This window comes from Sphaerisporangium rubeum (assembly GCF_014207705.1).
GTDB lineage: Bacteria > Actinomycetota > Actinomycetes > Streptosporangiales > Streptosporangiaceae > Sphaerisporangium > Sphaerisporangium rubeum.
This window is the reverse complement of sequence record NZ_JACHIU010000001.1, coordinates 1,092,916-1,150,265: the sequence shown is the minus strand read 5'-3', so window position 1 is coordinate 1,150,265 and position 57,350 is coordinate 1,092,916. Positions and strand designations below refer to the sequence as shown.

The 57,350-nt window shown below is 70.3% G+C and carries 54 protein-coding genes and 1 tRNA gene (2 of these 55 only partly in view); 27 read left to right on the top strand and 28 right to left on the bottom strand.

Annotation, left to right across the window (positions count from 1 at the left end):
• Window positions 1-297, top strand: partial view of a proline--tRNA ligase gene (gene proS, locus BJ992_RS04755; RefSeq protein WP_184978720.1) — the 3' end only. Its footprint begins 1,146 nt before the window's first position; only the last 297 of its 1,443 coding nucleotides appear in the window; the start codon falls outside the window, past its left edge; it ends in the stop codon at window positions 295-297.
• Between the two features lie 26 nt (window positions 298-323).
• Here the strand turns inward: proS and BJ992_RS04750 are convergent, their stop codons facing one another.
• On the bottom strand, window positions 324-716 hold the full coding sequence (locus BJ992_RS04750) for a VOC family protein (RefSeq protein ID WP_184978719.1): 393 nt from the start codon (window positions 714-716) through the stop codon (window positions 324-326).
• 589 nt (window positions 717-1,305) lie between these two features.
• Here BJ992_RS04750 and BJ992_RS04745 point away from each other — a divergent pair.
• On the top strand, window positions 1,306-1,671 hold the full coding sequence (locus BJ992_RS04745) for a hypothetical protein (RefSeq protein ID WP_184978718.1): 366 nt from the start codon (window positions 1,306-1,308) through the stop codon (window positions 1,669-1,671).
• Between the two features lie 338 nt (window positions 1,672-2,009).
• On the opposite strand, the gene BJ992_RS04740 is transcribed toward BJ992_RS04745, so the two are convergent.
• Window positions 2,010-2,091 (bottom strand) — tRNA-Tyr (locus BJ992_RS04740).
• A 139-nt stretch (window positions 2,092-2,230) separates the two neighbouring features.
• Here BJ992_RS04740 and BJ992_RS04735 point away from each other — a divergent pair.
• Both BJ992_RS04735 and BJ992_RS04730 read left to right on the top strand, forming a co-directional pair.
• Window positions 2,231-2,722 (top strand): YajQ family cyclic di-GMP-binding protein, encoded by a 492-nt coding sequence (locus BJ992_RS04735; RefSeq protein WP_184978717.1) that lies wholly within the window; start codon window positions 2,231-2,233, stop codon window positions 2,720-2,722.
• A gap of 530 nt (window positions 2,723-3,252) precedes the next feature.
• Window positions 3,253-3,837: a dihydrofolate reductase family protein gene (locus BJ992_RS04730; protein WP_184978716.1), complete on the top strand. Its 585-nt coding sequence runs from the start codon at window positions 3,253-3,255 to the stop codon at window positions 3,835-3,837.
• Window positions 3,838-4,032: 195 nt separating this feature from the next.
• On the opposite strand, the gene BJ992_RS04725 is transcribed toward BJ992_RS04730, so the two are convergent.
• Both BJ992_RS04725 and BJ992_RS04720 read right to left on the bottom strand, forming a co-directional pair.
• A complete protein-coding gene (locus tag BJ992_RS04725; RefSeq protein WP_184978715.1) occupies window positions 4,033-4,419 on the bottom strand; it encodes a hypothetical protein in 387 nt (128 codons plus the stop codon).
• Window positions 4,416-4,694: a hypothetical protein gene (locus BJ992_RS04720; RefSeq protein ID WP_184978714.1), complete on the bottom strand. Its 279-nt coding sequence runs from the start codon at window positions 4,692-4,694 to the stop codon at window positions 4,416-4,418. Before BJ992_RS04720 ends, BJ992_RS04725 begins: the two co-directional genes overlap by 4 nt.
• Window positions 4,695-5,048: 354 nt before the next feature.
• Here BJ992_RS04720 and BJ992_RS04715 point away from each other — a divergent pair, with 354 nt between their 5' ends.
• A complete protein-coding gene (locus BJ992_RS04715) occupies window positions 5,049-5,924 on the top strand; it encodes a hypothetical protein (protein WP_184978713.1) in 876 nt (291 codons plus the stop codon).
• A 152-nt stretch (window positions 5,925-6,076) separates the two neighbouring features.
• On the opposite strand, the gene htpX is transcribed toward BJ992_RS04715, so the two are convergent.
• The 7 genes from htpX to BJ992_RS04680 all read right to left on the bottom strand — a co-directional run bounded on the left by htpX (window position 6,077) and on the right by BJ992_RS04680 (window position 13,813).
• Complete coding sequence (htpX, locus tag BJ992_RS04710; protein ID WP_184978712.1) at window positions 6,077-6,931, bottom strand: zinc metalloprotease HtpX; 855 nt, start codon at window positions 6,929-6,931, stop codon at window positions 6,077-6,079.
• Between the two features lie 66 nt (window positions 6,932-6,997).
• Window positions 6,998-8,602 (bottom strand): proton-conducting transporter transmembrane domain-containing protein, encoded by a 1,605-nt coding sequence (locus BJ992_RS04705; protein WP_184978711.1) that lies wholly within the window; start codon window positions 8,600-8,602, stop codon window positions 6,998-7,000.
• Entirely contained in the window at window positions 8,599-10,296 is a 1,698-nt protein-coding gene (locus BJ992_RS04700) for a complex I subunit 4 family protein (RefSeq protein ID WP_184978710.1), read from the bottom strand. Before BJ992_RS04700 ends, BJ992_RS04705 begins: the two co-directional genes overlap by 4 nt.
• Complete coding sequence (locus BJ992_RS04695; RefSeq protein ID WP_184978709.1) at window positions 10,293-12,263, bottom strand: NADH-quinone oxidoreductase subunit 5 family protein; 1,971 nt, start codon at window positions 12,261-12,263, stop codon at window positions 10,293-10,295. The genes BJ992_RS04700 and BJ992_RS04695 overlap by 4 nt, the downstream gene beginning before the upstream one ends.
• Window positions 12,260-12,682: an NADH-quinone oxidoreductase subunit NuoK gene (gene nuoK / locus BJ992_RS04690; protein WP_184978708.1), complete on the bottom strand. Its 423-nt coding sequence runs from the start codon at window positions 12,680-12,682 to the stop codon at window positions 12,260-12,262. Before nuoK ends, BJ992_RS04695 begins: the two co-directional genes overlap by 4 nt.
• A gap of 1 nt (window position 12,683) precedes the next feature.
• Complete coding sequence (locus tag BJ992_RS04685; RefSeq protein WP_184978707.1) at window positions 12,684-13,217, bottom strand: NADH-quinone oxidoreductase subunit J; 534 nt, start codon at window positions 13,215-13,217, stop codon at window positions 12,684-12,686.
• The gene (locus tag BJ992_RS04680; RefSeq protein WP_246496519.1) at window positions 13,214-13,813 is read right to left on the bottom strand and encodes a NuoI/complex I 23 kDa subunit family protein; all 600 of its coding nucleotides are present in this window, start codon (window positions 13,811-13,813) and stop codon (window positions 13,214-13,216) included. The genes BJ992_RS04685 and BJ992_RS04680 overlap by 4 nt, the downstream gene beginning before the upstream one ends.
• A 185-nt stretch (window positions 13,814-13,998) precedes the next feature.
• Between BJ992_RS04680 and BJ992_RS32535 the strand changes: the two genes are divergently transcribed.
• The 4 genes from BJ992_RS32535 to BJ992_RS04660 all read left to right on the top strand — a co-directional run bounded on the left by BJ992_RS32535 (window position 13,999) and on the right by BJ992_RS04660 (window position 18,173).
• Window positions 13,999-15,009, top strand: a complete 1,011-nt coding sequence (locus tag BJ992_RS32535; RefSeq protein ID WP_246496518.1) for a ComEA family DNA-binding protein — start codon at window positions 13,999-14,001, stop codon at window positions 15,007-15,009.
• 106 nt (window positions 15,010-15,115) lie between these two features.
• A complete protein-coding gene (locus tag BJ992_RS04670; RefSeq protein WP_184978706.1) occupies window positions 15,116-16,660 on the top strand; it encodes a serine/threonine-protein kinase in 1,545 nt (514 codons plus the stop codon).
• Window positions 16,661-16,867: 207 nt separating this feature from the next.
• Window positions 16,868-17,128, top strand: coding sequence for a hypothetical protein (locus BJ992_RS04665; protein ID WP_184978705.1), 261 nt, complete (start codon window positions 16,868-16,870; stop codon window positions 17,126-17,128).
• A 37-nt stretch (window positions 17,129-17,165) separates the two neighbouring features.
• On the top strand, window positions 17,166-18,173 hold the full coding sequence (locus BJ992_RS04660) for a hypothetical protein (protein WP_184978704.1): 1,008 nt from the start codon (window positions 17,166-17,168) through the stop codon (window positions 18,171-18,173).
• Here BJ992_RS04660 and nuoH read toward each other — a convergent pair.
• From nuoH to BJ992_RS04640, 4 genes are all read right to left on the bottom strand, one after another.
• Window positions 18,105-19,058 carry an NADH-quinone oxidoreductase subunit NuoH gene (nuoH, locus tag BJ992_RS04655; RefSeq protein ID WP_184978703.1) on the bottom strand — a complete coding sequence of 318 codons (954 nt, stop codon included), beginning with the start codon at window positions 19,056-19,058 and terminating at the stop codon, window positions 18,105-18,107. The two genes, BJ992_RS04660 and nuoH, sit on opposite strands and share 69 nt — an antisense overlap.
• A complete protein-coding gene (locus BJ992_RS04650) occupies window positions 19,051-19,614 on the bottom strand; it encodes an NADH-quinone oxidoreductase subunit C (protein WP_184978702.1) in 564 nt (187 codons plus the stop codon). Before BJ992_RS04650 ends, nuoH begins: the two co-directional genes overlap by 8 nt.
• The gene (locus BJ992_RS04645) at window positions 19,611-20,132 is read right to left on the bottom strand and encodes an NADH-quinone oxidoreductase subunit B (protein ID WP_184978701.1); all 522 of its coding nucleotides are present in this window, start codon (window positions 20,130-20,132) and stop codon (window positions 19,611-19,613) included. Before BJ992_RS04645 ends, BJ992_RS04650 begins: the two co-directional genes overlap by 4 nt.
• Before the next feature lie 73 nt (window positions 20,133-20,205).
• Entirely contained in the window at window positions 20,206-20,577 is a 372-nt protein-coding gene (locus BJ992_RS04640; RefSeq protein ID WP_184978700.1) for an NADH-quinone oxidoreductase subunit A, read from the bottom strand.
• Between the two features lie 536 nt (window positions 20,578-21,113).
• On the opposite strand from BJ992_RS04640, the gene BJ992_RS04635 reads away from it, so the two are divergent.
• Window positions 21,114-22,967 carry a 2-oxoacid:acceptor oxidoreductase subunit alpha gene (locus tag BJ992_RS04635; RefSeq protein ID WP_184978699.1) on the top strand — a complete coding sequence of 618 codons (1,854 nt, stop codon included), beginning with the start codon at window positions 21,114-21,116 and terminating at the stop codon, window positions 22,965-22,967.
• A complete protein-coding gene (locus BJ992_RS04630; protein WP_184978698.1) occupies window positions 22,960-24,057 on the top strand; it encodes a 2-oxoacid:ferredoxin oxidoreductase subunit beta in 1,098 nt (365 codons plus the stop codon). Before BJ992_RS04635 ends, BJ992_RS04630 begins: the two co-directional genes overlap by 8 nt.
• Window positions 24,058-24,125: 68 nt before the next feature.
• Here the strand turns inward: BJ992_RS04630 and BJ992_RS04625 are convergent, their stop codons facing one another.
• Window positions 24,126-25,784, bottom strand: coding sequence for a DUF4082 domain-containing protein (locus BJ992_RS04625; RefSeq protein WP_184978697.1), 1,659 nt, complete (start codon window positions 25,782-25,784; stop codon window positions 24,126-24,128).
• Between the two features lie 300 nt (window positions 25,785-26,084).
• On the bottom strand, window positions 26,085-26,705 hold the full coding sequence (rfbC, locus tag BJ992_RS32530; protein ID WP_184978696.1) for a dTDP-4-dehydrorhamnose 3,5-epimerase: 621 nt from the start codon (window positions 26,703-26,705) through the stop codon (window positions 26,085-26,087).
• A gap of 180 nt (window positions 26,706-26,885) precedes the next feature.
• Here rfbC and BJ992_RS32525 point away from each other — a divergent pair, with 180 nt between their 5' ends.
• From BJ992_RS32525 to BJ992_RS04555, 13 genes are all read left to right on the top strand, one after another.
• Entirely contained in the window at window positions 26,886-27,551 is a 666-nt protein-coding gene (locus BJ992_RS32525; protein WP_184978695.1) for a class I SAM-dependent methyltransferase, read from the top strand.
• A 243-nt stretch (window positions 27,552-27,794) separates the two neighbouring features.
• The gene (locus BJ992_RS04610; RefSeq protein ID WP_221474688.1) at window positions 27,795-31,838 is read left to right on the top strand and encodes a DUF4082 domain-containing protein; all 4,044 of its coding nucleotides are present in this window, start codon (window positions 27,795-27,797) and stop codon (window positions 31,836-31,838) included.
• Between the two features lie 51 nt (window positions 31,839-31,889).
• Window positions 31,890-32,927 carry a Gfo/Idh/MocA family oxidoreductase gene (locus BJ992_RS04605; RefSeq protein ID WP_221474687.1) on the top strand — a complete coding sequence of 346 codons (1,038 nt, stop codon included), beginning with the start codon at window positions 31,890-31,892 and terminating at the stop codon, window positions 32,925-32,927.
• Window positions 32,920-33,891 (top strand): NAD-dependent epimerase/dehydratase family protein, encoded by a 972-nt coding sequence (locus tag BJ992_RS04600; RefSeq protein ID WP_184978694.1) that lies wholly within the window; start codon window positions 32,920-32,922, stop codon window positions 33,889-33,891. The genes BJ992_RS04605 and BJ992_RS04600 overlap by 8 nt, the downstream gene beginning before the upstream one ends.
• Window positions 33,861-35,048 (top strand): glycosyltransferase, encoded by a 1,188-nt coding sequence (locus tag BJ992_RS34135; RefSeq protein WP_184978693.1) that lies wholly within the window; start codon window positions 33,861-33,863, stop codon window positions 35,046-35,048. Before BJ992_RS04600 ends, BJ992_RS34135 begins: the two co-directional genes overlap by 31 nt.
• Window positions 35,045-36,166 carry a DegT/DnrJ/EryC1/StrS family aminotransferase gene (locus tag BJ992_RS04590; protein WP_184978692.1) on the top strand — a complete coding sequence of 374 codons (1,122 nt, stop codon included), beginning with the start codon at window positions 35,045-35,047 and terminating at the stop codon, window positions 36,164-36,166. The genes BJ992_RS34135 and BJ992_RS04590 overlap by 4 nt, the downstream gene beginning before the upstream one ends.
• Window position 36,167: 1 nt before the next feature.
• Window positions 36,168-37,379 (top strand): glycosyltransferase, encoded by a 1,212-nt coding sequence (locus BJ992_RS04585; protein WP_184978691.1) that lies wholly within the window; start codon window positions 36,168-36,170, stop codon window positions 37,377-37,379.
• Window positions 37,380-37,557: 178 nt separating this feature from the next.
• Window positions 37,558-39,036 (top strand): oligosaccharide flippase family protein, encoded by a 1,479-nt coding sequence (locus BJ992_RS04580; protein WP_184978690.1) that lies wholly within the window; start codon window positions 37,558-37,560, stop codon window positions 39,034-39,036.
• The gene (locus BJ992_RS04575; protein ID WP_184978689.1) at window positions 39,033-39,710 is read left to right on the top strand and encodes an acetyltransferase; all 678 of its coding nucleotides are present in this window, start codon (window positions 39,033-39,035) and stop codon (window positions 39,708-39,710) included. The genes BJ992_RS04580 and BJ992_RS04575 overlap by 4 nt, the downstream gene beginning before the upstream one ends.
• On the top strand, window positions 39,707-40,804 hold the full coding sequence (locus BJ992_RS04570) for a DegT/DnrJ/EryC1/StrS family aminotransferase (protein ID WP_184978688.1): 1,098 nt from the start codon (window positions 39,707-39,709) through the stop codon (window positions 40,802-40,804). The genes BJ992_RS04575 and BJ992_RS04570 overlap by 4 nt, the downstream gene beginning before the upstream one ends.
• Window positions 40,805-40,823: 19 nt before the next feature.
• Complete coding sequence (locus BJ992_RS04565; protein ID WP_184978687.1) at window positions 40,824-41,210, top strand: VOC family protein; 387 nt, start codon at window positions 40,824-40,826, stop codon at window positions 41,208-41,210.
• A 92-nt stretch (window positions 41,211-41,302) separates the two neighbouring features.
• Window positions 41,303-42,898: a GmrSD restriction endonuclease domain-containing protein gene (locus BJ992_RS04560; protein ID WP_184978686.1), complete on the top strand. Its 1,596-nt coding sequence runs from the start codon at window positions 41,303-41,305 to the stop codon at window positions 42,896-42,898.
• Window positions 42,891-44,090 carry a type II toxin-antitoxin system HipA family toxin gene (locus BJ992_RS04555; protein ID WP_221474686.1) on the top strand — a complete coding sequence of 400 codons (1,200 nt, stop codon included), beginning with the start codon at window positions 42,891-42,893 and terminating at the stop codon, window positions 44,088-44,090. The genes BJ992_RS04560 and BJ992_RS04555 overlap by 8 nt, the downstream gene beginning before the upstream one ends.
• A 6-nt stretch (window positions 44,091-44,096) precedes the next feature.
• Here the strand turns inward: BJ992_RS04555 and BJ992_RS34130 are convergent, their stop codons facing one another.
• The gene (locus BJ992_RS34130; RefSeq protein ID WP_184978685.1) at window positions 44,097-45,455 is read right to left on the bottom strand and encodes an O-antigen ligase family protein; all 1,359 of its coding nucleotides are present in this window, start codon (window positions 45,453-45,455) and stop codon (window positions 44,097-44,099) included.
• The gene (locus BJ992_RS04545) at window positions 45,452-46,567 is read right to left on the bottom strand and encodes a hypothetical protein (protein ID WP_184978684.1); all 1,116 of its coding nucleotides are present in this window, start codon (window positions 46,565-46,567) and stop codon (window positions 45,452-45,454) included. The genes BJ992_RS34130 and BJ992_RS04545 overlap by 4 nt, the downstream gene beginning before the upstream one ends.
• A gap of 179 nt (window positions 46,568-46,746) precedes the next feature.
• Between BJ992_RS04545 and BJ992_RS04540 the strand changes: the two genes are divergently transcribed.
• A complete protein-coding gene (locus BJ992_RS04540; protein ID WP_184978683.1) occupies window positions 46,747-47,430 on the top strand; it encodes a hypothetical protein in 684 nt (227 codons plus the stop codon).
• 69 nt (window positions 47,431-47,499) lie between these two features.
• On the top strand, window positions 47,500-48,456 hold the full coding sequence (locus BJ992_RS04535) for a right-handed parallel beta-helix repeat-containing protein (RefSeq protein WP_184978682.1): 957 nt from the start codon (window positions 47,500-47,502) through the stop codon (window positions 48,454-48,456).
• Between the two features lie 14 nt (window positions 48,457-48,470).
• Here the strand turns inward: BJ992_RS04535 and BJ992_RS04530 are convergent, their stop codons facing one another.
• Both BJ992_RS04530 and BJ992_RS04525 read right to left on the bottom strand, forming a co-directional pair.
• Window positions 48,471-49,490, bottom strand: a complete 1,020-nt coding sequence (locus tag BJ992_RS04530; RefSeq protein WP_184978681.1) for a TolB-like translocation protein — start codon at window positions 49,488-49,490, stop codon at window positions 48,471-48,473.
• Window positions 49,487-50,083 carry an acyltransferase gene (locus BJ992_RS04525; RefSeq protein ID WP_184978680.1) on the bottom strand — a complete coding sequence of 199 codons (597 nt, stop codon included), beginning with the start codon at window positions 50,081-50,083 and terminating at the stop codon, window positions 49,487-49,489. The genes BJ992_RS04530 and BJ992_RS04525 overlap by 4 nt, the downstream gene beginning before the upstream one ends.
• Before the next feature lie 35 nt (window positions 50,084-50,118).
• Between BJ992_RS04525 and BJ992_RS04520 the strand changes: the two genes are divergently transcribed.
• On the top strand, window positions 50,119-50,967 hold the full coding sequence (locus tag BJ992_RS04520) for a glycosyltransferase (protein WP_184978679.1): 849 nt from the start codon (window positions 50,119-50,121) through the stop codon (window positions 50,965-50,967).
• A gap of 91 nt (window positions 50,968-51,058) precedes the next feature.
• Here the strand turns inward: BJ992_RS04520 and BJ992_RS04515 are convergent, their stop codons facing one another.
• The 7 genes in view from BJ992_RS04515 to BJ992_RS04485 are tightly spaced (at most 43 nt apart) and all read right to left on the bottom strand, a layout consistent with a single transcriptional unit that may run on beyond the window.
• Window positions 51,059-51,808, bottom strand: a complete 750-nt coding sequence (locus BJ992_RS04515) for a WecB/TagA/CpsF family glycosyltransferase (protein ID WP_221474685.1) — start codon at window positions 51,806-51,808, stop codon at window positions 51,059-51,061.
• A complete protein-coding gene (locus BJ992_RS04510) occupies window positions 51,805-52,974 on the bottom strand; it encodes a hypothetical protein (protein WP_184978678.1) in 1,170 nt (389 codons plus the stop codon). The genes BJ992_RS04515 and BJ992_RS04510 overlap by 4 nt, the downstream gene beginning before the upstream one ends.
• A 43-nt stretch (window positions 52,975-53,017) precedes the next feature.
• A complete protein-coding gene (locus tag BJ992_RS04505; protein ID WP_184978677.1) occupies window positions 53,018-53,959 on the bottom strand; it encodes a glycosyltransferase in 942 nt (313 codons plus the stop codon).
• Window positions 53,956-55,443: an MFS transporter gene (locus BJ992_RS04500; RefSeq protein ID WP_184978676.1), complete on the bottom strand. Its 1,488-nt coding sequence runs from the start codon at window positions 55,441-55,443 to the stop codon at window positions 53,956-53,958. The genes BJ992_RS04505 and BJ992_RS04500 overlap by 4 nt, the downstream gene beginning before the upstream one ends.
• Entirely contained in the window at window positions 55,386-56,279 is an 894-nt protein-coding gene (rfbD, locus tag BJ992_RS04495; protein ID WP_343072499.1) for a dTDP-4-dehydrorhamnose reductase, read from the bottom strand. Before rfbD ends, BJ992_RS04500 begins: the two co-directional genes overlap by 58 nt.
• Window positions 56,276-57,244, bottom strand: a complete 969-nt coding sequence (gene rfbB / locus BJ992_RS04490) for a dTDP-glucose 4,6-dehydratase (protein ID WP_184978675.1) — start codon at window positions 57,242-57,244, stop codon at window positions 56,276-56,278. The genes rfbD and rfbB overlap by 4 nt, the downstream gene beginning before the upstream one ends.
• Window positions 57,241-57,350 carry the 3' portion of a glucose-1-phosphate thymidylyltransferase gene (locus tag BJ992_RS04485; protein WP_184978674.1) on the bottom strand. 958 nt of this gene lie beyond the right edge of the window, so 110 of the gene's 1,068 nt are visible here — the last part of the coding sequence; the start codon falls outside the window, past its right edge — the gene reads right to left on this strand; the stop codon is at window positions 57,241-57,243. Before BJ992_RS04485 ends, rfbB begins: the two co-directional genes overlap by 4 nt.

The window sequence follows — 57,350 nt, the reverse complement described above, 5'->3', positions numbered from 1 at the left end:
CTCATCCCCAACATCCTGGAAGACTTCCAAACCTTCCTCCTCACCCGCGCCACCCGATTCCGCGACACCCACACCACACCCACCGACACCTGGCCCCATTTCACTGAAGCCGTCTCCACAGGCTGGGCCCTGGCCCTCCACTGCGGCAAACCCACCTGCGAAAACGACATCAAAACCACAACCGCCGCCACCCCCCGCTGCATCCCCCTGGAGGCCCCGCCGGAAACCGGCCGCTGCATCCACTGCGACGAACCATCCGCGTACGGCAAGCGCGTCATCTTCGGCCGCGCGTATTGACAGCGACCCGACATGCACCACTCGCCTCACGCCGGACCGAGCAGATCCCACCGGTTACCAGCGATATCCAGAAAAACCGCAACCCGGCCATATGGCTCCGTACGCGGCGACGTCACGAAGACGATCCCCGAGTCGACCATCCGTTCGTACGCCACCTCGAAGTCCTCCACGCGCAGAAAGAACCCGACCCGACCGGCCACCTGGTCCCCGACCGCTGCAGCCTGCCGCTCGCCATCGGCACGAGCCAGCAGAACGCCGGTCGCGGCACCAGGTGGCCGTACGACCACCCAACGCTTGGACCGTCCGTCGTTGGTCAGCGAGGCCGAATCCTCCACCAGCTCGAACCCCAGCGACTCGGTGAAGAACTCGATGGCCGGGTCGTACTCGGTGACGACAATGGTGAAAAGGTCGATCCGCATCCCCGTAGCGTAGGCACCACGTCCCCCGCCAATGAGCACCACGCGCATGCACGGTGCTCATACCCCGTCGCACCGCGCTCCGTCCCACTCATCAGGCGGATGGCTCCCGACGAGGTCGGCAGTCCTGCGTCTCCGTAGGGCGATCAAGGAAAGTCTTTTCCCATTCGCAGATACCTCGTCGGACAATTCGGTCAAACCGTATACAACACTTGACTCCCGGCCTAGCGCGATCATTTTCAGCTTTCCATGGGGCATGCCTGTTATCAAACTTAGACTTGCCCTTGCATACTCCTATGCTCCATAGTTAAGCGATATGGATACAGCCAACTGGGCTGCGCTCGTAATATCCATTGCGGGTGTGGTCTCTGGCATTGCTGGCGCATATGCCAATCAGCCGCGACCCAAGATGGCACTTTTCGCAGTCTGCGGGGTGCTCATTCTTCTGGGTCTCGCAATCGCCCTAAGGGCAGCACCGCCAAACGATCCCACTGCCGAGACGACTCCGGCCGCACCACAGTCCTCCGCCACGAGCCAACCAGTTCCTAGCTCACCAACCGCTCCCACCGGCACAGCCGATGGACCGCCCCTCGTGTTCGACGACGAGGTGCTTCTGAATGCCGTTGACCTGGATAAGGGCGAGCCAGCCATCGTTCAATACGACGCACCCGGCATCGACATCTACGCCGCCCCGGGCTCTATCAAGTCAGCCAAGAAGGCAGTGTCTGCAACCTGGGATTCGGATGATTCGGTCACCTACACCCGATGTCGAGACCAAATAATGCGCCTAGGGGAACTGTGGAAATCTTACACTATCGACGCGAGCGATCCAGACCTGTCTTTCTGCATACGAACCGAAAAGGGACAAATCGCCTTCGTCTCGCTCATAGAAAAGATTGACGACAAGTACCTGGTGAAGATCAAATTGTGGAGAACGAGCTCCTCCACACAGGGTTGACGGCCCATCTCCATAGCCGCCCCAGGTCGCCGAGTGGGCCGGGCACAGCGTGGACATCCTCTTGAAGGTCCACGCCAAGTGCATCCACGGACAGCAGGGGGAAGCTATGCGCCGCATCCTGGACGCGACGACCCCATAGGTTCACCCCGTCGAGAGAGGATGAACCGGGGAGCCACAGAAGTTCTCCTCCACCGCACACCGCACACCGCACCCAGCGGCCGGCCGCCGAGGTCGTCCCGCGAGCGAGAGCGCTACGGGTCAAGGTCGGCCGCAACCGGACACAACAAGAACGGCCCTTGACCGCGTTTACGCTGGTCAAGGGCCGTTTCTGCTTGGTGTGGCAGGTCCAGGGTTCGAACCTGGGTAGGCTGAGCCGACGGTTTTACAGACCGCTCCCTTTGGCCACTCGGGCAACCTGCCTTGGGGTGTCTCCTTGCGGGGACAGGTAGAAGAATAGCGGACTTCGAGGGTGGCTGTGACAACCGGCGGGGTGGTGGGCTGCACAGGGGGGTGGGTTGGTCGCTAGGGTCGAGGTCGGAGTAGAGAGGACACCTGTTGTATGGCCGACAGTAGCTTCGATGTGGTTAGCAAGATCGACCGTCAGGAGGTCGACAACGCGTTGAACCAGACGGTCAGGGAGGTGGGGCATCGGTTCGACTTCAAGGGGACGGGGGCTTCGATCGGGTGGTCGGGGCAGACGGACATTGAGATCAAGGCGAACAGTGAGGAGCGGGCCAGTGCTGTGCTTGATGTCTTCCGGGAGAAGATCATCAAGCGGGGGCTGTCGCTGAAGGTGCTGGATCCTGGGGAGCCCAAGTTGTCGGGGAAGGAGTACCGGCTGGTTGTGGGGCTCAAGGAGGGGATCGACCAGGAGCACGCCAAGAAGATCTCGAAGATCATCCGGGATGAGGGGCCCAAGGGGGTCAAGGCTCAGATCCAGGGGGATGAGCTGCGGGTCAGCTCCAAGAAGAAGGACGAGTTGCAGGATGTGATCGCCTTGCTCAAGGGCAAGGATTTGGACATCGCTCTGCAGTTCACGAACTATCGGTAGGTGTCGGGGGGTGGGTTCTTCGGAGCCTGCCGCCTGACGGTGGAGGTGGCGGTCGCCGCCTGACGGTGGAGGTGGCGGTCGCCGGGTGGCCGGTCAGCAGGGAGGAGTCCCTGGGTGGCCGGCCAACCGGGGCGGGTTGTGGGTCGGGTGGGGACGGGGCTTGGGGGGACGCCGGCCTGTGAGCTGTTTCGGTGGAGTTCCCGGTCCGGAGGTTCGGGGGGTTCTCTGGGGGGTGTTAGGGGGGGTCGGTGGGGTGTGCGTGTGGGTGGCCGGGATGGGTTCGGGAGGGTTGGAGGACGGGGGGTTTGGAGGGTGATGTGTATTGCGGGTGGCGGTTTTGCTGGTCGGGGGGTGGGCTCGGAGGGTGGGCTCTTGGTGGTGGGGGTTTGGGGAGATGAGTGAGTGGAGGCTTTTACTCCTCTTTTGGGGGATTTGTAAGTCTGGGAAGTGAGCAATTCTGCGTGTGTACAGCTTCTTCTGCTTGGGAGCACGATTTCCGGGTGGCACGGACAGCACGCTGAGGAGGCGTAGTGAGGAAGCTGACGTTGACCGCGTTCATGTCGTTGGACGGGGTTGTGCAGGGGCCGGGGACGGCCGTGGAGGACACCAGTGGGGGGTTCGACAGAGGCGGGTGGCTGATGCCGTTCGCTGACGCGGACATGGACGAGATCGTCAACGAGTGGTTTCTGCAGGCGGACGACTTCTTGTTCGGACGGCGGACCTACGAGATCTTCGCGTCGCACTGGCCCAACGTGATCGACGAGGACAATCCGGTACCTACGCGGCTGAACAAGCTGCCGAAGTATGTCGTTTCGACCACTCTCACTTCGTTGGAGTGGAGCAACTCGTACCTCATCTCGCGGGATGTCCCCGAGGAGGTGGCGCGACTCAAGGCTCAGCCGGGGAACGAGCTGCAGGTGCACGGGAGCGGGGTGCTGGCGCGGACGCTGATCGAGCACGGGCTGGTGGACGAGTACCGGCTGTGGACGTTCCCGATCTTCCTCGGGACGGGGAAGAGGATGTTCGAGAACGGGGCCGTGCCGCGGACGCTGAAGCTGGTGGACGGCAGGACGACCAGCACCGGTGCGATGGTGCACACCTACGTGCCGGCGTAGGCGTGGGCTGAGGATCAGGTCGTGCTGTGCCCCGCGTCACCGCGCGGGGCACAGGCGATCGGGTCGAGCACGCGGGACCCTCCACGCCGGCGCGGTGACGGACACCTCGCGTGTCGGCGTGGAGGCGGCGTTGGAGCCGGCCGCGCCTTCTCCGTTTCCGCGTAGGGCTCACGGACGGTGGCGGCGGGGGTGGGGTCAGGTTATGGGGTCGATCATTATGTGGGGGTCCAGTAGGGACAGGTGGTCGCCTCGGTCGGTGAGCACGGGCCAGTGGGTCTGGCGTGCGCACCAGACGACGTGGCCGGCCACCACGTCGTTGGAGCCGTCCAGGAGCTCGCCGATGTCGGGGGCCTTGCCGGCGGTGAGGTCGTCGATGGTGACGCCGGGGCCCATGATGAGGTCGAAGAGTTCGGCCTGGGTGTCCAAGGGGGCTATCGAGTACACGGCGGCCAGTGCGGACGAGGGTACGCAGAGGCCGCCTCCCCGGTAGAGGCACATGGCGACGATGTGACGTGAGTAGCGAGTCTTGGCGACGGCTATGTCGACCAGTGCGCTCACGTCCAGGACGCGTCCGGGGATCATGACACCCGGGTCCGGGGGACGGGGGGACGGACCGCCTGTGACCACTCCTCGTCGGTCAGCGGTTCCACGTTCAGTGCGGCGGCGGCTGCGGCGAGGTCCTCGCGGTCGAGGCTCCAGCGGGACATGAGGGTGATGGCGGCCTGTCTGCCGTCGATATGGCGTTGTACGGCGCTGCGGATGACGTCCTCGACCCTGCGGCCCTCCAGATGGGCCTGGCGCATGAGGGCTTCGGTCTGGACGTCGTTCAGACGGATGCTGAAAGATGAGTGCCCCATGTCCGTGACGGTAGACGCATATCCGCGCGGCGGCATCCCCCTGGTGGTACAAGGTTGAACTTTTGTGGTCACCCGCGTCACTTGTGCGCCACCGGGAAGCACTTTCCTCCGTGCATGATCAGCCGCTTAGCTGACGCTGAATTGTGACCCAACCATCCGGGTTTGTCAGGCATCTATTGATGTGACGAAAGGAGCGCCATGAAGCGTGCGCGTACGCTCGCCTTGCTCGCGGTGGCAACCGCGGCGACGGTGAGCATGACAACGGGTCCTGTGGAGGCGAGGACGGGAGCCGCCTCCACGGCCACGGTGTCGAAGAGTGGGAAAACCGTACGTTATGCCTGGTTGCATTCGTGTGTGAAAGGTGACTTCACCCGGCCGTGCGGAGGGTGGAAGCTGACGCTGAGCAACGGGAAGACCGTCACGCTCGCCGACGCGGCCGTGCACCCGCGGCTGGCGGACGGCAAGGTGGACAAGTTCAGCAACGCTCCCTTAGGGATCAGTGGGGACGGCGGACGGGTCGTGTACTTCCGTAAGTCGGACCGCAGGCTGGTGTGGCGGAACGTCGCGGGTGGCCCGGCGCGGGCCCTGCCGGGCAAGGCCGCGAAGGTGCCGAAGGGCCTCGGGATGGCGGACGTCTCGATCAAGCTGTCCCGTGACGGGGACCGGGTCGCGATCGACTACGCGGACGCCGGCGGATCCCTGCCGTCGCTGCTGGTCGACCTGCGAGGTGGGGGGACGGCCAAGCTGCCGGGGGCGGAGGTCGTGCAGGGGTTCAGCCCGGACGGCTCGCATGTGCTCACCGGCGGTCTGACCGAGGACAACACGACCGAGCTCACTGTGTACGACACCGAGGGGAACGCCGGGGAGAGCCGGGTCGTGCCACAGGTGGTGTCCAACAACGTGCCGATCGCGCTGGCGGACGACCAGGTGACGGTGGGGCTGGTGATCACCTCGCTGACCAAGGGCCGGTCGACGCTGCGGCAGTACGACCTGTCGACGGACGCGGTGTCGCCGGCGTTCGACCTCAAGGTGCCGATCAACGAGACGCCGTACCGGCTGGACTGGGACGAGAACGGGAAGATGGTCGTCTGGGGGGTCCGGGTCAACGCCTCGGGGTTCGCGGACCGGGCCACGGCGCGCCGGGTCGATCCGTCGACCGGAGAGCTGACCAAGGTCGACTCGTTCCCGATGAAGCCTGATGTGTGGACGTGGTGGCTGCCTGGCGAGTGAGTGACTGATCGTCGTCGGACTTCGGGTCCCGTGCCTCGGGTGGGGTGCGGGACCTTTTCCTGTGTGGGACGTGGCGGCTGCTGCCGGCGCGTGAGTGATCGCCGCTTTCGAGGTCCGTGCCTTGGGGCGGGACTTCTCGTGCCGGCCGGCGGTCAGCGGGGGTAGCCGGCCAGGCGTTCCAGGTGGGCCACGCGGGCTGAGGTGGGGGGGTGGGTGGCGAACAGGCGGGAGATGCCGGCGCCTCGGAAGGGGTTGGCGATCATCAGGTGGGAGGCGCTGGCCAGGCGGCTGCTTTCGGGGAGAGGGGTCGTGCGCGTACCCATCTCGATCTTGCGGAGGGCCGAGGCCAGGCCGAGAGGATCTCCGGTGAGGCGCGCGGCGGACTCGTCGGCCTGGTACTCGCGGGAGCGCGAGATGGCCATCTGGATCATGGCGGCGGCCACAGGACCCAGGACGATCATGAGGAGGCCGCCGAGGAAGCCGGGACCCTCCTCGTCGTCGGAGGAACCGCCGAAGAAGACGGCGATGTAGCTGCAGTACGTGATGATCGTGGCGAGGGCCGCGGCCACCGAGGAGATGAGGATGTCGCGGTTGTACACGTGGGACAGCTCATGGGCCACGACGCCGCGCAGCTCGCGTTCGTTCAGGATGCTCAGGATGCCGTACGTCATGCAGATCGAGGCGCGCCGGGGGTCGCGGCCGGTGGCGAAGGCGTTGGGCTGCATGGTCGGGGAGACGTACAGGCGGGGCATCGGCTGGCGAGCGTCGGTGGAGAGCTCGCGGACGATGCGGTACAGGGTGGGTTGCTCGACCTCGCTCACGGGCCTGGCCCGCATGGCGGACAGGGCTATGCGGTCGGAGAAGAAGTAGGCGGCGCCGTTGGCGAGCAGGGCCAGGAGCACGGCGAGCTGAAGGCCGGAGCCGCCACCGAGCCAGGCGCCGACGACGAGGATCAAGGTGGAGAGGGCACCGAGGAGGACGGCGGTGCGCAGCCCGTTGTGGTGCACGGTTCCTCCCCTCCGGTGGGTTGTTCCACCCAAGCAACGCTTGTGGCCTGGTCGAACGTTCCCGGGTCAGCCCACGGCGGAGAGGATCAGCTGAGGGGCCACGGAGAAGGCGATGGTGAGCGCCAGGGTGATGGCGACGGCTATGGCCGCGGGACGGGCCCCGGCCAGGCGACCAGCGGTGATCGCGGCGCCGGAAGTTCCGGTGACCGCGCTGGTGACCGCGCCGCCGGCTGCTTCTGAGGAGGGGACGGCTGCCGCGCCTGCCGGTGGGGTGGCGGGATGGCCTGGCGGTGGGGTCGTGGGGGTGGGGATGAAGAGCCGGGCCATCCAGGCGAGGTAGTAGTACAGGCCGATCACGGTGTTGACGGCCATGACGACGGCCAGCCAGGCGCCGCCGCCGTCCACGATCTCGCGGAAGACGACGATCTTGGCGAAGAGGCCGGCGAGGCCGGGTGGCAGGCCGGCGAGGCAGGCGAGGAAGAACGCCAGGGACAGGGCCGCGGCGGGGCCGCGGGAGGCCAGGCCGCGGTAGTGGTCCAGGTCGCGCCGGTCGTCGAGGCCGGGGGGTGGGACGAGCATGACGACGGCGAAGGCACCGAGGTTCATCGCGGCGTAGATGGCCAGGTAGGCGGTGGCGGCGCCTGCGGCGTTCTGGGTCTGGACGCCTAGAGGGGCGAGGATGTAGCCGGACTGCGCGACCGAGGACCAGGCGAGGAGGCGGACGGGATCGCGTTGACGTAGGGCCAGCAGGTTGCCGGTGGTCATGGTGACGGCGGACAGGACGGCTACCACGGGGGTCCAGAAGGCGGACTGGCCGGCCAGTGCGGTGGTGAGGAGCAGGATGAGTCCGGCGAAACCGGCGGCTTTGGAGATCACCGACAGCAGAGCGGCCACCGGTAGCGGAGCGCCTCGGTAGACGTCGGCGGCCCAGAAATGGAACGGGACGGCGGCGACCTTGAACGCGAAGCCGGCGATCACGAGGACGACGGCGACCGCGAGCACGCCGACGGGGACGGCCGGGCCTTCGCCGGTGGCGGCCTGGGGGCCGGTGAGGCGTTCGGCGATGCGGACGAGGTGGACGGAGCCGGTGAGGCCGTACAGCAGGGAGACACCGAAGAGCATCACGGCGGTGGAGACGACCGAGACGAGGAAGAGTTTGAGTGCCGCCTCCGAACCCTTGGCGTCGTAGCGTTTCAGCGCGGCGAGAGCGAAGGCCGGCAGGGAGACCAGTTCGAGCGCGACCACCAGCGTGATCAGGTCACGTGAGGCGGGGAGGGTGACGGCGCCGGCCAAGGTGCAGAGCAGGAGGAAGTACCACTCCCCCACCGGGATCGCACCAGGCAGGGTGAGCTGCGTGGCGGACAGGAGCACGATCACGAGCGCCGCGGTGAGGACGACGGCCGCGAAGATCAGCGTGAGGTGGTCCACGACGTAGGAGCAGGCCGGCGCGGCGTGGCGGCGGTCGGGGGGGACGCAGAAGGTGCTCAGGGTGCGGCCCGCGGCGGCCTGGAGGGCCACGGCGACCAGGGAGGCCAGCACGGCGGCGAAGGTCACGGTGGCCGGCAGTGCGCGGGTGCGTGGCAGGAAGGCGTCCAGGAGGAGGACGAGACCGGCGGTCAGCGCGAGGATCAGGGACGGCGCGACGGCGGCGTAGTCGATCGACTGGATCACGGTGCCCCCAGGAGTGCGCGTACGGCCGGGTCGGTGACGGCGAGCAGCGCCTTCGGCCAGAGGCCGAGAGCCAGGATGAGGACGACCAGGGGGGTCCAGGCGGCCAGTTCGTACGCGGTCACGTCGGGGACGGCGGGAGGTTCTTCGGAGGCTGCCGTGCCGAGGGCCGCGGAGGGCTCGCCGGTGGCGGCGGCGCGGACCGGAGGGCCGTGGGTGATCCGGGAGAGGGTTCGGAGGAAGTAGGCGGCGGTGAGGATGGTGCCGATGCCGCCGAGGGCCATGTAGGTGAGGTACAGGGGCCGGGAGAGGCCGGGGGCGGGATCGAAGGCGGCCAGGAGGGAAAGTAGCTCACCCCAGAAGCCGGCGAGGCCGGGGAGGCCCAGGGAGGCGACGCAGGCGAAGGTCAGCACGGATGACAGGTACGGCGACGTACCGAGTAGTCCGCTCGGGAGCGTGGCGGATCGGCCGCCGGGGAGGGTGGCGGGTCGGCCGCTTGGGGGGAGTTCGCCGCTTCGGGTGAGTTCACCGCTCGGGGTGGATAGGCCGGCCGGGGTGGGTTCACCGCTCGGGGTGGGGTGGCTGGTCGGGAGAGGTGAGAGGTCGGCGGTGTGGTAGCGGTCTTTCAGGGAGCCGACGGTGAAGAACAGGAGGCCGGTGATGAGGCCGTGTGCGATGTTGCCGAAGAGTGCGGCGTTCATGCCTGCCGGGGTGAGGGTGGCGAGACCGAGCAGGACGAAGCCCATGTGGCCGACCGAGGAGTAGGCGATGAGGCGTTTGAGGTCGCGTTGCGCGAGGCAGGCGAGCGAGCCGTAGATGATGCCTGTCACGGCGAACGCACCCAGCCACGGCGCCAGGGCCGCGGCGCCGTCGGGGAGGACGGGGATGGCGATGCGTGCGAAGCCGTAGGTCCCCATCTTGAGCAGGACGCCGGCCAGCAGCACCGAGCCTACGGTGGGGGCTTCGGTGTGGGCCGCGGGGAGCCACGTGTGCAGGGGCCACATGGGGGCTTTCACGGCGAGGCCGGCGCCTACGGCGAGGAAGGCGAGGATCTGCGCGGCGCGCGGGATGCCGTCGCCGTGTCGTTCGGCGAGGCGCACCATGTCGAGGGTGCCGGCGTGGCTCCAGACGAGCAGCAGGCCGAGCAGCAGGACGGCCGAGCCGAGCAGGGTGTACAGGATGAACTTGACGGCCGCGGCGCGTCGTTCCGTGCCTCCCCAGACGGCGATCACGAAGTACATCGGGATCAGCACGATCTCGAAGAAGACGAAGAACAGCAGCAGGTCGAGCGCGAGGAATGTGCCGATCATGCCGACTTCGAGCGCGAGCAGCGTGAACGCGAGCTCGGCGAGGCGTCCTCGCGCCGGCCGGTGGCGCAGGAGGTACACGAAGCAAAGGAACGTCAGCAGCGCGGTCAGCACGACGAGTGGCAGGGAGATGCCGTCCACACCGAGGTGGAAGCGCAGGTCCAGCCCGGGTATCCATTCCCGGTCCACCTGGAGTTGCATGCGGCCGGCTCTGCCGTAGTCGAAAGCGGCGGCGGCGATCAGGGCCAGCGCCAGCGTGACGCCGGACACCACGACCCCGTACAGCGGCATGATCCGCGCGGTGTCGCCGGGACCGGGCCGGCGGGTGACCGGCGCGAGCAGGACGGCGGCACCGGCGAGCGGTGCGGCGAGGAGTGCGACGAGGATCATCCGAGCACCACCGCACCGACCGTGAGGATGATCAGGCCGGCGAGGACGCCGGTCATGTAGAGCTGGAGGTTGCCGGTCTGGAGGCGGCGTACCAGGGTGGCGGCGGAGGTGGTGAGGGTGCCGGAGCCGCGGACGGCGCCGTCGACCACGGTGTCGTCGGCGCGGGACACGAGGCGGGCCAGGGACAGGACCGGACGGACGAAGATCAGCGTGTAGAGCTTGTCCACGTGGAAGGCGTGTTCGCACGGGGAGCGGAGCGGGCCGAGGAGGCGGGCCGGGTCGGCGGCGGGGGTGGCGCGCCAGGACAGGTAGACGGCTCCGGCGCCGAGCAGTGCGGCGAGGACGCTGAGTGCGGCGGACGGCCAGGTGACGAGGTTCGTGCCGGTGAAGCCGAGCAGGAGAGCGGGGACGGCCAGTACGCCGATGGGCCACAGCATGGAGCGGGGGGCCTCTTTGCCGTCCCAGACGTGTGCCACCCCGGGGCCGGGTTCGGGGAGTGGTACGGCGGCCAGCCGGGAGGGGCCGAAGAAGGTGCGCAGCCAGGCGCGGGTGGCGTACGCGCCGGTGACGGCGACGGTGAGGAACGCGCACACCAGCAGAAGCCAGGCGATGGGGCCGGTGAGCGGTGCGGCTGAGGTGGCGGGTGACGTGGCCGAGGTGGCGGTGTGTTCGATGGCGGCCAGTACGGCGTCCTTGCTGAAGAAGCCGCTGGCGGGTGGGAGGCCGGCGAGTGCGGCGAAGCCGATGGTCATCGCGGGGAAGGTGACGGTCATGGTGCGGCGCAGGCCACCCATGTGGCTCATCAGGTTGGAGCCGACGGCGTGGATCACGGCGCCGGCGCACAGGAACAGCAGTGCCTTGAACGCGCCGTGCGTGACGAGGTGGAACAGCGCGGCGGTGTCGGAGCCGGCGGCGAGGGCACCGGCCATGTACGCGAGCTGGCTGATCGTCGAGTACGCCAGGACGCGTTTCAGGTCGTCCTGCGCGAGCGCGGCGAGCGCCGCGCCGAGCATGCCGAGGGCCGCCATGACGGCGAGGGTGTTCAGCGTGGCGGGGGCCGCGAGGAACGCCGGGTAGAGGCGGACGACGACGAAGATGCCGGCGGCGACCATGGTGGCGGCGTGGATGAGCGCGCTGATCGGGGTGGGGCCGGCCATGGCGTCCGGCAGCCAGGTGTGCAGCGGCACCTGCGCGCTCTTGCCGGCGACGCCGAGCAGGAGCAGCAGGGTCGCGACGACGAGCGTGCCGGGTGGCATGTCGGGGACGGCGGTGAGGACGTCGGCGACGCGGAAGCCGCCGGCGGAGACGCCGAGGGTGAAGATGCCGAACAGGAAGCCGACGTCACCGGTGCGGGTGACGAGGAACGCCTTGACGGCCGCGCGCGAGTTGGCGCGGTCCTCCCACCAGTGCGCGATCAGCAGGTAGGAGCACAGGCCCATGATCTCCCAGCCGACGTACAGCACCAGCAGGTCGGCGGCGTACACGACCAGCAGCATGGCGCTGGTGAAGAGGCTGATGAAGGCGCTGTAGGAGGGGTAGCGCCGTTCGTCGCGCATGTACCCCATCGAGTAGACCTGCACGGCGAGCGCGACCGCGGTGACGAGCACGGCGATGATCGCGGACAGGTCGTCCACGCGCAGGCCGACGGTGATCGGTACCGAGCCGGTGCCGATCTCGGTCAGGGTGCCTTCGACGGCGCCGCTCAGCCCGGCCGTCGCCGGTCCTTCGCCGCTGTAGTCGGCGTAGGCGCGCGGCATCGTGTCGCGGGTCAGCAGGTCGAGTGCCACCCGGCAGGCGAGCAGGAAGGAGACGGCGGCGGGGACGACGGCGACGAGCGCGGCCCGCCGGTACGCGGCCCGGTCGACGGCGCCGGCTACCGAGGCGGTCCAGGGCCGGCGGGTGAGCAGCAGGCCCGTGGCGGCGGCCAGGAACGGCAGCAGCACGACGGCGGCGGCGGCGCCGATCATCGGACACCGCCTGGCGCCGTGGCGGACGTGCCACCGGTTACGGCCGGGCCAGGCGTCGCGCCGTCGGGATCTGCGCCGCCTGGTGGGCCGGTGTCCGGCCCGTCGTCGCCGGGTGTCTCGGTGAGGTCGCGCAGGTGGTCGATCTCGATGGTGCGGCGGTTGCGGAAGACGGCGAGGACGATGGCGAGGCCGAGGCCGAGTTCGGCGGCGGCGATCACGATGACGAACAGGGTGAGCACCTGGCCGCCGTGGAGCGCGTCGCGAAGCCACATGTCGAACGCCACGAGGTTGATGTTGACGGCGTTCAGCATGAGTTCCACCGACATCAGCACGAGGATCGTGTTGCGCCGGGCCAGCACGCCGTACACGCCGATGGAGAACAGCAGTGCGGCGAGGACGGCGGGGTAGACGACGTGCACGTCAGTCCTTTCCGCCGATGTCGGTCCTGGACAGCACGATGGCCCCGATGAGCGCGGCGAGCAGCAGCACCGACAGCGCTTCGAACGGCAGCACCCAGGTGCGGAAGATGCTCGCGCCGAGCGGCTCGGCGGCCCCGCGGCCCGGCGTGAGGTCGGCGTACGCCGTGCCGAACCCGTGGATCACGGTGGTGACCAGCACACCGGCGGTGGCGAGGCCGACGGCGATCGCGGCGGGCCGGTTGCCGGAGTCGAGGTCGCCGGACGGGCCGATGGGGGCCCGGGTGAGCATGATGCCGAACAGGAGCAGCACGACGACGGCGCCGACGTAGATGAGCACCTGGACCCAGGCCACGAACTCGGCGGTCAGCACGAGGTAGCACCCGGCGAGCGCGCCGAACGACACGACGAGCCACAGCGCCGCGTGCACGATCTGCCGCGTGGTGACGACCAGCAGCGCCGACCCGGCCGCCACCACTCCGAGCAGCAGGAAGACGACCTCCTGGACGGTGGGGGGCCAGAGCGCCGCGGAGGTCACGACTCCTCCACCGCCCCCGGGCCCTCGCCGGGCTTCTTGGGGAGCGAGCCGGGGGGACGGATGGCGCGGACGGCCGTGTTGCGCGGGCCGGGGGCCGTCCTCGCGGCGGGTCGCGCGGGTTTGGGGGTCGTGGCGGCGGCGATCTCTTTGGGTGGCGCGGCACCGGGGTCGTGTGCGGGGGGAATTGGAATGGTCTGTGACCATTCGGCGAGCTTGTCCTTCTCGTGGAGGAGGTCGCGGATGTCGTAGTCGGCGTACTCGAACTCCGGGGACCAGAACAGCGCGTCGAAGGGGCAGACCTCGATGCAGATGCCGCAGTACATGCACAGCGAGAAGTCGATGGCGAACCGGTCGAGCACGTTGTGCGCGCGGGGACGGCCGCCTTCAGGGGCCGGGGTGGTCTCCTTGTGGGAGTCGATGTAGATGCACCAGTCGGGGCACTCGCGCGCGCACAGCATGCAGACCGTGCAGTTCTCCTCGACCAGCGCGATGACGCCGCGGCTGCGCGCGGGGAGATCTGGTCGTACCTCGGGGTACTGCCGGGTGTCGGCCCTGGTCAGCATGTGGCGGAAGGTGACGGCCAGCCCCTTCGCCAAACCTTCTCCTGGTATACGAGCCACGATCCAACATCATGACGCACATAGGCGGTCTCGTGAATGCGTGCCCCCCGCCGACCGTCCCGGTTTTCCTGAAACATCAGCCTTTTGAGGTAGTTTTCCGACACGCCGAATCAGCCGGGAGACCGATGCGGCGTCCCACGCGAGGCCGTATTCTTCGCCTTATGCACCCGACCAACGGCGGCCAGGGGAGCCCCGGATCGGGGCCACCGGACCCTTCGCGGCCCGGCGATCCGGGGGCCCGGCGACGCGATCGGCCCTCGGCGCCACCACCCCGGTACGAAGGTCCCACAAACCCGCACCCGAGGTACGAAGGCCCCTCCGGGCCGCAACCGAAGTACGAACGGCCGTACGCGCCGCCACCCGACCCGCGCCGTCCGCACGTGCCGTTCAACCCGCCGCATCCGCACGGGGACCCGCTCAGGGAGCACGGCCTGTTCCCCGCCGACCGGCCCGTGCCGCCGCCGCCCCGGCAGGAGCCGCCAGCGCCTGTGCCGCCGCCGTTCACCGCCGGTGTGCCGCCGTACCAGCCGCCGCCACAGCCGTCCGGCGCGGGGAGCGTACTGTGGGCCCTCGCGCCGCTGTACACGTGCGGGGTGGCCACGCCGTTCACCATGGGGTACGCCGCAGCGCGCACCCGCAGCGCGTGGCTCGCGCTGTCCGCGCTGGTCTATTCGCTCAGCTTGGTGCTGTTCGTGGCCGGGGTGGTGACCGACGCACCCGGCGGTGACAACGCGCTCGAAGTCCTCGCGGTTCTCGCGTCCGGGCTCAACTGGCTCGGCGGCACCGTGCAGTCCCTCATCGTGCGAAAGCACGTCTTCGACCGCGTCGAGTCGCCGAACGACCAGGCGGTCGCCATGGCGCAGTACCGCCGCGAACTGCGCAGACAGGCGCGCGAGCTGGCCGAGCGCGACCCGGCGCTCGCGCGCGAGGTGCGCATCGGCCGGCCCGACCTGCCGCGGCAGTACGACGACGGCGGCCTCGTGGACGTGAACCACGCACCGGCCGCGGTGATCGCCGCGCTCCCCGGCATGACGCCGGAGCTGGCCCGCCGGGTGGTCGCACACCGGGAGGAGACCGGCCTGTTCGTCTCGGCGGAGGAGGTCTCCATCGCCGTGAACCTGCCACCGCACCTGAACGCCGATCTGGTGGAACTCACCATTTATCTCCGCTGACGCTCCTGCACCGGACGGCCGGGGAAAGGTCGCGGTTTCGCGGCTCATTGCCCGGCTCGTCCGGAAAAACGTGCGCACCACCATGCATCTCCGTATTGTTCCCGCTATGCAGCCAGTAAGGCCCTCCTCCTCCAGCACGGCGCTCAGCATCGTGTGGGCACTGGCTCCCCTCCTCACCTGTGGCGTCGCCACACCGTTCACCATGGGTTTCGCCGCCGCGCGCAGGCGTGCGCCGGTGCTGTGGGTCGCGGCGGTGCTGTACCTGCTGTGCCTGGTGTCGCTCACCGTGCTGGCCGCCGCGTGGGGCGACTCCTCGGACATGCCGGACTGGGTGGCACTGGTCATCGTGGTGGCGTTGTTCACGGTGTGGATCGGCGGGCTCATCCACTCGCTGGCCATCCGCTCGGTGGTCTTCGGCCCCCGGCCGGCCAGGCACGGCGCCTTCCCGCCGCCGCACGGCCACCCGGCGGCCGGGCCGCAGGGCCGGTTCCCCGCGCCGGCGTGGCAGCAGCAGCGGCCCGCGGGCCGCTACCAGCCCGCGCCGCCGGCGCCTCCCGCGCCGCCGCGACCCCACCCCGCGCCGCAGGACCGGCCACCGTACGGCGCGCAGAGCCGGCCGTCGTACCCGCCGCAGCCGTACCCGCAGGACCGGCCGTCGTACCCCCGGCCCGCGCCACAGCCGCAGGACCGGCCCGCGTACCCGCCGGCCGCGGCGCGCGACCGGCCGTCGTACCCGCCGCAGGACAGCCCCGCGCCCCCGCCGCGGCCCACCCTGGTGGAGAAGCCCTCGGTGACGCAGCCGTCGCCGGACCGGTCGTCCCACCTGCGCAGCGGCACGACGCTGCCGGGCCGGGACCCGGCGCCGCTGCCGGCGGGTGAGCCGACGCAGATCGGTCGTTTCCGGCTGATCGGCAGCCTGGGGCAAGGTGGTCAGGGCTCGGTGTACCTCGGGGAGACGCCGGAAGGCGGCCGGGTCGCGATCAAGGTGCTGCACGCGCGGCTGGCCGCGGAGGGGAACGCCAGGCAGCGGTTCCTGCGCGAGGTGGAGGCGGCCCGCCGGGTCGCGCCGTTCTCGACCGCGCGGGTGGTCGACGCCGGGGTGGCCGACGACCGGCTGTACATCGTGAGCGAGTACGTCGAAGGCGCGTCGCTGGAGGAACTCATTCGGGAACGCGGGCCGCGCGGCCAGGACGGCCTGGTACGGCTCGCGCTCGGCACGTCCGGCGCGCTGGCCGCCATCCACAAGGCCGGCATCGTGCACCGCGACTTCAAGCCGAGCAACGTGCTGATCGGCGCGGACGGGCCGCGTGTGGTGGACTTCGGCATCGCCAGGGTGCTGGACAACGCCACGGCGACATCCAGCGGCGCGCTCGGCACGCCGGCGTACATGTCGCCTGAGCAGGTGTCGGGGGAACGGGTCGGGCCGCCGTCGGACATCTTCAGCTGGGCCGGGACGATGTACTTCGCGGCGACCGGCACGCCGGCGTTCGGTGAGGACAACATCGCGGCGGTGTTCAACCGGATCTTCACCAAGCAGCCGGACCTGTCGGGGCTGCCGGACGCGCTGGCCGACGTGCTCGGCAGGTGCTTCGACAAGAAGCCGGAGAACCGGCCGACCGCGTCGGACGTGATGCTGGCCATCGTGCACTGAGCGATGTGACCGGCGATATCACCGCATGACCGGCGAAGCCGCACCACCGTCGAGAGCCGCACTGTGCGACCACCGGAAGAGGGGAAGTCTGGATATCCGGTAATTCGGATTTCCGATCCGGTAAGCCTGACAGCCGGCCGTCGTTTCCCTTAAGTTTGCACGGCGGTGTCTGCCTTGCCGGAGCCGCGCCTCAGGGGAGGAGTCCGCATGGAGCCGTCGCCGGTCGAGCAGTGCCGTGCGGACATGGCCGAGGTCGCGGACGCGGCCGGTGAGATCCTCCAGGCGCTCGCCGCCGTCCCGCCGTTGTTCGGCGAGCCCACCTGGCACGGCGCCGCGGCCGACCGGTGGGCCGCCGACTGGTACGCGCGATACGCCGTGCTGGTCAGGCTCCTGCACGACGTGCTCGCCGAACAGCCCCATCTGATCACCCGTCTCGAAGAGGCGGAACGCCGGAAGGTCGTCTTGTAGCAGCCCCGGACGGCGGGCCGTCCGCGAGAGGGGGGACATGGACGAGTTCGCCGGCGTGGAACCCGCCGGCCTTCAGGAACTTGCGCACCGGCTCAAGCGGCTGCACTCCCTGCTCGCCGAGCACGGCCCGATGATCCAGCGGAACATGCGCCGCTGGGACAGCACCCTGTCGTTCGCCGCGTTCCCCCACCTCCTGGACGAGGCCCTGCGCGACGCGCGCGACATGGCGGCCCGCGCCACCAGGGCCCACGCTCTGGCCGGCCATCTCACGACCGCCGACGGCCCGCCGGCCTCCTCGGCCGTGCCGGCGACCGTGCGGCTCGACTGGGAGGCGACGGGACACGCGGGTGAGCGGGCCGGACAGGACGCGGAGACGCTCGCGCGGCTCGCCGGAGGCGAGGACACGGCGGCCGGAGCACCGGCAGCCGAGGACGGCGCGGCGGCACGGCTGCATGAGGACCTGGTCCGCGGGGACGCGGCCTATCTGGCGGCGTTCTGGGGCCAAGCGTGTCCGATCGCGTTGCAGGCGGTGCGGACGCTGGCCAGGCGGGCCGGGCCCAGGCTCTTCGGACCGGCCGACGTGGCGCTGCTGCGTGCGCTCGGCGGGTCGCTGGCCTCGGTCACGCGGATGCGGCGGGGCAACGGGGCCGACGCGCGGCCGCTGTTGCCGGACGCCGCGCTCGACGAGATCACCAAGCATCCCGACCAGTGGTCGGTGGCCACGCTGGTGCGGTACGGCCCGGACGGCAGGGACTGGGACGGCGACATCCTCGCCGTCATCACCCGTGCGGTGCTCGAAGCCCACTCCACCGGCCGGGTCGAGCCGCCGGAGCAGGCACGCGGCGCGGACCTCGACCCCGTGGCGGCCGTGCTGCGCCGGGCCGCGGAGAACGGCCACGCGGCCCGGATCCTGCTCGGCGACCCGGCCACCTGTCCCGAGCACGCGGCGCTGCTGCGCGACGCCGTGGCGCGGGTGTCAGCCGGCGAGCACCTTGACGACGCCGGTGAGGGCGAGCTGGAACAGCGCGGCGGGGACCAGGCCTAGCCAGGCCAGCTTCTGCAGCTGGTCGGCGCGCAGACGCGGGAAGCTGACCCGCACCCAGATCACCACGAAGGCCAGCGCGAAGACCTTCAGCAGCGTCCACACCGGCCCCGGCAGCAGCGGCCCCTGCCACCCGCCGAGGAACAGCACCGTGGTCAGCGCGGACAGCACGACGATGCCGACGTACTCCGACAGCATGAACAGCGCGAACCGGATGCCGGTGTACTCGGTCATCGGCCCCATGATGATCTCGGAGTCGGCGATCGGCATGTCGAACGGCGGCCGGCGCAGCTCGGCGAGCCCCGCGACGAAGAACACGACGGCGCCGACGGCCTGCCACGGCAGCCACCACCACTGCCACGCCTCGACGATGCCGGGAAGCGACAACGTGCCGGCCGCCATGGCGACCGACGACGCGGCGAGCACCAGCGGCAGTTCGTACGACATGAGCTGCGCGGCCGAGCGCATGCCGCCGAGCACCGAGTACTTGTTGGCCGACGACCAGCCCGCCATGATCGAGCCGAGCACCCCGACCCCCATGACGGCCAGCACGAAGAACAGGCCGGCGTCGAGGTCGGCGCCGATCAGGCCGGGCCCGACCGGGATGACGATCATCACGACGAGGTACGGCACCAGCGCCACCGCCGGGGCCAGCGCGAACACCTTGCGGTCCGCGGCGGCGGGGATGACGTCCTCCTTCTGGACGAACTTCACCCCGTCGGCGATGAGCTGGGCCCACCCGTGGAACCCTCCGGCGTACATGGGACCGAGGCGGGACTGCATGTGGGCCATGGCCTTGTGCTCGGTCTGGCCGACGATCAGCGGCAGCGTGAGGAACGCGACGACGATCACCGCGAGCCGCAGCGCGACGTCGAGCACCTCAGCCATCGCGTCCCTCCCCCGGCGCGGCGGGCCTCCCCCAGTCGGCGGGGACGCCGGGAGGCATGACGCGGCGGCGGCTCGGCGCGCCGTGACCGGATTCGCCGGGTTCCTTGGCGCCTGGCCAGGCCTTGGCGACCCTGGCGGCGAGCACGAAGTCCTTGCGCAGCGGGTGGCCCTCGAAGCCGTCGGGGAGCAGCAGCGGCACCAGGTGGGGGTGACCCTCGAAGTCCACGCCGAACATCTCGAACGTCTCGCGTTCGTGCCAGTCGGCGCCTCGGTAGACGCCGGTGACGCTCGGCAGGCGCGGCGCGGCGCGGGAGACCTTGGTGCGCAGCAGCAGGTGAGCGTGCTCGGCGGGGTCGTAGACGTGCGCGACGACGGTGATGCTCTCCGGCGGGTCGTCCACGCCGGTCAACCAGTCGAAGTACGCGCAGCCGAGGCCGTCGCGCGCGAACGACACCAGGTCGAGCCAGTCGGCGGGCCCGACATCCACGGTGGTCTGGCCGTAGGAGTCGGACACGGTGGCGCGCGCGCCGTACCGCTCCTCGACGGCGGCCCTCACGCGTCCGGGCCCTTCGGCGCGTACCGCTCACCGAGGGACTCGCCGGCGATCTTCTCCTGGAGTTTCATGATGCCGTACAGCAGGGCCTCGGGCCGCGGCGGACAGCCGGGGACGTAGACGTCCACGGGGATGATCTGGTCGACGCCTTTGGTGACGCAGTAGGAGTCCCAGTACGGGCCGCCGCTGTTGGAGCAGGCGCCGAACGAGATGACGTACTTGGGGTCCGGCATCTGCTCGTAGAGCCGTTTGACGGCGGGGGCCATCTTGTCGGTGACGGTGCCCGACACGATCATCAGGTCGGCCTGCCGAGGGCCGTTGGCGAACGGGATGACGCCGAAGCGGATGAAGTCGTGCCTGCTCATCGAGGTGGCGATGAACTCGATGGCGCAGCACGCGAGCCCGAAGTTGAACACCCACAGCGAATAGCGGCGGCCCCAGTTGAGGATGAACCGCATGGGTTTGGGAGCGAGCCGGGAAACCGGCCCGACCGTGGGCATCGGGAGATCGCTGGCGGCCATGGTCGCATTCTCCCTCCTGCGCGGACTCCCGGCGAGGCCTCGCGCGCCGGCCGGAAATGGGTACAGCGCCGGTTCAGGTCCAGGTGAGCACGCGCTTACGGTAGGCGTACAGGATGCCGAGCGCGATGAACGCCAGGAAGACGAACATCTCGACGAGCGTGGTCAGGCCGAAGCCCGGCGCGGCGAAGACGGTGGCCCAAGGGAACAGGAACACCGCGTCCACCGCGAACACGACATACAGATAGGTGAAGACGTAGTAGCGGATCTGCGACTGGGCCCAGCCCTCGCCGACCGGGTCGACACCGCACTCGTAGGTGGTGAGTTTCTCCGGGCTGGCGTTGCGGGGGCTGAGCATGCGGCTCGCGAGCATCGCGCCGGCGAACACGGCGCAGCCGACCAGCAGCAACACGGCCACGATCAGGTACGAACCGTAGTAACCGCTCATGCCGCCTCCACCTCCACGCGGCCGGATCCCCTAAATGTACATCGGGGAATACCTTTGTCACCGTGCCGGGAACATCAGGTGCGGGAGAGCATGACGGGGAACAAGTCAGCGGCACCCCGGCGGCCTGAGAGCCGCGCCACACAGGCGAGGCGAGACTGGGGCCATCGGCATGAGCGACATATAGTTGGTGAACGTGACCAGAGACGTGCTCTACTCCCGCTTGCACGTTGATCTAGGCAGGCTCGCCGCAGGGCTGTGTACCTGGATCCGCTTCCGGCCGTGATGAGGCCGTAGGCGGACGTCGCCGACCCCCGTTCCACCCTCAGGTCCTCCCCCGGAAGGACCACCGCGTTCCACCGCCGTTCCACAAAAACGGCAGGCCGGGCCGCGTAGTACACCGCCCGCCGTCACAGAGACGGTCACACCTCTGATCGACGCGCATGCGGAAAGAAGCCGAGCCACCCTTAGGGATCTAGCATGGAAGTGACATCGTGCCACCAGCGACGACGCCGCGCCGCGTCGAAGAGGAGTGAGCTGTGACCAAGCAGGTGCAGCAACTCGATCGCGTGATCATCCGATTCGCGGGCGACTCCGGCGACGGCATGCAACTCACCGGCGATCGTTTCACCGCCGAGACCGCCGAGTTCGGCAACGACATCTCCACCCTTCCCAACTTCCCGGCCGAGATCCGCGCTCCGGCCGGCACGCTCCCTGGAGTGTCGAGCTTCCAGCTCCACTTCGCCGACCACGACATCCTCACCCCCGGTGACGCACCCAACGTCCTGGTGGCGATGAACCCGGCGGCGCTCAAGGCCAACCTCGGCGACCTGCCGCGCGGGGCCGACGTCATCGTCAACACCGACGAGTTCACCAAGCGCAACCTGCAGAAGGTCGGCTACGCCGCGAGCCCCGTCGACGACGGTTCGCTCAGCGAGTGGCGGGTCCACGCGGTGCCGCTGACCTCGCTGACGGTCAAGGCGCTCGAAGGCTTCGAGATCTCCAAGAAGGACGCCGAGCGGGCCAAGAACATGTTCGCGCTCGGTCTGCTGTCGTGGCTGTACCACCGGCCGACCGAGGCGACGGTCAAGTTCCTGCGCACCAAGTTCGCCAAGAAGCCCGACATCGCCAACGCCAACGTCGCGGCGTTCCAGGCGGGCTGGAACTACGGCGAGACCACCGAGTCGTTCTCGGTGTCGTACGAGGTCAAGCCGGCCAAGCTGGCCCCGGGTCTGTACCGCAACATCTCCGGCAACCAGGCGCTCGCGCTCGGCCTGGTGGCGGCGTCGGTGCGGTCCAAGCTGCCGCTGTTCCTCGGGTCGTACCCGATCACCCCCGCGTCGGACATCCTGCACGAGCTGTCCAAGCACAAGCGGTTCGGGGTGCGCACCTTCCAGGCCGAGGACGAGATCGCGGGGGTCGGCGCGGCGCTCGGCGCGGCGTTCGGCGGCGCGCTCGGCGTCACCACCACCTCGGGTCCCGGTGTGGTGCTCAAGGGTGAGACGGTGGGTCTCGCGGTCGCCACGGAGCTGCCGCTGATCGTCGTGGACGTGCAGCGGGCCGGCCCCTCGACCGGCATGCCGACCAAGACCGAGCAGACCGACCTGCTGATGGCCATGTTCGGCCGCAACGGCGAGTCGCCGCTGCCGATCGTGGCGCCGTCCACGCCGTCCGACTGCTTCGACGCGGCGATCGAGGCGGCGCGGCTGGCCGTCAAGTACCGCACGCCGGTGATGCTGCTGTCCGACGGCTACCTCGCCAACGGCTCGGAGCCGTGGCTGCTGCCCGAGGTGGACGACCTGCCGGACCTGACGGCCGACTTCACGGTCACGCCGAACGGCGACGACGGCGAGACGTTCCTGCCGTTCCGCCGCGACCCCGCCACCTTGGCGCGGCCGTGGGCCGTACCCGGCACGCCGGGCCTCGAGCACCGCATCGGCGGCATCGAGAAGGCCGACGGCACCGGCAACATCTCCTACGACCCGAACAACCACGACCGCATGGTCCGCCTGCGCCAGGCCAAGATCGACGGCATCGCGCAGGACATCCCGCCGTTGGAGGTCGACGACCCCGACGGCGACGCGCGGGTGCTCGTGCTCGGCTGGGGTTCGACCTACGGGCCGATCGCGGCGGCGATGCGGCGGGTCAGGCGGTCCGGCGGCAAGGTCGCGCAGGCCCACCTGCGCCATCTCAACCCCCTGCCGGCCAACACCGGCGAGGTGCTGCGCGCGTACGACAAGGTGCTGCTGCCCGAGATCAACCTCGGCCAGCTCGCGTTGCTGCTGCGTGCTCGCTTCCTCGTCGACATCATCAGTTACAACCGTGTGCGCGGTCTCCCCTTCAAGGCCGAGGAACTGGCCGGAGTGATCCAGGACGTGATCGACAGTGAGTGAAACCACGACCAACGGCCATGTCGGTGACGTCGGTGACGCCGGTGATCTCGGGGGGCTCAGAGGCAGCGGGCTCACCCTCATCCCGCGTGCCACCGGCAAGCAGACCCTGAAGGACTTCAAGAGCGACCAGGAGGTGCGCTGGTGCCCCGGGTGCGGTGACTACGCCATCCTGGCGGCGGTGCAGAGCTTCCTGCCGGAGCTCGGGCTGCGCCGCGAGAACATCGTGTTCGTCTCCGGCATCGGCTGCTCGTCCCGCTTCCCGTACTACCTGAACACCTACGGGTTCCACTCGATCCACGGCCGGGCCCCCGCCATCGCGACGGGTCTCGCGGCGTCGCGGCCCGACCTGTCGGTCTGGGTGATCACCGGGGACGGCGACGCGCTGTCCATCGGCGGCAACCACCTGATCCACGCGCTGCGCCGCAACGTCAACCTCAACATCCTGCTGTTCAACAACCGGATCTACGGGCTGACCAAGGGCCAGTACTCGCCGACGTCCGAGATCGGCAAGATCACCAAGTCGACGCCGATGGGGTCGCTGGACAAGCCGTTCAACCCGATCTCGCTGGCGCTCGGCGCCGAGGCGAGCTTCGTCGGCCGCACCATCGACTCCGACCGCAAGCACCTGCAGTCGGTGCTGCGCGACGCCACGGCGCACCGCGGCGCGAGCCTGGTGGAGATCTACCAGAACTGCAACATCTTCAACGACGGCGCGTTCGACCAGCTCAAGGACCCCGGCCTGCGCGACGACATCACGTTGCGCCTGGAGCACGGACAGCCGATCGTGTCCGCCACCAAGGCCGTGCGCCGCGCGTCGAACGGCGGCATCGAGGTCGTGGACCGCGCGAGCGTGCCTGAGGGTGAGATCCTCGTGCACGACGCGCACAACCCCGACCCGTCGGTGGCGTTCGCGCTGTCGCGGCTGGACGAGCCGGCGTTCGAGCACGTCCCGATCGGCGTGTTCCGTTCGGTGGAGCGGCCGGCGTACGACACGCTGATGGAGCGGCAGGTCGACGACGCCGTCGCCGACCGCGGCCCCGGTGTGCTGTCGGAGCTGCTGCGCGGCGGGGACACCTGGCGCGTCGGCTGAGCGCCACGAGACACGAGAAGGCCCCCGCGGAGTTTCTCCGCGGGGGCCTTCCTCTGTCCGCCGAGGGCTCAGCTCGCGGAGACGGCCTTGCCGTCCTCCCAGACGTTGTCACGCCACTCGTTGCCTGAGCCGTTCTTGTCCCAGTAGGCGACCGGGCCGTGGTAGCCGCCCTTGGCCCAGACGTCCTTGCTGAAGACGTTGCCGATGACCTTGATGTTCGACGAGACACCCTTGCTGCCGGCTCCGGCGTACAGCGAGTAGCCGCCGCCGGCCAGGAAGTTGCCTTCGACGGTGACGTTCCGCACCACGCCGAAGTCCTGGAACAGCGCGATGGCGCCGGTCTGGTCGAGGTTGTTGATCACCGTGTTGCCGCGGATGACCAGCTTGGCGCCGGACGGCGGGCCCGACGTACACATGATCATGTCGGTGTGGTCACCGGAGAAGTACTTCGGGTCGTGCAGGTAGTTGCCCTCGATGAGGCCCTGGTCGGTGAGGATGCCGTTGCTGATCGTGTGGATGTCGGCGCGGCGCACCGTCAGGTCGCCACCCTGGTTGATGATGCCGAACTGCGTCTGGTCCTTGCCGTTGCCGAAGATCTCGGAGTTCTCCACCACGAGGCCGCTGCGGCCCTGGCGCTGGATGATGCCCCACTGGCCGGGGGCCGCGGCGACCCGCGTGTTCTTGATGACGACGTCGTTCGCGTCGACGTTGATCTCGCCGCGGACCTCCATGGCGTCGATGACCGTGCCGTCCTTGGTCACGGTGATCGACTTGCTCTCCTTCAGCGTGACCCCTGCGGGGACACCGGTGTCACCGGCGCCGGGGAAGCCGCGGGTCGGCGGCGGTGACGAGGTCTTGGTCGGCGGCGCCGGAGTCGGACTCGGGTCCTTGGTCTCGGTCGGCGACGGCTTGGGGGTGCGGGTGAAGGTCGGCGTCGCGGACGGGGTGCGCGTGCGCGTCGGCGTGGCGCTCGGCGCGGTCGGCGTCTCGCTCGGCAGGCTGGGAGTCGCGTCCGGCGCGGTCGGGGTCTCGCTCGGCAGCGTCGGGGTCTGGCTCGGCGTGAGGCTCGGGTCCGGTGTGGCCTCGCCGCCGGACGCGCTGGACGTCGGCGTGGGCTCGCCGGGACGTCCGCTCGGACGCGGGTGGTGCCAGCGGCGCTCGCGGTGCCGGAAGATCAGGTCCACGTAGTAGTTGACCAGGCGCGGGTGCACACGTGAGGGGAACCCGGCCTTGTCGGTGATGCCGAACACCCCCGCCTCGGCGGTCAGCGGGCCGGAGGTGACGGGCTTCTTGAACGCACCGGGCTTGGCGACGTACCCGCCGGTGGTGGTGTGGTAGGAGACGGTGTACGTGCGGCCCGCCACCGTGCGGACCGGCTCGTCGAACAGCGCCTGCTGCCAGCCGCTGCCGCTCTCCCCGGTGAAGGTCACCTTGGCGAGCAGCTTGCCGCGCGAGTCCCACAGGCTGCCGCGGTGCGTGCCGGTCTCACCTTCGGGCTTGTAGAACCGGATGCCGGTGACCTCGCCGTCCTTGTTGGCGCGGAACCGGGTGCCGAGCTCCAGCGGGGTGTTCTCCATCTGGGGCTTGGCCTGGACCTTCTTGGACTTCCAGAGGCTGGACTCCAGGGTCACCTCTGACGACACCGGCTGGGTGCTCACGGCCGGAGGCGGCGCGGCGGGTTCCCGGTTGACGACCACCACGGTGACCGTCGCACCGAGGACCACCACGGCGGCCAGTAAGGAAACCCGACCTGGAACGGGGAACCGGGACGGCGTCCCGGCTCTTCTACTCGCGGACCGGCGCCTGGGGCGCGACGGATCCGGTTGCCGGCGACCGCTCACTGGTACAGCCTCCACCCCCGGCGCTCATCCTGAGCGCCGATCACGTTTAAGTGCGAGGCCATTGTTGCGGTTGGGAAACGATGAGACAACCGGATCGCCTGGTTTTATCAGCTATTCGCGCTCAATTGGTATACGTACGGTGATTGAGGCAACCCTTACCCACCTGCGCAAACAACCGCAAACACGTTATGCGTCCGGTTTGCCGGAAACGCCGCGGGCCCGCAGCTTGGCGTAGTACGCGAGGCAGTCGTCGTACTGCGGCAGCAGGCCCTTCTCGCGCGCCTCGGCCAGGGTCGGCGCGACGGCGTCCTTGGGGGACAGCAGCGGCTTGACGTCCGAGGGCCAGGCGATGCCGAGCGCGGGGTCCAGCGGGTGGATGCCGTGCTCGCGGCGCGGCGCGTACGCCTGCGAGCAGGCGTAGACGACGGTGGCCTCCTCGGAGAGCGCCATGAACGCGTGGCCGAGGCCCTCCCCGACGTACAGGCCGCACCGGGTGCGGTCGTCGAGCTCGACCGCCTCCCACCGGCCGAAGGTCGGCGAGCCGACCCTGATGTCCACCACGACGTCGAGCACGGCGCCGGACACGCAGGTGACGAACTTGGCCTGGCCCGGCGGCACGTCGGCGAAGTGGACGCCGCGCAGCACGCCGCGGCGGGAGACCGAGCAGTTGCCTTGTGCGAGGTCCAGCGGGTGGCCCACGACCTCGGCCATGCGGTCCGCGCGGTACCACTCGGAGAACGTTCCACGCTCGTCGCTGTGCAGCGCCGGCGTGTGCAGGTAGACGTTCGCGATGCTCAGTTGCTTCACGTGCTCAAGGGTGACATCTCCGTGTCTCGGAGCGCTATCGAATCGCCCGCACCGGTCCACGCGGTCACGGCGTCTGCGATAGTTGGGCCGTCTTCCGTTTGGAACGTGCCGAGCCGCTCCTCCGCCGCACCGCTCCCCTTCTGTCGTTTCCTTCCTAGAACCCGCCGTCAAGGAGAGACCGTGAGCCGTCTGAACTCCCTCCGGAGTCGCTTCGTCGACGCCCCTGACTCCCTCGGAGCCAAGGCGAGGGCACGGCGCTGGCACTGGTTCGCGCAGCGCTTCCCCGACCTGTCGGAGATGTCGGTCATCGACCTCGGCGGCACGGTGAGCGCCTGGCTGCGCGCGCCGGTGCGTCCGGCTCGCGTGCGCGTCGTCAACCTGGAGAAGCCGCCGACCGACCTGCCGGACTGGGTGCGCGCCGACGTCGCCGACGCGTGCGACCTGCCGCGCGAGATCAGGGCCGAGGGGTACGACCTGGTGTTCTCCAACGCGGTGATCGAGCACGTCGGCGGCCACCTGCGCAGGCAGCTCTTCGCCGACGCGGTGCACGAACTGGCCGATCGGCACTGGGTGCAGACGCCGTACCGCTACTTCCCCGTGGAGCCGCACTTCCTGTTCCCCGGCTTCCAGTACCTCCCCATCGCGGCCCGCACGGCGCTGCTGCGGCGCTGGCCGCTGGTGCATACGCCGACCTCCGACCGTGAGGCGGCCCGCACCATCGTGATGGAGGTCGAGCTGCTCAGCATCACCGAGATGCGGCACTACTTCCCCTCGTCGCAGATCCACTACGAGCGGCTCGGCGGCCTGGTGAAGTCCGTGATCGCGATGAAGGAGAAGGCCGGGTGAGAACCCGCCTGATCGAGAAAGCCGACGCACGCCGCTCACCGGCGGCTCACCACGGGACGGCCCCGGCGACCTGACGGGTCGCCGGGGCCTCCCCATGATGGTTACGGGTGTGACAGAAGTGTCGCGATTGCATGTCCTTGGTAAACCGGCGCCGCAGTACGAGCGTCGATTCGTCGGGACCACGCTCCGCAGCGTGTGCACCACCGGGGATCACTCACCCATTTCCATCACGTTGGAGCACCAATGAAACCGCGCAGTGCCGCGCGCCGACAGCGGTCGGCGATCGTCGCGGCAGCGTTGACCTTGTCCGCGTTACTGGTCACGCCGGCCGCTCCCGCGAGCGCGCTCGGCCCGTGCGACGCGGGCGGTAACAAGATCACTTGTGAGAACACCCTGGAAGGCAACCCGCCGAGCGAGTGGGACACCAACCCCCACGGCACGGTCGAGGGCTACGCCGACCAGATGAGTGTCAACCTCGGCCAGACCGTGAACTTCAAGATCCGGTCCAGCGCGCTGTCGTTGCAGGTCGATATCTACCGGATGGGCTACTACCAGGGGAACGGCGCGCGCAAGGTCATCACCGTGCCGGCCACCACCTCGGTCTCCCGTTCGCAGCCGAGCTGCCCCGAGAACACCACCACCGGCGAGGTGTCCTGCAACTGGGGCACCGTCGCGAGCTGGACCGTTCCCACCACGGCGGTCTCGGGTATCTACTTCGCTCACGTGGTGCGTCCCGACACCAACGACGACACCCACGTGGTCTTCGTCGTCCGCGACGACGCCGCCACCACCTCCGACGTGCTCTTCCGCACCTCCGACAGCACCTGGCAGGCGTACAACTCCTGGGGTGACATCCCCGCCACGGAGAACAACCCCAACAAGGCGCTCAACAGCCTGTACCGCGGCGACAGCGTGGCCGCTCCCGGCCGGGCCGTGAAGGTCAGCTACAACCGGCCGTTCAACACGCGCGAGTCCACGCCGTGGGGCCGCGACTTCGTGTTCTCCAACGAGTACCCCATGGTCCGCTGGCTGGAGGCCAACGGCTACAACGTCACCTACCAGTCGTCGCTGGACGCCGCGCGGTCGCCGTCCTCGCTGCTCGGCCACAAGGCGCTGCTGTCGGTCGGCCACGACGAGTACTGGTCGGGTGAGGAACGCGCCGCGTTCGAGGCGGCCAGGGACGCCGGGGTGAACCTCGCGTTCTTCAGCGGCAACGAGGTCTACTGGAAGACCCGCTGGGAGAACGGCTACCGCACGCTGGTGTCCTACAAGGAGACCAACGCCAACGCCAAGATCGACCCCACGCCGAACGTGTGGACCGGCACCTGGCGCGACTACCGCTTCAGCCCCCCCGCCGACGGCGGCAGGCCGGAGAACGGCCTCACCGGCACGCTGTTCACCGTCAACTGCACCACCTCGGCCAACGGCTGCCAGGCCATCCCGCTGACCGTCCCGGTGGCGGACGGCAAGATGCGCTTCTGGCGCAACACGACGGTCGCGAGCCAGATCACCGGGTCGGTGAGCTTCCCGGGCCTGGTGGGCTACGAGTGGGACGAGGACGTCGACAACGGCTTCCGGCCGAAGGGCCTGGTGCGGCTGTCCACGACCACCGCGACGGCCGAGCAGGTGCTGATCGACCTCGGCACCAACGTCGCCGAGCGCAGCGCCACCCACCGCATGACGCTGTACCGCGCGCCGAGCGGCGCTCTGGTGTTCGGCGCCGGCACCGTGCAGTGGAGCTGGGGCCTGGACGACGAGCACGACAGCTACGACTCCAACACCTACGCCGACCAGCGGATCAGGCAGGCCACGGTCAACCTGCTCGCCGACATGGGGGTGCAGCCGAAGTCCCTGGTCTCGCCGCTCGGCCTCGCGAGCAAGTCGACCGACACCACCGCCCCGTCCGCCACGATCGTGGCACCGGTGTCCGGCGCGACCGTGTCCAACGGCTCCACCGTGACGATCAGCGGCACGGCGCTTGACCTCGGCGGCCAGGTCGGCGCGGTCGAGGTCTCCACCGACAACGGCGCCACGTGGCACCCCGCCACCGGCCGCACGAGCTGGACGTACTCGTGGAAGGTCACCGGCGTCGGCGCGACCACGATCAAGGTGCGCGCGTCCGACGACAGCGGCAACGTCGGGGCCGAGGCGACACGCAACGTCACCGTCGAGTGCCCCTGCAGCCTGTTCCCGCCGTCCACCGTGCCGAACAACCCGGCCGAGAACGACGGCACGGCGCTTGAGCTCGGCGTGCGCTTCACCCCGTCGGTCAACGGCTACCTGACCGGCGTGAAGTTCTACAAGGGCTCCGGCAACACCGGCACCCACACCGGCTCGCTGTGGTCGGCCACCGGCACGCAGCTCGCCACCGGCACCTTCGGCGGCGAGACCTCCACCGGATGGCAGACGCTCAACTTCGCCTCGCCGGTGTACGTCTCCGCCGGCACGCAGTACATCGCCTCGTACTACGCGCCGAACGGCCACTACGCCGCCGACGGCAACTATTTCCGCTACCAGGCACTGGTGAACCCGCCGCTCACGGCGCCGAAGGCCGTCGACGGAGCGGGTAACGGCGTCTACCGGGTCGGGGCGGGGTTCCCCAACCAGACCTACAACGGCGGCAACTACTACGTGGACGTCGTGTTCTCGATCAACGACATCTACCCGCCGGCCGTGACGTCGGCGGCCCCGGTGGCCGGCGCGTCCAGCGTGCCGACCACGGTGCAGCCGGCGGTGACCTTCGGCGAGCCGGTGCAGACCGGCACCGCGACGTTCACGCTGAAGGACTCCACCAACGCGTCGGTCGCCGGCACCGCGGCGCTCAACCCGGCCCGTACCACGCTGACGTTCACCCCGGCGGCCCCGCTCGCCCCCGGTGAGCGGTTCAGCGTGTCGGTGTCCGGCGCCAAGGACGACGCGAACAACACGATGACCACGCCGCACACGTTCTCGTTCGTCACGGCGAAGACGTGGACGGCCGGGGTGTGCCCCTGCACGGTGCGGCCCGACGTCACCGTCCCCGACGTGCAGACCGTCAACGACGGCGCCGCCGTCGAGGTCGGCTTCAAGTTCCAGACCGACGTGGACGGCTTCATCGAGGGTGTGCGGTTCTACAAGGGCCCCGGCAACACCGGCACCCACACCGGCACCCTGTGGACCGGGGCCGGCGGTGAGCTCGCCACGGCGACCTTCACCGACGAGTCCACGCAGGGCTGGCAGGAGGTCTACTTCTCCTCGCCGGTGCCGGTGACGCGGAACACCACGTACGTCGCGTCCTACCACGCACCGAACGGCAAGTACTCGGCGACGTCGTACGGCTTCGACTCGGCCGTGTCGGCGGGGCCGCTGCGCGCGCTGGCCAGCGGCCAGAGCGGCGGCAACGGCGTCTACAAGTACGGCGCGCATTCGTTCCCGAACGGCTCGTGGGCCGCCACCGACTACGGCGTCGACGTGATCTTCACGAGGCTGGCCGACACGACGGCCCCGTACGTCACGCTCAAGTCCCCCGACCACGGAGGCACCGGCGTGGCGACCGGCACGGCCGTCACCGCGACGTTCAGCGAGCCCATCAAGACAGGGACCGCGTCCATCGTGCTGAAGGACGCCGCCAACCACACGGTCGCCGGCACCGCGTCGCTCAACGAGGCCCGCACCCTGCTGACCTTCACGCCGGACGCGGCGCTGGCGCAGGCCACGACCTACACGGTCACGGTCAGCGGTGCGCTCGACGACGCCGACAACGCCATGACCACCACGTCCTGGTCGTTCACCACCGGCGGCCCGGCGAGCTGCCCCTGCTCCATCTGGGCCAGCAACGCCACACCCACCAACCCGTCGATCAACGACTCCGACGCGGTGGAGGTCGGCGTCAAGTTCACCGCCGAGATGGATGGATCTGTCACCGGCGTCCGGTTCTACAAGGGCAGCGGCAACACCGGCTCGCACACAGGGAACCTGTGGAGCGCCACCGGCACCCTGCTGGCCACCGGCACGTTCGAGAACGAGTCGGCGTCCGGCTGGCAGACCCTGACGTTCGCGAGCCCCGTGAGCGTCACCGCCGGTCAGGTGTACGTGGCGTCCTACCACGCGCCGAACGGCCACTACGCGGGAGACGGCGGCTACTTCAACGCCGGTCCCGTGGACAACTCCCCTCTGCACGCACTCGCCAACGGCGGGGCCGGCGGCGTCAACGGCGTCTACCGGTACGGGACGTCGTCCGGCTTCCCGACCGCCAGCTTCAACGGCGCCAACTACTGGGTGGACGTCCTGTTCACCCCGTCCGACTGATCCCGTGACCGTGAGCGACTCGATCGCCTGACCGAACGAAAGGAGTGCCACGTGACGATCGGCCTTGCCGTGATCGGCGCGGGCTACTGGGGGCCCAACCTGGTGCGGAACGCCATGGCCACCCCCGAGCTGCGGCTGGAGTGGCTGTGCGACCTCGACGAGGGACGGGCCCGTACGGTGCTCGGACGGTACACGACGGTGAGGCCGACCGCCTCGTACGAGCAGGTGCTCCAGGACCCGGCGGTGGACGCGGTCGCCATCGCCACCCCGGCGCGGACCCATTTCGACCTGGTCCGCGCCGCTCTGGACGCCGGCAAGCACGTCCTGGTGGAGAAGCCGCTGACCCCGACCCACGCGGAAGGGGTCAAGCTGGTCGCGCTCGCCGAGGAGCGCGGCCGGGTCCTCATGCTGGACCACACCTTCTGCTACACCCCGGTGGTCCGCAGGATCCGCGACCTGATCTCCACCGGGGAACTCGGCGACGTGCAGTTCGTCGACTCGGTGCGCATCAACCTCGGGCTGGTGCAGCCGGACGTGGACGTGCTGTGGGACCTCGCGCCGCACGACCTGTCGATCCTCGACTTCGTGCTCCCCGGGGGCCTGGACCCGGTGGCGGTGGCGGCGCACGCCGCCGACCCGATCGGCGCGGGACGGCCGTGCCTGGCGTACCTCACGCTGTGGCTGCGCTCCGGCGTGCTCGCGCACGTGCACGTCAACTGGCTCAGCCCCACCAAGATCCGCACGACCGTGATCGGCGGTTCCCGCCGCACGATCGTGTGGGACGACGTGAACCCCGCGCAGCGTCTCGCCGTGTACGACCGCGGCGTCGACCTGGCGTCCGCGGGGGCCGACGAGCGCCGCGCGGCGCTCATCTCCTACCGGACCGGTGACGTCGTCGTCCCGGCCCTGCCGGAGCGTGAGGCGCTGCGCGGCGTGATGGGCGAGTTCGCCGCGGCCATCACCGAGGGCCGCGCGCCGCTGACCGACGGAAGATCAGGACTGCGGGTGCTCGCTCTGCTGGAAGCGGCGGGGCGGAGCATCCACAATGACGGCAGAAGAATCGACCTGGGGGACATTTTCGATGTTTGACAACAGCCGCTGCCTGGTGACCGGCGGCGCGGGCACCATCGGCTCGACGATCGTCGACCAGTTGCTCGCCGCCGGCGCGGGTGAGGTCGTCGTCCTGGACAACTTCGTCCGGGGCCGGCGGGCCAACCTCGCCGCCGCCGAGGCCTCGGGTGGACGGCTCCGGGTCGTGGAGGGCGACATCCGCGACACCTCGCTGGTCAGGTCGGTCACCCGGGGCATGGACATCGTGTTCCACCAGGCCGCCATCCGGATCACCCAGTGCGCCGAGGAGCCGCGGCTGGCGCTCCAGGTGCTGGTGGACGGCACCTACGAGGTCGTCGAGGCCGCCGCCGAGGCGGGGGTCCGCAAGGTCGTCGCGGCGTCGTCGGCGTCGGTGTACGGCCTGGCCGAGACGTTCCCCACCCGCGAGGACCACCACCCGTACGACAACGACACGCTGTACGGCGCCGCCAAGACGTTCAACGAGGGGCTGCTGCGCAGCTTCCACGCCATGCGGGGACTCGACTACGTGGCGCTGCGGTACTTCAACGTGTACGGGCCGCGCATGGACATCCACGGGCTGTACACCGAGGTGCTGATCCGGTGGATGGAGCGCATCGAGTCCGGCACGCCGCCGCTGATCCTCGGCGACGGGCTGCAGACCATGGACTTCGTGTACACCGAGGACATCGCGCGCGCCAACCTGCTCGCGGCCGCCTCCGGGGTCACCGACCGGGTGTTCAACATCGCGAGCTCCACCGAGACGAGCCTGCGTGAGCTGGCCGAGACGCTGATGCGCGTCATGGGCCGTGAGGACCTCGGGCTCGAGTTCGGGCCGGCCCGCGCCGTCAACGGCGTCACGCGGCGGCTCGCCGACGTGTCCGCGGCGGCCGAAGGGCTCGGCTGGAAGGCCGAGATCGGACTGGAGGAGGGCCTGCGCCGGCTGGTGGACTGGTGGCGGTCCGAGCGCGCGGCCGGCCAGTGAGCGGGTTGCTGGTCTACGCCGGCGGCACACGCTACGACGGGGTCAGCGGCACCGACCGCCACATGGCGGACCGGCTCGCCGGGTTCACCGACGTGCTGTACGTCGACCCGCCGCGTCCGGTCACCTCGGGGCTGCGTGACCCGGAGACCGGCGAGGCGGGTCACGTGCTGCGTGCGGTCCGGCCGGGCCTGTGGCGGCTCAGCCCCGCCGCGCCGCCGGCCGCGTACCGTCCCGGCGTGGACCGGCTCACCGCGGCGCTGAGCCGGCGCGCCGTGCGCGGCGCCGCACGGCGGCTCGGCCGTGCCGTCACGGCGGTCGTGGTCGCCGGGTCCATGGACCTGATCGGCGTGGCACGCGGCGCGCGCACCGTGCGGTACGTCACCGACGACCTGGTGGCCGGGGCCTCGCTGATCCGCATGCCGGCGGCCAGGCTCGCCGCCGTCGAGCGGCGCATGACGGCCCGCGCCGGCGCCGTCGCCGTGGTCTCACCCGACCTCGCCGACCGGGTGAGCCGGCTCGGCAGGACCGCGACGCTCGTGCCGAACGGGTGCGACGTGTCGGCGTACGCCGGCATCGAGGACGCTCCCCTGCCGGACGATCTGCCGGCGGAACTCGCCGATCAGCCGGTCGCCGGGTTCGTGGGGCACGTCAACGCGCGCATCGACATCGCGCTGCTCGAAGCCGTCGCCGACAACGACACCCCGCTGGTGCTGGTCGGGCCGGTGTCCGCCGGGTACGAGCCGTCGCGGTGGCCGCGGCTGGTGGAACGTCCCAACGTGCACTGGGTGGGACGCAAGGCGTACGAGGAGCTGCCGTCGTACCTACGGGTCATGGACGTCGGGCTGACGCCGTACACCGCGACCGCGTTCAACCGGGCCAGCTTCCCGCTGAAGACCCTGGAGTACCTCGCGGCCGGACGCGGAGTGGTCTCCACCGACCTTCCCGCCACCGCGTGGCTCGCCGCCGGGCCGCTGATCCCGGTCGCGCGGAGCCCCAAGGAGTTCGCCGCGGCCGTCGCGGCGGAGCTGAGCGTGCCGCGGACCCCCGCGCTGGTCCGGAGGCGGCGGGAGTTCGCGGCGCGGCACGACTGGCACCAACGGGTGCGCCTGCTGGCGGACCTGCTCGGCATGGAGATCAGGGAGGTGGCCGGGCGATGATCCCGGTGATGCGGCCGTGGTTCGGCCCGCAGGAGCAGGCGGCGGCAGGCGAGGTCATCGCGTCCGGCTGGGTCGCGCAGGGGCCGAAGGTCGCCGAGTTCGAGCGCGCGTTCGCCGAGCACGTGGGGGCGGCGCACGGTGTGGCGGCGTCCTCGTGCACCACGGCGCTGCACCTGGCGCTCGTGCTCGGCGGCCTCGGGCCCGGTGACGAGGTGATCGTGCCGTCGTTGTCGTTCATCGCGACCGCCAACGTCGTGCGGTACGTCGGCGCGACCCCGGTGTTCGCCGACATCGACCCCGCGACCGGCAACCTCACCGCCAAGACCGTCGAGGCCGCGCGGTCGCCGCGCACCCGGGCCGTGATCGTCGTCCACCAGGGTGGCGTGCCGGCCGACGTGGACGAGATCCGCGCCGCGCACGGCGAGCTGCTGCTCGTCGAGGACGCCGCGTGCGCCGCCGGGTCCACCTACAAGGGACGGCCCGTCGGTGCGGACGCGCCGATGGCGGCGTGGTCGTTCCACCCGCGCAAGCTGCTCACCACCGGCGAAGGCGGCATGCTGACCACCGGGAACGCCGAGTGGGCCGCGCGTGCGCGGCGGCTGCGTGAGCACGCCATGAGCGTCAGCGCCGCCGACCGGCACTCCAGCGGGTCCAGCGCGCCTGAGGAGTACACCGAGGTCGGGTTCAACTACCGGATGACCGACATGCAGGCCGCGGTGGGACTGGTGCAGCTCGGCAAGCTGCCTGCCATGGTGGAGCGGCGGCGGGCCCTCGCGGCGCGCTACCAGGAGATGCTGGCCGGCGTCCCCGGCCTGGTCACGGTGCGCGACCCCGGGTACGGCGAGGGCAACTACCAGTCGTTCTGGGTGGCGCTTCCCGAGGACTTCCCCATGAGCCGTGGGGACCTGCTGACGTTCCTCGCCGGACGCGGGGTGTCGGCGCGGCGGGGGATCATGGCGGCGCACCTGGAACCCGCGTACGCCTCCGATGGGCCGTACGATCTGCCGGCCACCGAGTGGCTGACCGCCAACTCGCTGATCCTGCCGCTGTTCCACCAGATGACCGAGGAAGAGCAGGACACCGTCGTCGCCGCGCTGCACGCCGCCGCGGGGCTGTGACGTGCGCATTCTCGTCTACCCCCACGCGATGGAGGTCGGCGGCAGCCAGCTCAACGCCGTCGAGCTGGCCGCCACCGTCCAGCGGCTCGGCCACGAGGTCGCGGTGATCGGCGAACCCGGCCCGATGGTCGCGCACGTCACCGCCGCCGGCCTCGAACACCTGCCGCTCGACCCCGGCCGCCGCCGTCCGTCCGCCGCGACCGTCCGCCTGCTGCGCGACCTCGCGGCGCGACGGCGCCTCGACGTGATCCACGGCTACGAGTGGCCCCCCGGTGTCGAAGCCTTCTACGCGGCCCTCACCGGCCCCGCCGCGGCCGTCTGCACCGTCATGTCGATGGACGTGGCGCCGTTCCTCCCCGGCTCGCTCCCCCTGGTGGTCGGCACGCGCGAGATCCAGGAACGCGCCACCCCCGGCCGCCGCCACGTCCACCTCATCGAACCCCCCGTGGACGTCACCGCCAACGCGCCGGGCCACCCCGTCGGCGCGTTCCGCGAGGAGTTCGACCTGGAGGAGGGCCCCTTCGACCTGGTGATCGTCGGCCGCCTCGTCCAGGAGCTCAAACTCGAAGGCATCCTCACCGCGATCGACGTGACCGGCCGCCTCGCCACCGAGCTGAACCTCCGCCTGATCATCGTCGGCGACGGCCCCGCACGTCTAGAGGTCGAGACCCGCGCCGCCGCCGCCAACGCCGCCGCCGGCCGCCGCGCCGTCGTCCTCACCGGCCAGCTCCTCGACCCGAGACCCGCCTACGCCGCCGCCACCGCCTGCCTCGCCATGGGTGGCTCCGCGCTCCGCTCCCTGGCCTTCGCCAAACCGCTGATCGTCCAAGGCGAGCGAGGCTACTTCGAACTCCTCACCCCCGACTCGGAGAAGACCTTCCTCTCCCAAGGCTGGTACGGCCTGGGCTCCGGCCCCGAGGAAGGCTCCGCACGCCTGGAGTCCGCACTCCGCACGCTCATCGCCGACCCGGGCCTCCGCCACCGCCTCGGCGACTACGGCCGCGGCCTGGTGACCGACCGCTTCAGCCTCGACCGAGCCGCCAGAACCCAACTCGACATCTACCAAGAAGCCATGACCACCCGCCCCACCCCGGCAGACGCACTGACCACCGCCACCGGCGTCCTGTCCCACAAATTCCGCCGCAAATACCACCGCCTCCGCGGCACCGCCTCCCGCGACGACTTCAACACCGTAGCGAGGACCCCCAAATGACCCCGCTACTCCACACCAGCCCGCCCCCATTCGTCCCGCCGCCCCACGCGAGCCCGCCCCCGTTCGTCCCGCCGTTCCGTGCCTCCCTCCCCCGGCGCCGCGACGGCGGGAACCACGTGCGGCGAAATCGGCGCCGCGTTACGGCGGAGAGCCGTCACTCCCCCAGCAGGAGGCCGGCGTGACCGACACCGGGTCGTTGCGCAGGCGTGCCGGTAAGGCGCTGGGGTGGAGTTTTCTCAGCACGCTGGCTTCGCGGCTCGGGACGCTCGCGATCGGGATCACGCTCGCGCGGGTGCTGGGGCCGACCGAGTTCGGGACGTTCGCGGTGGCGCTGGTGGCGTTGCTGGCGATGTTGAGCATCAACGAGCTCGGGGTGAGCCTGGCGATCGTGCGGTGGCCGGACGATCCGCGGTCGATCGTGCCGACGGTGGCCACGCTGTCGGCGGGGTTCAGCGTTTTCCTGTGTGGCGTGTTCGTGCTGGCCGCGCCGGCGTTCGCCGAGGCCATGGGGAATCCCGAGGCCACGGGGCCGGTCCGGTTGCTGGCGGTCAGCGTGGTCACCAACGGGCTGGTGTCCACCTCGGCGGCGCTCATGCAGCGGCATTTCATGCAGGGCCGCAAGATGATCGCCGACCAGGTGGACAGCTGGCTCGGCGCGATCGTGTCGCTGGTGCTGGCGCTGCTCGGCTGGGGGGCCATGAGCCTCGCCGCGGGCCGGGTCTGCGGGTCTCTGGCCGGTGGCGCGCTCATCGTGTACTTCTCGCCGGAGAAGCTGCGGTTCGGGTTCGACAGGAGCGTGGCCAGGCGGCTCATCCGGTTCGGGGTGCCGCTGGCGGGGTCCTCGCTGCTGGTGTTCGGAGTCGGGTACGCCGACCAGATCGTGGTCGGTCACGTGCTCGGGCCGACGGCGCTCGGTTTCTACGTACTCGCGGTCAACCTCTCCGGCTGGCCGGTCGCGGTCTTCTCCCAGCCGGTACGCGCCGTCGCGCCGGCCGCGTTCGCGAGGCTCCAGCACGACCGGCCGAGGCTGAGCCGCGCGTACATCGCGGTCGCCGGCCTCCTCGTCGGGGTGACCCTGCCGGTGTGCCTGCTGCTCAGCGGAGCCGCGCCACCGATCATCCGGTTCGTGTACGGCGACCAGTGGGCCCCGGCCGCCGTGGCCCTCGCCGGGCTGGCCGCGCTCGCCGGTCTGCGGATCTTCTTCGAGCTGGTCTACGACTACCTCGTGGTCCTGGAACGCTCGCGTGCCGTACTCGCCGTCCAGGCGATCTGGCTCGTCGTGCTGATCCCCGCCATGTGGATCGGCGTCCAGGTAGACGGCCTGCGCGGCGCCGCCGTCGCGCTCGTCGCCGTGGCCGCGGTTGTGATCCTGCCGGTCTACCTGTGGCAACTGGCCCGCGCCGGCATCCACCTGCGCACCCTGGCCCTGCGCCTGTGGCCCGCGGTCCTCGCCGGCCTCGCCACCGGCGCCTTCGCGTACTTCGCGACCCGCCTCATCGGCCCCGACATCGCCGTCATCGCCGCCGCCGGCACGTTCACGTTGCTGGTCGTCGGCCTGTACGGCTACCGCAGCCGCGGCGTCCTGCGCGAAATGCGAAACACCGAGCCCCAGGCCCCCGCCATGGCCCCGGCCGCCGCCGAGGAGCACACCCCATGACCCGCACTCCGCTGCTCATCGTCGGCGCCGGCGGCTTCGCGCGGGAGACCGCGCAACTCGTCCACGACATCAACGACGTGTCCCCCACCTGGGACCTGCTCGGGCACCTCGACGACGACCCCGCCAAACACGGCACCACGATCGACGGGGTGCCGGTGCTCGCCGGCACCGGCGCTCTCGACGGCTTCCCCGGCGCACAGCTCGTCGTCTGCACCGGCAGCCCCCGCGACTACGCCAGCCGTCCCCGTATCGTCACCCGCCTGGCCCAGCCCCCCGAGCGCTACGCCGCCCTCGTCCACCCGAGCGCCTCCGTCTCCCGCACCTCGTCCATCGGCCCCGGCTCGGTCGTGCTGGCGCAGACCGTGCTGACCGCCGCCGTCACCGTCGGCGCGCACGTCTGCGTGATGCCGCACGTCACGCTGACCCACGACGTCGAGGTGTCCGACTTCGCCACCCTCGCCGCGGGGGTGCGCCTCGCCGGCGGCGTCCGCGTCGAACCCGGCGCCTACATCGGCTCGGGGGCCCTGGTGCGCGAGTCCCGCGTCATCGGCTCCTACTCCCTGGTCGGCATGGGATCGGTCGTGACCCGCGACGTCCCCTCCGAGCAGGTATGGGCCGGAGTGCCGGCCCGTTACGTCCGTCCAGCCACCGTCGACCACGGAGCACTGTCATGATCCCATTCGTCGATCTGCGCGCCGCCCACGCCGAAGTGGCCGACGAGGTGGCCGAGGGCTTCGCGCGTGTCCTGCGGGACACCGCGTTCGTCCAGGGCCCGGACGTCGCGGCCTTCGAGCAGGAGTTCGCCGCGTTCTCCGCCGTCCCCCACTGCGTCGGCGTCGGCAACGGCACCGACGCCATCGAACTGGCCCTGCGCGCCTTGGACCTCCCTCCCGGCGCCGGCGCCGTGCTCCCCGCCAACACGTTCGTCGCCACCGCCGAGGCCGTGGTCCGCGCGGGCCTGCGTCCCGTGCTCGCCGACTGCGACGACGACCATCTCCTGCTCGACCCGGCCGCCGCCGCGACCGCCGCCGACGCCGGAACCGCGGCCGTGCTCCCCGTCCACCTCTACGGCCAGCAGGCCCCCATGGGCCCCGTCCACACCCTCGCCACCCGCCGCGGCCTCGCCGTCGTCGAGGACGCGGCCCAGTCCCAGGGCTCGTCCCAGGACGGCCGCCCCCCGGTGTCCCTGGCCGCCACCAGCTTCTACCCCGGCAAGAACCTCGGCGCCTACGGCGAAGCAGGCGCCGTCCTCGCCTCGTCCCCCGCCGTGGCCCGCGCCGTGCGCCTCCTCACCAGCCACGGCAGCGAGGAGAAGTACGTCCACGAGACCCTCGGCTTCAACTCGCGCCTCGACACCCTCCAGGCCGTCGTCCTCCGCGCCAAACTGAAGCGCCTCGCCACCTGGAACGAGTCCCGCCGCACCGCCGCCACCCGCTACGCCGACCTCCTGTCCGGCATCCAAGGCGTCCGCCTCCCCCAGCCCGCCCCCGGCAACCTCCACGTCTGGCACCTGTACGTCATCCGCGTCCCCCAACGCGACCGCGTGGCCCAGTCCCTCCGCGAAGCCGGCATAGGCGTCCAGATCCACTACCCCGTCCCCATCCACCTCCAGCCCGCCTTCAGATCCCTCGGCCACGCCGCAGGCGACTTCCCCGTAACGGAAACCGCCGCCGCCGAGATCCTCTCCCTCCCCATGCACCCCCACCTCACCGCGTCCCAACAGGAACAGGTCGCAGAAGCCCTCGACAAGGCCATGAGGCAGCTCTGAGTCCGGCACGATAGACCTCATGGCATGGATCAAGGACGTCGTGGTTGACTGCCGCCATCCCGCGTCGGCCGCACGCTTCTGGGCCGCCGTCCTGGACGGCTACGCCGTCGCCCCCTATGACGAGGCCGAGCTCGAACGCCTGCGCTCGGAGGGGATCCTCTCCCCCGAGGACGACCCGACCGTGAAGGTCGAGGCCGCCCCCGGCGTCTGGCCGCGGTTCTTCTTCGTGCTCGTCCCCGAGCCGAAGACCGCCAAGAACCGCTTCCACCTCGACCTGGTGAGCGAGGACCTGAACACCGAGGTCGAACGACTGACCGGTCTCGGGGCCAAGGTGCTGGACACCTACGACGACCACGTGGTCCTGGCCGACCCCGAGGGAAACGAGTTCTGCCTCTTCCCGTCCTGACCGGCGTGGCGCTGCCGACGTGCGTCGTGACCATGCCGGATGGACGAGCACTCTCCGGCTACCGGAATAGAGTTGGGCCGAAGGGAGGCGACATGGCTGCGGTGAACCGGCCGGAGGTCGAGAGTGTCGCACTGACCGACCTGGTCGGCCTCGCGGTCAGCGGCCGGATCCGTTTGCCCTCGTTCGAACGCTTTTATCCGTGGCCGGAGGGCAACGTCGCTCTGCTGTTCGACAGCATGTTCCGCGGCTATCCGATCGGGAACCTTCTGGTATGGCGGCGACCCGCCCCTGCCGAGACCTTTTATATCGGCCCTCTGCGGGTCCACGCTCAGGCGGTCGGGGACGCTTTCTGGGTTGTGGAGGGCCGGCAGAGAATCATCAGTCTGGTCGGTGCGCTGACCGCAGGCGAGGAAACCGTCGACCCTCGTTTTCGCATCTATTTCGATCTTGACCGGGTGGAATTCGTTTCCGTGCCCCGGCAGCAGCCTGACGACGATCTACTGCCGATGTCCCTGGTCCTGGACGACGAAAGGACGAATGCCTGGTTCCGCGCGCGGCGCCACCTGAGCGATGAGAAGGTCTCGCTGGCCGACGAGGTCGTGGCCGCCGTCCGGGGCTACAAGGTTCCGACGTACATCTTCTCAGGCGAGGACGATCGCGCCTTGCGCGACATCCTCGACCGTATGTACACCTTCGAGAGCGAGTTGGACCTCGGGAGAGTGTTCGAAGCTCTAGAGCCGATCAGCGACCAGAAGCCGACCGACCTGCGTTCGCTGCGCGAAAGCGTTCGGACATTCGGTTTCGGGGAGTTTCCCGAGGAAATCCTCGCGCGAAGCCTCATGGCCATACGTGGCGGGAGAGTCGATCGAAGGCTCCATGATGAGTTCCACGACGACGCCGACAGGCAAGACGCGTTCGCTCGGACCGGGAAAGCTCTGGGCCATACCGTCGACTACCTTCGTGATGTCGCGGGAATTCCGCATTTCCGACTTGTGCCGAACCCCCTGATCATACCGGTGCTGGCGAATTTCGTCACGGCTTTCGGCCCGCCTGAAGGCAGGGCCGCGGAGATCCTGCGTCGTTGGATTTGGCGCGGAGCAGTGCTGGGGGTGGCCCCCGATGGAGATACGGCGAGGTTGCGGCAGTGCGTGGCAGCCGTACACACCGATCCACTCGACAGCGCCGAGCGGCTACTCAAGCTTCTGCCGGCGGGCGGACCTTGGCGGCCGGACATCTCGCAGACCCGCCTCGACCGAGCGCAGGGAAAAGTCAACATCCTCGGCTTGCTGTCGCAGGTGCCGAGGAGCCTTGATCCCCGTGGTTCCGGTGAGCCGATCGACACCGCGCGACTTCTTGAGACAGGCGACGTGCTTGTTCCGATTCTTGATGACGTGAGCACATTGGGAGCCGGAATCGCGAACCGCCTGGTCCAGTCGACCGGCAAGTCTGACAGCGTGGCGGAGTCCCTGCTGCGGCGGGACCTCGATGCACGAGTACTGGCGAGTCACTGTCTGGACGACGAGGCGATCGCACTGCTTCGTGCGGGCCAGAGCATCGCCTTTTTGGAAAGGCGCGCAATAAAGGTCGAAATGACCATCTTCCACCATGTACAAAGCCGGGCTCTCTTCGGTTTCCCGGATGGGCCGGATGTGACGGCCCTGTTCGACGAGGACGACGAACTTGACTGAGACCGCGACGGCAGGAGTGCTCCTTGGAGATCGCCGGGTCGGCACCTTGAGCTATCGCGGCGGGAACACATGGTTCGACTACGAGGACAGAGAGCCCGTTCATCCGGTCCTGGGGCAGGCGTTCGAGGCCGATCCCGGCAGACGCCGGACGGCGAGCGGTTCGGTACCCGAGTGGTTCGCCAATCTGCTTCCTGAGCACGGAAGCGGGCTGCGCGATCTGATCGGACGGGAACTCGGCAGGTCCAGCCCGCACGATTTCCAGGTGCTCATGTTCCTGGGAGAGGACCTTCCGGGAAACGTCCGGGTGGTTCCTGAATCCGATGTGCTGGGGATTCCGGATTCAGGTGCGAGATCCAGGGACGAAGCGGGCCAGGTCAGGTTCTCCCTGGCAGGCGTACAGGCCAAGTTCTCCATGCGCTGGGAGGGAAAGGGCCTTGTGCTTCCCATGTCGGGCCAGGGTGGCGACTGGATCGTCAAGCTGCCGGACCGGCGGTTCCCTGAGGTTCCGGCGAACGAGTACTCCATGCTGAGCTGGGCCAAGCTCGCCGGCATCGATGTGCCGGACATCCGCCTCATCACAGGAGCCGATCTCATCGGTCTTCCCGACGGGTTGATTCACCCGGAGGAGAGCGCGTTCGCGGTGCGCCGGTTCGACAGGAGCGACGGCGGCCGTGTCCACCAAGAGGACTTCGCGCAGATCAGGGAAGTCGCCGTCGAGTCCAAGTACGACAGGGCAACCTATGCCGGACTGGCGAGAGTCATCAACGCCGTCTGTCCACAGGATGTGGAGGAGTACATCCGGCGACTGGCCACGATCGTGGTCATCGGCAACCTCGACGCGCACCTCAAGAATTGGACTCTGCGCTACCCTGACGGAGTCGGTCCCCGGCTCTCCCCCGCCTACGACTTCGTCTGCGTCACCTCTTACGACGAGTTCCGTGCCGAGGAGTTGGCGTTCTCGGTGAACGGCGGCAAGGTGGCGAGGCTCATCACTCTGGACAACTTCCGCAGTCTCGCGCGACATGCTCGTCTCGATCCGGTCTTCGTCTCAGGCGTGGTCCAGGAGACCGTGACGGCGCTGGTGGACAGTTGGCCGCAGGTCCGTGCCGATCCGGCGATCCCGTCGTTCGTCGCCACGCACATCGAGCGAAGACTCCGGTCATTGCCTCTGATAAAAGAGGCCACGCGGTGACGGAGGTCAGGCGGCAGGCGGTTGCGCCGCGGTGGGGCCGGTGGTCTGGAGGCGGTACAAGGCGCCGGTGAGGCCCAGGAGGAGGAACATGACGTTGGCGATCATGGGGAAGCTGAAGGCGTCGAAGGTGCCGAAGCCGAAGATGGCGACGGCGCTGCTGGCGGCCAGGCATTGGGCCAGGTGGCGGGTTTCCTCGTTGGTGGCGGCTTTTCTGGCTCGGCGGGCCAGGACCCAGCCTGCAAGGAGGAAGGTCAGGAGGGCTGTCAGGCCTACCAGGCCGGTTTCGAGTGAGGACATGAGGTACTGATTGTCGATCACTCGGTAGATGCGGGGGAGGTAGGTCGCGAAACCCTGGCCGAAGAGGGGACGTTGGGTCACGGCCGCCACCACGGCGTCGTAGTCGCCGGTTCTTGTTGTGGAGTTCTCGTCGGCGCCGATGACGGAGATCAGGTTGAGTACGGTGCCGATGAGGCCGGGGATCATGATGCGCATCACGATGGAGGCGGCACCGAAGATCAGGATGGCGCGCAGGCGCCATTCCGGCTTCCAGGTGGGGAGCAGGACGATCATGGCGACGAACAGGCCGAGGATGGCGCTGCGGGAGACGCTCATGGGGAGCGCGGTGGCGATCAGCGCGACCATCAGCCAGCGTTTCTTGCGGGCCTGCTGGTCGCGGCAGTAGATGGCGCCGTGGAGGGCCAGGGGGAGGATGGCGGCGAGGACGACGCCTAGTTCGATGGGGTGGGTGGCGGTGCCTGAGGGGCGGAAGAAGCCCTCTCGTTCGAACAGGACGCCGGCGCCGTTCTCGACGAGGCCGGGGAGGGCCATGTACTGGGTGATCTCGATGCCGGTGAAGAACTGGATCATCGCTACGGCGGCCGGGACCGATCCACCGAGGACGATGCGCCGGCGGAGGGTCTCCAGGCGGTCCATGTCGGGGATGCCGTCGGCGGTGACCAGCGCGATGCCGGCCCAGCCGGCGACGAGGACGAGGCCGAGGTCGGCGGCGTTGAGTTCTTCGGACGACAGGGGACGGGTCATCGCGGCGACGTAGCTGGCGAGGACGGCGAGCGCGAAGAACACGATGACGGCGCGGACCGGCTGGCGGCCGTGCAGGGGGGTCCAGCGTGGCGACAGCGTGGACAGCAGGTACCAGACCAGGAGCATCACCGCGACCATGGACGCGGGGGAACCGGCGCCGCCGAGGGGGCCGATGACGTACCTGGCCGGCATGACGAACAGGATGACCAAGAAGAACGAGATGATCGTCACGGGGTCGACGCGCTTCTTCGGCAGCAGCGTGCGACGCTTGAGCGGCCGGTGAGGGGGTGCGTGGACCCTCGCGGCCTCTGACGTGCTCGTCACCGACCTGGGGTGGTGGGGTCGAACACGGCGTAGGAGTCGTCGCCGGGGTGCGGCGCCTTGCCGTTCTGGCCGGGGACGGGACCGGGGCCGGAGGGCTTGGCACGCCGTCCCTTGCCGCGGGTGTCGCCTGAGCGGCCCGTGGCGGCCGGGGGTGCGCCGCGCGGCCGGTCCTTGTCGTCGGTCCAGACGTAGAGGTCCTCTGTGGCCTTCACGACCGGCGTCTGGGTGAACTCGTCGTCGGCCTGCGGCCGGTCCCAGGGGTCCCTCGGCTCGGCGGACGAGCCGTAGCGGCCGGGAGGGGCCGGTGGCGGCGAACCGATGCGCCGGTCGTACACCACCGGCTCAGGCGGGTCGATGGAGCGCTGCACCCGCGCGGGGGGACGGCTGCGCGGCACCGTGGGGCCGGTCGGACGCGGACCACCCTGGGAGGTGCGCGCGGAGCGCGGGGGGTGGGGAGCGGCGGGTGGCGGCCCGAGATGGGACATCTGCGGTTCCGGCTGGCTCTGGCGCCGTCGCTTCTGCGCCTGGGACTCCAGGAACAACGGGACGCCGAGGGTGAGCAGGCAACCGCCGGCGAAGATGATCAACAGCATTCTGATCTTCTTCTCGGGGGTGAGCTCGGCCTTGTCGGTGGAGGTCACCAGCTCGGCGCGGATCGTCGCGTCCGGCAGGATGGAGGACTTCTGCTGCATCTCGTTGAGCCGCTGCGCGGACAGCTCGGCCAGCGCCTCCATGGTGGACTGCGCCACCTTGGGGTCCGGCGCGGTGGCCGTGATGTCGAGTAACGGGCCGCGCGAGTCCTGCGCGAGACCGACGGTGAACTCGGCGGTGTTGCCGGCGTCCTTGAGCCGCTGCATGGTGCGTTCGTCGCTCATGCCACGAGCGATCACCTCGGCCGTGATGGTGAGCGACCCGTCGAACGCCAGCCAGGGGTTCCCCCCCACCGGCTGCGCGCCCTTGCGGGACGACAGGAAGACGACCGTGGCCTTCGACTCGTACTGCCAGGGAATCGCCATGAACGCGGCGGACGTGGCCGCGATCGTGGCGACGAGCAGCGCCACGGTCACCGGCCAGCGCCGCAACAGCGCTCGCAGCGAATCAAGCAGGTCCATTGTTCCCCTTCACCCCCGCGCCGGCCGGCCACGTGACCTTGTGTCCCACCCCACCGGGCCGTACGGGGTAGGACGCGGGACAAGCCTGGCGCGTTGTCATCGCCATCAAGTGTTTCCTCTGTCTGGTTCGTTTACCAGGCCTGTCCCAAAACTCCCGCCGCCTGTGCCACCATGAGTCGGTGCGAAGGCGAGTGGTTGCGCGGTGCTGCTGCCTGGCGCTGATCTTCCTGGTCGCCGCCGGTGCGGTGTATTGGGTCCGGTATCGGTCACCTCTTTACCAGACTTCGGTCACGGTCGCGTTCGTCACCAAGACCAGCAGGTTCCAGGGCGAGGTGTACGGCCACTTCACCGACAACCACATCTACATGGCGCTCGCCACGGAGCGCTTCTTCGACAACCCCGGCACCGCGCGGCGGTTGCAGGCGCTCGGCGGCACCGCCAGGTTCGACTACAAGGTGGCGCACTGGGGCAACGAGGAGCTTCCGGTGTACGGCCAGCCGTACGCCTCGCTCCAGGCGCTGTCGGACGACGCGCAGGAGTCCAAGCGCACCCTCGACCTCGCGTTGCGGCTGCTCACGCAGAAGCTCAACAGTCTCCAGACCTCCGCAGGCGCGGACGGCCGGGTGATGATCAAGTGGGAGGCCATCGGCGACGTCATCGGCCCGCAGCTCCAGGGCCTGCAGCGGGGCCGTTCCCAGGTCGGGATCGCGCTGCTCGCCTTGTTGTCCTCGGCCGCGGTGATCGCCTTCACCCGTGACAGGAGCACGCCGGGCCCCGGTTCCGGGACCATGATCGGCAGTCACGGGCCGGCCCGGCGTCCCCCGCGGCGCGGCGTCCCTCTGGGGGCAGGCGCACATCCGTAGATCTGGATGCTCGCTTTTTGAAAACAGGTGAATTGGAGCGTTCCGACCAACGACCACCGGGAGTACGCAATGCGCTCTTCCCTGCCGGGACGGCTTGCCTTGCTGGCCGCCGGCACGCTGCTTGTGTCCGGCTGCGCAGGCGGGGACCCCGGGGCCCGCGACCCCGTGCCCGGCCGCACACCCGCCGCTCTCGGCAACGTCTTCCCCAGCTCCGCGACGCCGGCCCCCACGGCCGTGCCGACGGCCGCGGAGCAGGCGATCCCCCGCGGCTTCCCGTCCGCCGCGACCACGGGGGTGCGGCCCGGCACCAAGTTGACCAAGGTCGGTGAGGTGACCGTCGAGAAGCCGGGGGCCCTGGTGGAGAACCTGGAGGTGCACGGCAAGCTCAACATCAAGGCGGACAACGTGCGGGTGCGCAACGTGCGGGTGATCGGTGAGGGTGACTGGTCGGTGATCCAGGTGAAGGGGTTCTCCGGCGCGGTCATCGAGGACAGCGAGATCTCCGGCGACGGCGTGGTGAAGGCGCAGTGGGGGGTGCTCAACCAGGGCGGTTTCATCACCGTGCGCCGGGTGAACATCCACACCGTGCCGAACTCGATCGGCACCGACCACGGCCTCATCGAGGACTGCTACATGCACGACTTCAAGGAATGGCCGGGTGACCACGTGACCGGGCCCCAGGCCAACGGTTCGCCGCAGAAAGGGCTGTCCCTGACCATCCGCCACAACACCATTCTGAACCAGTTGTCGCAGACCTCGGCCATCTCGCTGTACCAGGATTTCAGCAGGGCACACGACGTGCTGGTCGAGCGCAACCTGCTCGGCGGCGGCGGTTACGCCGTCTACGGCGGCGAGGGGAAGTTCGGCACCCCCACCGGCATCCGCATCGTGAACAACGTGTTCACCCGCCGCCTGTTCCCCAAAGGCGGCTTCTGGGGGCCGGTGACGTACTTCACCACCGAAGGCAGAGGCAACCTCTTCGAGGGCAACATCTGGGAGGACACCGGCGAGCCGGTGATCCTGTGACGGCGGGACGGGGGTCACGTCGCCGCCGGTGAGTAGGCGTCGCGCAGCAGCAGCGCGGGACGGCCGGAGCCGTCGGCGGGGACGGTCCAGACGTCCGAGCTGTCGCCACGCAGGCGGCTGTACATGACGGTGCGGCCGTCCAGCCAGGCGGCCTGGTCGTCCACGTTGGCGGTCTCGGCGAGCGGCGTCTCACGTCCGGTGCGCAGGTCCAGGGTGTACAGCCGCCAGGGGGCCTCGTCGCCGCCGGTGCGCTTCTTGTACACCAGGCGGTCGCCGCCGGGGGACAGCGAGGGGCATTCGGCGTTCTCGCGCAGCGTCTTCATGCGCCGCTTGGCGAAGTCGCCCTCGACCAGGTAGGTGTGGCCGCCGGTCGCGACGGTGGCGTAGAAGCGGTTGTCGTCGGCGGCGAAGGTCACCCCCCAGTAGTTGACGTCCGGCGCGCGGTGCGCCTTGCCGTCCATCTGGAGCGTGAACTCCTCCAGGCTCTTCACCAGCGTGCCGGTGCGGGTGTCGAGGATCCCCGCGCGGGTCGAGAACCCGGTGGCGAGATAGGAGTCGCCGGTGACGAAGAACGTCCAGGCGGCCATGCGGCCGCTCGCCGACACCCTGGCCCGGCTCGGCACCCCCGCGAGCGGCACGACCCGCTTCTCCCGCAGCCTGTCGTCGAGCACGACGGCCTCGGAGCCGGTCACGAGCCCGGGGGTGACCCGCAGGCACAGGCCCGTGCCGGCGGCGGCGTAGAACCGCTTGCAGTGCAGCCCGGTGCTGCGGGCCGCGCCTTCGCCGCGTCCCGGCACGGCGAGCACGGTGCCGCTGCCGGCGGCGGGCCCGGCCCGTACCAGGAGCAGTGATCCGCGCTCGATGGCCGTCTCCTTGGCCAGAGGTACGGCCTCCGGCGCGCCGGAGGCCGCGGCGGCAGGCGGGGAGGCCTCGCGGGACCGCAGGACGTACCCGGCGGCGACCGCGGCGGCCAGCAGGACCGCGACCGAGAGGATCACGGCCTTGGACCGGCCGGACAGCTCGGTGAGGTTCACAGGGGCCCGCTGAGATGTCCGTCGCTCTCGGCGTACAGCTCGCCGGTGTCGGGACAGCGCCAGCGGCCCGGCGCCTGCTCGTGCAGGGTGACGCCGGCGCGGCCCACCCAGCCGACGCGCCGGGCCGGCACCCCGGCGACCAGCGCGAAGTCCGGGACGTCCCGGGTGACCACGGCCCCGGCGGCGATCAGCGCGTGCCGGCCGACGGTGCGGCCCGCCACGATGACGGCGCGCGCGCCGATCGAGGCTCCTTGACGCACGATGACCCCCTCGGCCGGCCAGTCGCCGTCCCGCTTGAGCGTGCCGTCCACATCGGTCGACCGGGGGTAGACGTCGTTGGTGAGCACGGCGGCCGGTCCGACGAACACCCCGTCCTCCAGCACGGCGGGTTCGTAGACCAGCGCGTAGTTCTGGAGTTTGACCCGGTCCCCGATCCGGACCCCCGGCCCGACGTAGGCGCCGCGGCCGAGTACGCAGTCCTCGCCGAGCACGGCCTTCTCCCGGATCTGGGCCAGGTGCCACACGGTGCTGCCCGCGCCGAGCTGCGCGCTCGGATCCACGTCCGCGGTCGGCGCGATTCGCGGTTCGGTCATCGGAGACTCCCCTTCAGGGTGGATACTTCGGAACTATGCCAAGTGCGAGCGTCGTCATCCCGGCGCACAACGAGGGCCGGGTCATCGGCCGGCTGTTGGAGAGCCTGCTGAGGCAGGCCGAGCCGGGTGAGTTCGACGTGGTGGTGGTGGCCAACGGCTGTGACGACGACACCGCCGAGGTCGCCAGAGACCACGGCGTGCGGGTCGTCGAGACCCCGGTGCCGTCCAAGCGGGAGGCGCTGCGGCTCGGCGACGAGGCCGCCACGAGTTTCCCGCGGGTGTACGTCGACGCCGACGTGCAGGTCGGCACGGCGGACGTGCGGGCCCTGCGTGACGCGCTCACCGCCGGCATGCTGGCCGCCGCGCCTGAGCGCGCGCTCGTGCTGCGTGACCGGCCCTGGCCGGTGCGCGCCTATTACGCGGTGTGGACCCGCCTGCCGGCCGTACGCGAGGGGCTGTTCGGCCGCGGGGTGATCGCGGTGTCGGAGGCCGGCAACCGCCGCATCATGGAGCTGCCGCCGGTGATGGGTGACGACCTGGCCGCGTCGCTGGCGTTCGGCCCCGCCGAACGCCGCGTGGTGGCCACCGCCTCGGCGGTGATCCACCCGCCGCGCACGTTCGCCGACCTGATGCGCCGCCGGGTGCGCGCCGTCACGGTGGTCGCCGAGATGGGTCAGGTCGCAGGCGGCGAGGTCACCACGGCGGCGCAGGAGGCACGCACAGGCCCGCGTGACCTGCTGGCCATCGCGCGGCGCACGCCGTGGCTCGCGCCGCACCTGGCGGTGTTCCTGGCCGTCACGCTCGTCGCTCGCGCGCGTGCGCGCAAGGCGGTGCGCGCCAAGGACTACACGACCTGGCTGCGGGACGAGAGCAGCCGCACCTGACCGGCTCTGGAACGGTCCGGCCAGGACGTGGCGCGTCCCGGTGGCCCCCCGCGTCACCGGCCGTGCGGCGGGGTACATCGGCCGCACCCCGCTACCGGCGTTTCTTCCGGTCGTCGGCGTACTCCTTGGCGACCATCCAGGCGAAGCGTGTGTTGGTGGACAGGTAGCGGGGGCCGAGGCGCACCGGCTCCTGGAGGAAGCGGTAGAGCCACTCCAGGCCGAGCCGCTGCATCGGCACCGGAGCGCGCCGCACCTTCCCCGCGAGCACGTCGAACGAGCCGCCGACCCCGTGGATCACACCGGCCTTGACGTCGTCGGCGTACGTGGCGAGGAAGATCTCCTTCTTGGGGGAGGTCATGCCGAGGAACAGCAGGTCGGGCCGGGCCGCGCCGATCGCCGCCGCCACCCCGGGGGCCTCCTCGTCGGTGAAGTAGCCGTCCCTGGCCCCGGCGATGCGCAGCCCCGGGTACGTCTCGCGTACCTGGGCCACGACCTTCTCCAGCACCTCGGGCCGCGCGCCGAGGAAGTACGCCGAGTGGCCGCGCCGCGCGCCTTCGGCCATCAGGGAGGTGAACAGGTCGATGCCGGCGACCCGCTCGGGAAGCGGCCTGCCGAGCAGTTTGGAGGCCCACACGACGGCCTGTCCGTCGGCCACGACCATGTCGCACGACGTCACCGAGTCGCGCAGCACGGTGTCCTCGGCCATGCGGACCGCCTTGGCGGCGTTGACGACGCCGATGGTGAGGTTCTCGCGACCCTCGACGGCGGTGACGCAGCGCGCGACGGCCTGCTCCATGGTGAGCGGGTCGAAGGCCACCCCGACCAGTTCACGCCTGGTCACCGCGCCTGTCCCTTCAGCTCGAACAGCCACGCGTACAGCAGCCAGCCGAGCTCGTAGGGCCGGCACTCGCGGTCCACGGTCATCGGCGGGTAGATGCGGTCGAGCACGCCGAGCCGCGCACCCTGGTTGATCGCGCTGGCCACGGCACGCGCGCCGCGCACGATCTTCTTGGGGTCGTCCCTCGCAGCCTTGCGCCACGTCAGGTCGAGCTCCTCGATGATGAGCTGGTCGTCGACCTCGGGCCGCGAGGTCATCCAGTGCAGCCCGAGCGCGATCTCCTTGAGGTACGCGGTGCCGCCGGCGTCGGCGAGGTCGAGCAGCGCCATGGGACCCATGGAGAGCTGGTGCACGCTGTACACCGGGTAGCCCTCCACGACGCCGCCGGTGCGCGCGTCGTAGTGCCACCACCACTGGCCCTCCGGCCCCTGAGCGGCGCAGATGCCTTCCGCGACGCGTTCGGCGGCGCCGAGCGCGGTGGTGTCGCCGACGGCGGCGTGCAGGCGCGCGAGGGCCTGCAGGGGGTAGACCTGGTCGGCGAAGCAGCCGACGTGCGCGCGGTACCACGAGGCGGGGCCGATGACGTGCCGGTACAGCCGGTCGTCGCCGAGTCCGCCGAGCAGCCGGTCCCTGGCCTCCGACAGCCGCCGCTCGACGTCCGGGGTGCCGCCGCCGGCGGTGTGCGCGGCGGCGAGCCCGGCGAGGGCCCACGCGGCCTCCACGGTGTACACCGGGTCGCCGGGCCGTACGGCGCGCTCCAGCTCGGCGAGCCGGTCCAGCGCGACCGGCAGGTCGCCGTGGCCGCTCTCGGCGGCGGCCCACGCGATGAGCGCGGCGTCGCCGAGGTTGGTGACCGACGGCAGGCCCTTGACGAGCCGTCCCACGAGATCGTGCACGGTGTCCCCCGCCAGTGCCGCGCGCTGCGCGTCGGCCGGCAGCGGGGCCACCCCGAGCGCCACGATGGCGCTGTACCGCACGCTGCGGCCCTCGGCGACGGCGGTCCAGCCGCCGCCGGGCTCCTGCCTGCCTCTGCGGGTGAACACGAACTCGCCGTTCACGTACCCCGGTGGCAGCCCGCGGATCGCCAGGTCGACCATGCGGTCGGCCAGGTCGGCCGCGGCGGGATCGACCGCGGCGAGCGCTCCGATCCGACCGTCGTGGCGGGTCATCGCCCACTCCCCCAACTTTGTCGTCGACATTTCGTTTGGTAGATCAATGGCCCGCGTCCCAGCCGCCGGACCACTTGCCGCGCGCGGCCCACAACTCGGCCCAGTCGCCGCGGCGCGCCATGGGACGTCCCTGGCGGTCGGCGTCCACCCCGGCGGCCCGGCCGCTCATCGCGCCGCGCAGCCACACACCGAACAGCAGGGCCCGCACCCCGGCGCCGCGCAGCCCGCGCGGGAAGTGGCGGCGCACCACGGTGACCTTGCCGGTGAACAGCAGCACCAGCTTGCCGAGGCTGGAGGACGACCTGCCGCCTTCGTGCAGGAAGACGGCCCGGTCGGTCACCATGGGCCGGTATCCGGCGGCCCTGGCGCGCAGGCACAGGTCGGCGTCCTCGCCGTACATGAAGATGCGCGTGTCGAAGCCGCCGGCGGTGTCCCACAGCCGCCGGTCCACCAGCATCAACGCGCCGGTGACGATCGGCACCCGCCGTTCGCCGTCCCACGTCACCGGGGACTCGGGGTCGAACAGCCGGTGGCCGGGGAACGCCGTGGACAGGCCGGTGGCGAAGCACAGCACCGACCAGGGGGTGGGCCGGCCCCACCAGGAGCGGGGGTCCACGGCGCCGTCCCCGGTGACGCACCGGCCGCCGACGATGCCGGCGCCGGGGTTGCGCTCGGCGCACTCCAGCAGCGCCGTGAACGCGTCGGGCCGCACCTCGGCATCGGGGTTCACGAAGACCAGGTAGCGGCCCTTGGCGACCTTGGCGCCGGCGGCGCACCCGTCGGCGAAGCCGCTGTTGACGTCGCGCGCGATGACGTCGGCCCACGGCGCGGCCTCGCGGACCACGCGCACGGTGTCGTCGGGTGAGTCGTTGTCCACGACGATCACCTCGGCGGACAGGCCTTCGGTGGCGCGGCGCACGGCGTCCAGGCAGCGGGTGATGTACGCCGCGCTGCGGTAGGTCAGGATGATCACGGACAGGTTCACCGGCGTGCCTTCCTGAGAAGAGGTATGGCGAGGGCCAGCGCGGCGCACAGCGCCACGGCCATCACCTGGACGGCGGTCTCCGGTCCCCGCGCGGTCCACAACGCGCCGAAGACCCACGAGGCGGCCATGAGGCCGAGCGCCTGGCCGGTCTGCACGACGGCGAGGCCGGTGGCGCGGCGCTCCTCGGGGAGCAGCGGGCCCGCGAGCGCGCTGATGACGCCGTCGGTGGCGGCGTACGCGAGGCCACGCAGCAGCAGGACCGCGACCAGCACGGCGGGCCCTGGCGGCAGCAGGACCAGCAGGTAGCAGACCAGCAACGCGGCGTACCCGCCGGTCACGACCGTGGCGCGGCCGGCGCGGTCGGCGAGCCGGCCGAGCGGCACGGCCCCGGCCAGGTACGCCGCGGCGACCCCCACCGGCAGCAGTGGCAGCCACCCGGTGTCGAGGTCCATGCGCCGCTGGAGCATCAGGTAGAGGAACGAGTCGCTGACCGTGGCGAGCGACAGCGGCAGCGTGGCGAGCAGGACCCGCCGGTACGCGGGGTGGCGCAGCAGCGTGCCTGTGCCGCGCAGCGTGACCTTCGGCCGTGCCTGGAGCGTGGCCGCGCGTCCCGGCTCCTTGACGAACAGCACGAGCACCAGCACGCCGATCACGGCCACGCAGAAGCTGACCACGAACACCGCGTCGTACGCGGCACCGGCAACGGCGACCACGCCGAACGCGACGATCGGCCCGAGCAGCGCACCGGCGGTGTCCATGGCGCGGTGCAGCCCGAAGGCCCTGCCCTGCGCCTCCGGCGGCGCGCTCAGCGAGATCATCGCGTCGCGCGGCGCGGTGCGCAGGCCCTTGCCGGTGCGGTCCAGGCCGATGAACAGGCCGATCAGGGGGACCGAGCGACCCGCGGCGAGGTAGCCGAGCTTGCAGACCGCCGACAGCCCGTACCCGAACCCGGCCACCAGCTTGCGGCGGCTGAACCGGTCGGCGACGTGGCCGCCGACCAGGCGCAGCACCGCCGTCGCACCGGTGTACACCCCGTCGAGCAGGCCGAACAGCATGGGGCTGAGCTGGAGCTGGAAGATCAGGTACAGCGGCAGGACGGCCGTGACCATCTCGGAGGAGATGTCGGTGAACAGGCTCACCATGCCGAGCGCGACGACATTCCCCGCGATCAGGCGACCCGCCTGGCCGCCGGTTCCCGTGCCGTCCCCGGTTCCCGCCTGACCGCCGGACGCCGCCGGATCACCGTCCGCGCCTGTGGCGGTGCCGGGTCCGGTCTCCGCCGGTGTGGCGGGACCGTCGCCGGGTGACGCGCCGGGCCGGCCGTTCTTCCCGGGCAGGCCGTGGCCCGGCGCGCCAGCCGGGGCTTGCTCACCCGCGGGGGACGCGGCCTTGCCGGCGTCGGACCTGCGGGTCTCGGACAGGTACATCAGGTGCGGCCCCCGGCCATCGACGGCCCCTGCCGCGCGTGCCGCATCGACGGCCACGCCGCGTGGAGCGCGTCACGCCAGTGCCGCATGGGGCCGAGCCCGGCCTCGGCCCAGCGGTCGTGGCCGAGCACGCTGTACGCGGGCCGCGCGGCCGGCCGCGGGAACGCGTCGCTCCCCACGGGCCGCACGCGGTCGGGGTCGGCGCCGAGCAGGGTGAAGACCTCACGGGCCAGGTCGTACCACGTGGCGGTGCCGCCGTTGGTGCCATGGTAGACGCCGGGTGCGGCGCCTGACCTCGCGAGCAGCAGGAGCTGAGCGGCGAGGTCCCCGGCCCAGGTCGGCTGGCCGACCTGGTCGGCCACGGCGCCGACGGTCTCGCGCTCGGCCTCCAGCGCGATCATCGTGCTCACGAAGTCGCGGCGCGGCCCGCCGTACAGCCAGGCGGTCCGCACGACGTACCCGGCCCCGGTGGACAGCACGGCGCGCTCGCCGGCGAGCTTGCCGCGGCCGTAGGCGCTGACCGGCGCAGGCGGCGCGTCCTCGGCGTACGGCGTGCGTGCCGTGCCGTCGAAGACGTAGTCGGTGGAGACGTGCACGAGGGTGGCGCCGGCGTCGGCGCAGACCTCGGCGAGGGTGCGCACCGCGTCACCGTTGATCGCCGTGGCGCTCGCCTCGTCGATCTCGGCATCGTCCACGGCGGTCGAGCCGGCGCAGTTGACCACCACGTCGGGCCGGTCGCGGCCGATGACGTCGCGCACGGCGGCGGGGTCGAGCAGGTCGAGGCCGCCGCGGTCGTACGCGGTGAACCGCGGCCCCGAGGGGTCGGCGGCGAGCGCCGCGACCACGGCGTGGCCGAGCATGCCACCCGCGCCGGTGACGAGCGGCCGGTTCACCGCTGTCCCTTGAGCGGCTTCCACCACGACGGGTTGTCGGCGTACCAGCGCACGGTGGAGGCGAGGCCGTCGTCGAACCCGGTCATCGGCGTGTACCCGAGGCCGCGCAGCTTGGTGTCGTCCAGGGAGTACCGCCGGTCGTGGCCCTTGCGGTCGGTGACCCGCTCGACCATGTCCCAGCCGGCCCCGAGCTCGGCGAGGATGCGGCCGGTGAGCTCGATGTTGTCCATCTCGGCCGTGCCGCCGATGTTGTACACCTCGCCGGGCTCGCCGCGCTCGGCGACGAGCTGGATGGCGCGGCAGTGGTCGTCCACGTGCACCCAGTCGCGCACGTTGCCGCCGTCGCCGTACAGCGGGACCTTGCGGCCCTCGATCAGGTTGGTGACGAACAGCGGCACGACCTTTTCGGGGTACTGGTAGGGCCCGTAGTTGTTGCCGCACCTCGTGATCGACACCGGCAGCCCGTGGGTCACCGCGTACGCCTGCGCGATCATGTCGCCGCCGGCCTTGGCCGCCGAGTACGGCGACCGGGGCCGCAGCGGCGCGTCCTCGGCCCAGGAGCCCTCGTCGATGGTGCCGTACACCTCGTCGGTGGACACCTGCACGACCTTGGACACCCCGGCGTCCATGCACGCCTGCAGCACGGTGGTGGTGCCGAGCACGTTGGTGCGCACGAAGTCGGCGGCGCCGTCGATGGACCGGTCGACGTGGGACTCGGCGGCGAAGTGCACCACCACGTCGTGGCCCGGCACGACGTCGGCCAGCAGCGCGCCGTCGCACACGTCGCCGTGGACGAACTCGTAGCGGTCCTCCACCGGCGCGAGGTTGGCGAGATTGCCCGCGTAGGTGAGCTTGTCGAGCACGGTCACCTTGGCCCCGGCGAACGCCGGGTAGCCGCCGGTCAGCACCGTGCGGACATAGTGGGACCCGATGAACCCGGCGCCGCCGGTCACAAGAAGCCTCATGAGCTGATCTGCACCTTGCTGTGATCGCCGAGCACCAGACGGTGTGCTCTGGGGGTGTTGGGAGCGGGCGTGACCTCGACGTCGTGCCCGATCAGGGACGCCTCGA

Coding starts and splice junctions, on each gene's coding strand:
- BJ992_RS04750 (WP_184978719.1), bottom strand. CDS start 716: ATGCGGATCGACCTTTTCACCATTGTCGTCACCGAGTACGACCCGGCC.
- BJ992_RS04735 (WP_184978717.1), top strand. CDS start 2,231: ATGGCCGACAGTAGCTTCGATGTGGTTAGCAAGATCGACCGTCAGGAG.
- BJ992_RS04725 (WP_184978715.1), bottom strand. CDS start 4,419: ATGATCCCCGGACGCGTCCTGGACGTGAGCGCACTGGTCGACATAGCC.
- BJ992_RS04720 (WP_184978714.1), bottom strand. CDS start 4,694: ATGGGGCACTCATCTTTCAGCATCCGTCTGAACGACGTCCAGACCGAA.
- BJ992_RS04700 (WP_184978710.1), bottom strand. CDS start 10,296: ATGATCCTCGTCGCACTCCTCGCCGCACCGCTCGCCGGTGCCGCCGTC.
- BJ992_RS04695 (WP_184978709.1), bottom strand. CDS start 12,263: ATGATCGGCGCCGCCGCCGCCGTCGTGCTGCTGCCGTTCCTGGCCGCC.
- BJ992_RS32535 (WP_246496518.1), top strand. CDS start 13,999: ATGCACCCGACCAACGGCGGCCAGGGGAGCCCCGGATCGGGGCCACCG.
- BJ992_RS04670 (WP_184978706.1), top strand. CDS start 15,116: ATGCAGCCAGTAAGGCCCTCCTCCTCCAGCACGGCGCTCAGCATCGTG.
- BJ992_RS04665 (WP_184978705.1), top strand. CDS start 16,868: ATGGAGCCGTCGCCGGTCGAGCAGTGCCGTGCGGACATGGCCGAGGTC.
- BJ992_RS04660 (WP_184978704.1), top strand. CDS start 17,166: ATGGACGAGTTCGCCGGCGTGGAACCCGCCGGCCTTCAGGAACTTGCG.
- nuoH (WP_184978703.1), bottom strand. CDS start 19,058: ATGGCTGAGGTGCTCGACGTCGCGCTGCGGCTCGCGGTGATCGTCGTC.
- BJ992_RS04645 (WP_184978701.1), bottom strand. CDS start 20,132: ATGGCCGCCAGCGATCTCCCGATGCCCACGGTCGGGCCGGTTTCCCGG.
- BJ992_RS04640 (WP_184978700.1), bottom strand. CDS start 20,577: ATGAGCGGTTACTACGGTTCGTACCTGATCGTGGCCGTGTTGCTGCTG.
- BJ992_RS04610 (WP_221474688.1), top strand. CDS start 27,795: ATGAAACCGCGCAGTGCCGCGCGCCGACAGCGGTCGGCGATCGTCGCG.
- BJ992_RS04600 (WP_184978694.1), top strand. CDS start 32,920: ATGTTTGACAACAGCCGCTGCCTGGTGACCGGCGGCGCGGGCACCATC.
- BJ992_RS04590 (WP_184978692.1), top strand. CDS start 35,045: ATGATCCCGGTGATGCGGCCGTGGTTCGGCCCGCAGGAGCAGGCGGCG.
- BJ992_RS04575 (WP_184978689.1), top strand. CDS start 39,033: ATGACCCGCACTCCGCTGCTCATCGTCGGCGCCGGCGGCTTCGCGCGG.
- BJ992_RS04570 (WP_184978688.1), top strand. CDS start 39,707: ATGATCCCATTCGTCGATCTGCGCGCCGCCCACGCCGAAGTGGCCGAC.
- BJ992_RS04565 (WP_184978687.1), top strand. CDS start 40,824: ATGGCATGGATCAAGGACGTCGTGGTTGACTGCCGCCATCCCGCGTCG.
- BJ992_RS04560 (WP_184978686.1), top strand. CDS start 41,303: ATGGCTGCGGTGAACCGGCCGGAGGTCGAGAGTGTCGCACTGACCGAC.
- BJ992_RS04545 (WP_184978684.1), bottom strand. CDS start 46,567: ATGGACCTGCTTGATTCGCTGCGAGCGCTGTTGCGGCGCTGGCCGGTG.
- BJ992_RS04535 (WP_184978682.1), top strand. CDS start 47,500: ATGCGCTCTTCCCTGCCGGGACGGCTTGCCTTGCTGGCCGCCGGCACG.
- BJ992_RS04525 (WP_184978680.1), bottom strand. CDS start 50,083: ATGACCGAACCGCGAATCGCGCCGACCGCGGACGTGGATCCGAGCGCG.
- BJ992_RS04520 (WP_184978679.1), top strand. CDS start 50,119: ATGCCAAGTGCGAGCGTCGTCATCCCGGCGCACAACGAGGGCCGGGTC.
- BJ992_RS04510 (WP_184978678.1), bottom strand. CDS start 52,974: ATGACCCGCCACGACGGTCGGATCGGAGCGCTCGCCGCGGTCGATCCC.
- rfbB (WP_184978675.1), bottom strand. CDS start 57,244: ATGAGGCTTCTTGTGACCGGCGGCGCCGGGTTCATCGGGTCCCACTAT.